This window comes from Desulfosporosinus sp. I2 (assembly GCF_000960765.1).
GTDB lineage: Bacteria > Bacillota > Desulfitobacteriia > Desulfitobacteriales > Desulfitobacteriaceae > Desulfosporosinus.
This window is the reverse complement of sequence record NZ_JYNH01000016.1, coordinates 1-57,671: the sequence shown is the minus strand read 5'-3', so window position 1 is coordinate 57,671 and position 57,671 is coordinate 1. Positions and strand designations below refer to the sequence as shown.

Genomic DNA, 57,671 nt, shown 5'->3' with positions numbered 1-57,671 from the left:
TGCGGTTAGGCGGTGATCTCCCGTGATCATAACCGGTTTAATTCCTGCATGTCGGCAGACTTTAATCGCTTTTACTGCGCTGATTCGCGGTGGATCAATCATTCCCAAGAGTCCGACGAAGGTCAGGCCTTGTTCTACGTTTTCATCGAGGGGCTCTAACTCTGACAATGGTTTTTCGGCAACCGCTAAAACACGTAGCGCATGACGTGCCATATCGTCGTTGGCCCGCATGATACTATTTTTACGTTCTACGGACAGGTCTACTACGCCTTGCCCGGTTAACTCTTTCTGACAAAGTCTTAGCACCATATCGGGGGCACCTTTGACATAGGCCCGACGCCCCTGCTTTGTCTGATAAACAACGCTCATCCTCTTTCGATCAGAATCAAAAGGCAACTCACCGATTCGCTCTTGCTTGCGTTCCAAAACCTCTCGCCATATCCCCGCCTTAGCCGCAGCCACCAAAATAGCGCCTTCTGTCGGATCTCCCTCGATACCCCAAGGTGCATCCTTGCCTTTAGAACGAAAGAGGCCGGCAACTTGAACTCCCTTCTTAGTTAAGACAGAATTATTGCAAAGTGCCGCAATCTTTAACGCCGCGTTGAGGGGATCCCGTTCTTTCTCTGGATTTGCACCCCGGAACTCTCCTTTAGGATCATATCCTTCTCCTGAAACGGTTATCTTTCGTCCATCTGAGTAGATTTGGCGTACTGTCATTTCATTTTGGGTTAAAGTCCCTGTCTTATCGGAACAAATCACCGTTGCACACCCCAATGTTTCAACAGCCGGCAGTTTCCGAATGATCGCTTGCCGCTTGACCATGCGTTGAACGCCTACTGCTAAAGCCACCGTGACAATAGCCGGTAAACCTTCCGGGATCGCAGCTACTGCCAATGAAACTCCTGTGAAGAACATTTTGTAAAAGTCTTCCCCTCTTAAAATTCCCGTACCCACTACAGCAGCACAGACCAGAAAACTGATTAGAACCAACCATTTACCCAACTCCGCTAAACGCTTCTGCAAAGGGGTTTCTTCCTCTTCCACACTTTGAATCATGTCGGCAATGACACCCATTTCTGTTTCCATCCCAGTCGCCACGACTACCCCAGCCCCCCGACCATTCACAATAGAAGTCCCCATATAGCCCATGTTTTGTCGGTCTGCCATAGGGGTAAGTTCATCCTGAAGGGGTGAAATACTTTTGCCCACAGGATGAGATTCCCCAGTCAAGGCTGATTCTTCCACTTGTATGTTAACTGCTTGAATCCAACGTAAATCTGCCGGAATACGGTCTCCTGTATCCAACAGGACAATATCCCCGGGTACAACATCGGCAGCTGGAATCCGTTGCTCCATACCTTCCCGCAGCACTCGTGCCTCAGGGGCGGTAAGAGAGCGCAGAGATTCCATAGAACGCTCCGCGCGAAACTCCTGAACAAAACCAAGAATGGCATTAATCATTAAGATTGCTAAGATCGTAATAGCATCCGCGATTTCACCTAATAGCCCCGAGACGACCGTAGCAGCCAATAAGACCAATACCATAAAATCCTTAAACTGTCCAAGAAACAAAAACACCGGATGTGTCCCTTTTTTTACTGCTAAAACATTGTTCCCAACTTCCTGTAACCGGCGACGAACCTCCTTAAGATTTAACCCTTTACTCGGATGTACCTCCAATGCCTTGGCCACGTCAAGCCAAGGCAACACATGCCACGCCTGTTGCCGCATGCCCTTTTTCCTCCTTTTGTAATCAACAGTTAAAAGAAACTTCCTTTAGACGGAGTTTTCGCTTCATCTAAAGGGTTGCTGATTTATCCAATGACTAAAGTTCAAACAGTCATCGATAAGAGGCTTTGTCCCTTTTGTAGTACATGCTTATTCCCAAAAGTATGGAAAAATGCCTCAGCAAAACAAGTGTGTTATACTAAAAATGATTCTTGTTCTGAAAGGATGTCATCACATGGCCTTAGACGGTGTTACCCTAGCCTACCTAGTAAGTGAACTTGCTCCACAACTCATCGGAGCACGTATTGATAAAATCCATCAACCTGAAAAAGATGAAATCCATCTCCAACTGCGTCAGCAGGGTTCAAGACGCCTTCTACTTAGCACCAGCGCTACTTCCCCCCGTTTCCACTTCACGGAAGAAACTAAAAAAAACCCACCTTCTCCCCCTATGTTTTGTATGATTCTCCGCAAACACCTAGAGGGTGGTAAAATTGTTAACCTCCATCAAACAGCGCTCGAACGCGTCGTGACCTTTGAAATCCAAAATTACAACGACCGTGGGGATTTAGTGTCTTTACATCTGCACTTAGAAATAATGGGAAAACACAGCAATCTTATTCTCGTAGACCCTACCACCCATACGATTCTTGACGGCCTTAAACGATACTCTCATGCCCTAAGCCAATACCGTGAAGTGTTGCCTGGACGGACTTATCTCGCCCCTCCTTCTCAGGGAAAACTGCCCCCTCAAGAAAACGAAGAACTCTGGCGACAGACCCTTTATGAGGAGGATCTAGAACGTTCTATTACGAGTATCCTGCTTGCCCGTTTTGCCGGGATCAGCCCAGAATTAGCTCGCGAAATCGTAATCCAAGCCGGATTGAAGCCAGAGATTCTCCTCCATCAGTGTGGTGATATTGATTGTTCACGGCTTTTTCAGGCTTACCGTAGGTTATGCAATCCTGAGGAGATTCTCGAAATTAAACCTTGCCTCTACTATAATCCAGCACTCAAAACCCAACTGGTAGCCTTTAGTTTTACCCCTTTTCAACAATACCAAGACTTAAGAAGAGAAAACGTTCCCTCGTTGAATGACGCAGTACAGATCTTTTATCAGTCAAAAACCAGCAATAACTCGCTTGAATCAAAACGAGGCTCTCTACGAAAAATTGTCCAAGAACAACATGCTCATTTTAGTAAGAAACTTAAAATTTATGAAGAAGCCCTCCTCAACGCCAATTCAAGTCTAAACTACCAAAAGTGGGGAGAACTTTTGACCGCTAATCTCTACCGCATCCCCCAAGGAACAGTTGAAGCCTCAGTGGAAGATTATTTTGATCCTACTCTCGCTTCCGTTATCATTCCCCTCAATCCTCATATCAGTGTCATTGACAACGCCCAGCATTACTACAAACTCTATAACAAAGCTAAAGCCACCTTGCTCAAGACAAAATCCCTCAAAGAAACCACACTCGAGGAAGTACAATACCTTGCTTCCTTGCGAGTAAGTTTGGATCAAGCATCCACCCTAACTGAGCTTACTGAAATCCATCTCGAACTAGTAGGACAAGGGTATGTGACTGGAAAGCATCTGAAAAAGAATACCCTTAAACTTAAAAAGGGTCGCCCCCAGGCGAATGCGAAATCCAAACTAAAATCCCCCAAGGAGGTTCCTCAGCCCCGCATCTATCGTTCAAGTCAGGGCAAAAGCATTTTTGTTGGCAAAAATAATGCTCAAAATGATTGGCTCTCTTTGCGTAAAGGAAAGCCCAATGATTTATGGCTGCATGTCAAACAAATTCCCGGTTCACACGTCCTGGTCCCCCTGGATGAGGGAGAAGAATTCCCGGATGATACCACCCTTGAAGAAGCAGCAGCCTTAGCAATCTATTACAGTCAAGCTCGCGGCTCTTCTCAAGTCGCTGTGGATTACACCCATGTCAAACAGTTAAAGAAGCCTAACTCAGCTAAACCAGGGATGGTGATCTATGACCAAAACTGGACTTTGTACCTCACACCTAAAACGGAGATTTTAGAACAGTTGCTGGCCAGTGAAGAGATAACAGAATAAAGAGATCTCAGCTTCAGTATTCATTTGTGCCTTCTCCACTTCGAACACATCGTTTCAATTCTTACTTCCCCTCTTGCCTTTTGGGCCCTTGGCAGGCCTCCTCAAAACAAGCCAACCATACCTACCTGTTTTTCCCAAGACTTTCCTTGACTTTTTATAGCTGTAGTGATGGGCAGATGTGTAAACGTCCACGCCGAATAGTTTTATTTATCGTCTTAATTGTTTCTTACCGATACCAGCCCAAGTAGGCTACCGACGAATCCCAGGACTGCACTCAGCGACATAACCACTATGCCCATACCCGATACAAGTTCTTTTAGGGGCGGAAGAGGAATAAAGGGAAGGGGCCCTGCCATTTGAGCATATAGATAGGATATCGAGAACGTTGCCAGAGACACAGCCAGTATGCCGCCCCCTATAGTTAATAACAAACCTTCAAGCAGAAAAGGGAACGCAATAAATAGTTCCGGTGCGCCTAATAATCTCAGAGTGTAAATTTGCTCCTTGTTGTTGGAAATTCCAAGCCTAATAATGTGAGATATGATCACCAGGGTAGATATACCCACGGCAGCCACCACTAGAATCCCCACCACCCTTAATGCCTCGGCAATATTACGAAGGCGCTCCAAAACTTCTCTGTTGTCCCTGACATGTTCAACGCCCATCATGTGGGTTAATTTTTCTAAGACTGGGTCGATTTCTTGAAGATCTATTTTTAACTCAACGAAAGAGCTAAAAGGATTATCGTCAAATTTATTTAAAACACTTGCTTCTTTTCCGAGGATTTCGACCATCCTGTTGTAAGCTTCATCCTGATCAACTACCCTCGCCGCTTGTACACCCTCTATCCCTTTAATACTTTCAACCATCTGACTTACACCTGTATTGTTATTTAAAATTTCTTCATCAAGATAAACATTTATTTCTGCCTCCCCCTGGACGACATTAACAACATGACTGCTTACCCACCAACCAGAAATTATCATGGCTAGAATAAAGAAAATAAGGCCCGTACTAAAAATTGTTAAACTATTAGAAAATAAATTCAATCGGATCATCGTTTTTACTTCTTTGAAAAAGTAACCTGCATTTGAAGAAAATAGTTTCATACTATGTTCATCCTAACCTTTCCCAACTCAAACTTCCTTTGTTCATCTGGATTAACTTGCAATGTTTTTCTGCGTCAATCAGATGCGTAGCATGGGTCGTAATAATCACTGACGTTTTTTGATCGATAAACGATTTGAAAAGTTCTAAGATATTAATGGCATTGTCCTTATCCAAATTGCCCGTAGGTTCATCTGCTAAGATTAATAAAGGTTTCCTTGCCACAGCCCGAGCAATAGCTACTCTCTGGCTCTCCCCCCACGACAGGTTTTCCACCAATGAAGAAGCCTTGTGTTCTAACCCGACCTTAGCCAAGGCATCATGGGCATTTTCCTTTAATTGATCTTGAGAAAGATCTAGAAAACGCATGCCGAGCATGACATTTTCGGCTACGGTTCTCCCTTTTATTAGTTTGAATTCTTGAAAAACAGGTCCTATGCTCGTTCGCAACTGCCTTATTCTTGAAGTCTGACCTTTATCCATTTGCTGACCCAAAACTTCTAGCGAGCCTATGGTCGGATACTCAATTCCCATGAATAGCTTTAAGAGACTCGTTTTCCCAGAGCCACTAGGCCCTGTAACATAGACCATATCTCCTGGTTCGACTTGCAGGTCAATATTATTTATGGCTATTGTGCCATTAGGAAACCTCAAACTAACTCCTTTTGCTTTAATCATCCTTGACCTTGGCCTCCTCAGCATCTAGTGTAATTGTCAGTTCCAAAGATCCATCCCTTGTCCTAATAGAATTAAGTCTGTAGTTGGTGCTCATAGGTAGCTTAAGCTTAAATACTAAGTCACCTTTTAGGAACAAATCTTCTATTGCGCCAGCATCCAGTGGCATCCCATAGAAGCTACCCTCTTTGACCTGGAATTTCAGGGCCTGCGCCTCTTGTATAACAAAGTTCCCTGATAGAACAAGATTTTCTTCAGGCATGCTAATTTGAACGTTGTTTGGATAAAATTTTAAGACAATCTTAGGGAGTAAGGGATACTCAGAAATTAGATCATTTAGGGTTTTTTCATCGATAGTTCCTCTAATACTCATGAAATTAAACGAGATATTTAATTTTTCCGGTGGAATGTATCCCTCATCGATAATTCTGGAGAGCTCTTTTATAATCACCGGAACAGACGTTTTAAGTTCGTCCCAGTTCAGTTGCAGGTTCGAAAGATTTTCTTGGTAAGACTCCCTTTTTTCCTTCAAGGAGGTAAGATATTTCTCCTGATCTTGTATTAACTGCTTTTTCTTAGTCAGGGATTCTTGGAGCAGTTTTTGATTGTCTTCTAAACTAGCGATTTTTTGGGCAAGGTTTTCTTTTTCAGTTAACTGCTTTGCTTTACTCTCTTCCAACAACTCCATAAGTTTTTGCGTGTTGCGAGTAAGATCCCTCAAAGTATTGACTCTCCTGAGGAGCATTGCCAGATTGTCTGAATTAAGAATTATTTCTAAGTAAGTCCCCGGTCCCATCCTCTGATAACTCTTAAATACCTGCCTAAGGTCCTCCATTTTTTTGTATAGGCCATTTCTTCACTTGCAATGGTTACTTTCAAGCCCTCTATTTCTATTTTTTTTGTTTTTATATCCTGAGTAACCCTTTCTTCCTCTTTCCCTATCTCTGTAATCTGCTGACTGAGAACGAATAGATTTTGAAGGTTCTCATGTTCACTTTCAGAAATACTCGCCATTTTTTCTTTAATTTCTGTAAAAGGGCCGCCTTGTCCGACTACTATACTCAGGGGTAAACTGATTATCAAAATAATTGCCAGGCAAAAACTTAAAAATAATTTGGAATTCGCTCTTTTATTCATCAAATCTAACCTTCCATGTACCTCAACTTAAATTTAGCCTCATTTAACATTCCACATAACATTCCACACTTTTCTAGTTTATTCCTTCAAAATAACCGATGACTAGGTCAATAAATAACTAAAAGCCAGAACGTTTACCAAACCACTAACGTCCTGGCGTAGGTATAATCCAATTTTGAACCTTCGACTTCTTAGCATTTCAAAACATTGTGATTGAATATACAAGAACGAGCATGACTATCTTACATCCTTAAGTCATAAAAAGACTCATTTATTGATACTCATCAGCCTAAGCCAAAATGCTTAAGAATGATTGAATATAAATCAACAATTCGTGGATGCTTCAAACTGACTGACATTCCGGAAATAATCATCGGCACCGTCGAATCCTCTTCTTCAAGGGACCCGTGGCTCCCTCCGCCAGGGTGAATAGGTGCCCCGACAGCAAAATATTCGTATCCCGAGGCAGCTGAAACAATAACACGACTTCCACTCCGTGCTTCTAGTGCTGATATCAGACGATTAAATGCATCTGGATACTTCCCAAATTCAATAATTTGTTGACCTGCTTCCTGAGCATCGACCACGGATAGATCTCCGTCAAAAGACCATGATTGACCATAAACGTCTTGATAAGGTCCAAGACGCGAAAAGCAAAGCTGTTTCTCAGTTTCTCCTTGAACAACACAATATCTATTTTCACAGACTTTCCATGCAATTTGAGCATTGCGTGAATCTTTAGCTAGAATGTCTACCACTTCAGGTAAAATTTCGTTCTTACGCTGGAGTATATAAATAAAAGCCATGCGTTCATTGGGACAAATAGCAATTTCTTTGCTATTGTCTTCACCGCTTGCCCCTTCCGTGAACTTTAATCGCTGAAACGATTTTAGAGCCTCATCTAAATCAATCAGAAACTCTTCACCTAACCCAACCGTTGATTGAGCATGGTCACCGGTCACTATAATTACATTTTCCTCTAACGCCTTTTCCCAAGAATCAAACTCATTAAGGACCAAAGCCACTTGCTGGTCGGCACGTTCAATCGAGGGTCCTGAGCGCAAGGGGCCATATTGGTGCGAATATTGATCATTATCCGGGAAATAAACCACGGTGAAATCTGGCTGCTTTCTTTCACGGACAAGTTGTGCAGTGATCATTCCTGAAAAAACATCATTAACACCAAAGCGATGAAATGGCCCCTTCGGATAGGTTATAGATCGTCGAGAAAAAGGCGGATGAATAAGCTGCCCTAAGGTCAGATGAGATGGACCTGAAACCTTTTCTTGTTTAAGTCGAAAACCCGTCACCAAAGAAAGCAAAAAGGGGATCTTGGCACAGTATGGGTGTTTAGCCCGATGCATAAAAAAATTTACATTACCCGTATGATATCCACCTGCTTCTAATTCTTCATATAAAGTCGGTGTTTCTGAATTAAGATGCTCTTCATTTAGTTTAATGAGCAAGTTTCGGAGAACTTGCCTCGGCCCAATTTTCAGGACACTTTGCCAAGTCGCACCATAATCTATGATCTTTCCTATTTCCTCGTTATACCAAATAAAACCTGGAACCCCATGTTGCTCAGGCCAAGTACCCGTGATCACGGAGCTCGTGGCCACCGGAGTCATAGTTGGAAACGTGGAAATAACTCGATTGAAGTAAGTTCCGTGTTTCGCAAGAAAGTTTAAAGCAGGGGCATTTCCTTCCGAAAGTGTCCTTCCTAAGACCACAGGATGTAGGGAGTCGATGACAAATAAGATTACCTTTTTCATGATCAACCCCCTTCTTCAAAATCGATTAATTATATCAAATTTCTTCCCCTTATTGCGAGTATTATGTATGAAGCTCAACCCCTTTCCACCTTTTCTTACCTTCAATATTCGTGGTAATCCAATATATACCTCCCATTCCATTTAAATAATCCTATCTTACTCGTAAACTGCAGAGTGAAATAATCTTGAGTTTGTTATGTAATCCCGATTAGAATAGGGGTTGTAACAAACTGGAAAAACATTGTTACAACCCCTACTTATCTAATACTTATCTTATTCTAGTCATTTTTATCGTTTTAATTACAGACTCACTTACAAACCATTGTACGGTTTTATTCAATTTTATAGTTTTCTACTTCCTGGTTTGATCGCTGGAATTCCACGAGCACAAAGTGGGCATTCATGAGCCTCGTATGCCTGAATTTCCAATTGAATTATTGAACTCTGGGGAAGGCCAAAGTCTATTGTTCCCCCCGTTCGGTCAACTAGTACACCAACGCCGACAGGAATAGCCTCAAATTCTCGGACAACAGAGAGTACCTCACGGACAGAGCCACCCGTTGTAATCACATCTTCCACGACTAACACACGTTCCCCAGGGGAAAGCGTAAACCCTCTCCTTAAACGCATGACACCATTTTCCCGCTCTGTAAACAGAGCCCGAACCCCTAAAGCTTTAGCGACTTCATGAGCCACTAAAATCCCGCCCGTAGCAGGCCCAATAACAGTTTGAATCTCCATGTCGCGAAAAGTTGCAGCTAGCCCCTCGGCTAAAACGCCTGCCCGATCCGGATATTGAAGAACTTGTGCACATTGCATGTACTGGGCACTATGCTTTCCTGAAGTCAAGAGAAAATGCCCCTCCAATAAGGCAGAGCTCTTCCTAAAAATATCAAGGTATTCCTCCGTACTTAAAGCTGCCTTCCCTATCGTTAATTCACTATTTGATCCTTTATTCATGTTTAGATTTCTCTCCTTTTCCTACTTTAGCCAAAGTCGCTCTAAGGCCTGCCGAGGATCCTCTGCACGAGTAATTGGCCTTCCGACCACGAGATACGAACTTCCCGCGGCCAAGGCTTCAAACGGGGTTAGAACTCTCATCTGATCATGGGCCTCACTCCAGGTCGGACGTATTCCTGGTGTTACTATCAGAAATTCGGGTTGCGTAATCCGCCTTATCTCTCTAGCTTCCATGGCAGAAGCGACAACTCCGTCGAGTCCTGCTTGTGCCGCTAATTTTGCAAGCGCTACTACATGGTCCCTAAGGTTTCGCTGGATCCCCAACTCTTGATTAAATTGAATTTCCGACATACTTGTAAGGACTGTAACTCCGATCACTTTAGGAACTCGCTCTAACTTACTTCCTTCTTCTTGAACAGCGTGAGCAGCCCTAGCCATCATATCATACCCGCCACTACAATGAACATTGATCATGTCAACACCACACTGAACAAATCCGCGGATTGCCCTTTCCACGGTTGTAGGAATGTCATGAAGCTTGAGGTCTAAAAAAATAGGAAATCCCAAAGCTTTTAGTTCCCGAATCATCGCTGGACCTGTATACGAGTACAGTTCCAACCCCACTTTAAGCCAACATCCACTACCTTGAAGTACCCTAGCTAAAGCTAAGGCTTCCTCGCGCCCAGGAACATCAAGGGCGACTATAACCCGATGATTATTCTTTGTCACATCCATACGATAACCCCGTTTCAAACAAATTGTAACTATGGAAAAGGCTAATCTAAGTACCCTCTAAGACTTATGTGCTAAACCTACTAATTCGCGCACAGAAGCAATCCCGTGTTTTTCGCAATAACCTTGGATTCCCTTAAGGATCTCCAGTGGAGCCTGAGGATTAACGAAATTGCCTGTACCAACGCTTACTGCCGTGGCTCCGGCTAGGAGAAATTCCACAGCATCCTGCCACGTAGTGATTCCTCCCATACCGATAATGGGCAAATCGATGGCTTGATAAACTTGCCAAACCATACGAACTGCAACCGGTCTAATAGCAGGCCCGGATAGCCCTCCAAACGTATTGGCTAAGACGGGACGCTGTCGATCTAGGTCAATAGACATTCCCAACAGCGTATTAATCAAGGAAACAGCATCCGCGCCCCCACGTTGAACCGCTCGAGCCATCTCGACAATATCTGTGACATTGGGCGAAAGCTTCGCAATAATGGGGAGATCGGTTTCCGCTTTTACAGCTGCAATCACGTCTTCAGCACTCTGGGGGTCCGTACCAAAATGCATTCCGCCATGTTTGACATTGGGACAAGAAATATTGACCTCTAGCGCTGCTAACCCTGAATCCCGACGCAAAGCCCGAGCCATCTGAGTGTAATCCTCCAGTGAAAAACCAGAGATGTTGGCAATCACCGCTGTTGGCAATTTGCGTACCTTGGGTAGATAGGAAGATAGGAATTCCTCAAGGCCCGGATTTTCCAGACCGACTGCGTTCAATAACCCAGCCGGAGTTTCTGCTAACCGAGGAACAGGATTTCCCAGCCGTGGCAAGGGAGTAATCCCTTTCAAGGTTATTCCTCCCAAAGCTTCTAAAGGACAATACGCAGTGTACTCTTCTCCAAAACCATAGGTCCCTGAACAGGTAAGGATTGGATTTCTTAATGTTATGCCCGCCAGCTCAGTCGTTGAATCAACAGGACACATCCCAAACCACCTCCTCGCCCCGAAAAACCGGTCCATCCTGACAAACCTTCTTATGGATTAGGGTTCCAGCTTCGTCTTTCAGGGTACATACGCACCCTAAACAGGCTCCTACTGCACAGCCCATGCGTTCTTCCAGCGAAACTTCCACGGGAACCCCAGAGTTCATACATAGTTCAGTCACTGCCTGCATCATCTTGTGAGGACCGCAAGTGGCTACATATAGTTTGCCGTCCATCGTCTGTCCGGAATTTTCCACCTTACCATTAAACTCCCATAATAGCCCCAGTACTTGAACCGTCACGAGCCCTTTTTGCCCAAGACTACCATCCATTGTACTTAAGTGTATCGGAATTCCGAGCGCTTGCCATTCGGATAGTCCTGCACTTTCTAGGAAAGTTTGATTATCTCCACCCCAAAACAAACGAACGGATAGCCCTTTGGCAAGTGCACGTTGAGCTAAAGGATAAAGCGGAAATATCCCAATCCCTCCAGCAATCAACCACAATTCCCCGTCTTCTGGTAATGAAAACCCTCGCCCTAAGGGACCCATAATACTGAGACGATCTCCACATCGAGCACGTGCTAAGATTTCCGTTCCCTTACCCACAACTCGGTAGAGCAGAGTAATCTCGTCGCTCTCGGGAGAAATCTCCGCCAAGCTAATGGGCCTCCGTAACAAAGGATCGTAGGAGGCAAGCGTCGGATCTTGGACTCTAACGGCTACAAATTGTCCCGCTTGCGCAGTTTTGGCAATTGGTCCCTTAAGAACCAATTTCATAAGCCTTTGGGCCTCTTCTCCTAAGCGTTCGTGAACAACCACTAGTCCTTCAGTAAGCATGGCAACCTCCTCTAATTCGAGGCTCGAGGTTCGAAGCTCGAGGCTCGAATATTTCGTAACACAAATCGAAATCGCAATTGATTATCGAATATCTTATTTGAACATCGATTTAACGTCTCAGAACAAGTTCAAATCGAACTTATTCTGAGTATGTTTCCAATATCAAACAACTTATAGAACACTTTGTCCGATGAAATTAAATTTCTACCGCCTCGAGGGCGGGACAAAGTTGGAGGTCGTAACTCGAATTTTTTCTTCGATCTTCGTACTTCAACTTTGTGCTTCATGCTTCGTACTTCGTGCCTCGAACATCGAACATCGAACCTCGCTATAGCGGTAAGAGACCCGGTGAGATACTTTCTAGTACCTGGAGTAATGCTGCAGCAGTATCTAAGCTTGTAAAGCAAGGTATCCCATGTTCCACAGCGGCTCTTCGAATCGCAAATCCATCACTTTCTTGGACACGACCATGGGTCGTCGTATTAACAACATATTGAATCTTTTGCTTCCGAATTCCGTCGATAATTTCGTTTGATCCATCATGCAACTTAGCGATCTGTTCCACCCTCAGTCCCTGAGTCCGCAAATACTTTGCCGTACCTTTAGTGGCTGTGATTCGGAACCCAAGTTCTGCGAACCTACGAGCGAGGTCAACTCCTTCGTCTTTATCGCGGTCTGCCAGCGTCATAAACACTGAACCATACGTCGTGAAGGATAAACCTGCTCCTAAAAGCGCCTTATAAAGGGCCTTCTCGTAAGTCTTATCCATCCCCATAACTTCACCCGTTGATTTCATTTCGGGCCCTAAGGATGGTTCGACCCTTTGTAGCTTAGAAAAGGAGAAGACAGGGGCCTTGACAGCAACTCGATCCCCCGTTGGCCAGAGTCCATGAGGAATTGCTATTTCGTCCCATTTCCTGCCCAAAATCACTTGAGTAGCCCAGTCGATGATCGGAACCCCGGTAACTTTGCTCAAAAAAGGAACCGTACGGCTGGACCTGGGGTTGACTTCGAGCACAAAGAGTTCCTTCTTATAAATAACATATTGGATGTTGAGTAACCCTTTAACCTTCAATGAGCGAGCAAGCGATTCGGTTAAAGCAACAATGCGCTCTTGCATATTTAAATCGAGGGTTTGAGGCGGATAAACCGCAATCGAATCTCCAGAATGAACTCCTGCCCGTTCCAAATGTTCCATAATTCCTGGGATAAAGACGTTTTCTCCATCCGAGATCGCATCGACTTCCACCTCTTTTCCGAGCAGATATTGATCCATCCAAATTTCTTGCTCTGAAGAAGCCGATAGGGCTCGTTTGACAACGGCCTCTAATTCCTTTGCTTCATAAACGATATCCATTGCCCTGCCCCCCAATACATAGGAGGGACGAACCACTAAGGGAAATCCTATCTCCTGAGCCACGCGTTCCACTTGATCCATATTTGTAGCTCCGCCTCCACGAGGTCGTTTAGCTCCCAGTTCCTGTAGAACACGGTCAAAGGTTCCCCGTTCTTCCGCCCGGTCAATATCTTCAACTGCGGTACCGATGATAGGATAGCCGCGTCGTGCTAGCCCACTGGCCAAACCAATCGCTGTCTGCCCGCCGAACTGGACAATCACACCGTCCGGTTGTTCTTTATCGAGTATGGCTGAAACATCCTCCAAGGTCAAAGGTTCAAAGTAAAGACGATCAGCGGTATCAAAGTCCGTCGAAACCGTCTCTGGGTTGTTATTAATAATGATACTTTCATACCCAGCTTTTCTCAAGGCCAGAACTGCGTGCACTGAGCAATAGTCAAACTCAATCCCCTGTCCTATTCGAATCGGACCAGAGCCTAAAACAACGACTTTGGGTTGCTTGTGAACCTCCCCTTCATCTTCAACATCATAACTTGAATAGAAATAGGGAGTCGTGGCCTCAAACTCTCCTGCGCAGGTATCCACCATTTTGAAAACGGGTTGAATACGATGCTCTTGCCTAAACTGATGAACCTCATCTTCTGACCCCTTCCAGAGGGCCGCAATTTCCTGATCTGCAAATCCGAGCCGTTTCGCGCGCAGCATCACGTCTTTATCCCATGGTGCTAGTTCTAGTAAAGGTAGGTTATCCACTAACCGTTTAATTATCAGTAAAAAATAGCGATTCCAACCTGTTTCTTCAGCCAGCCAATCCACAGTCCACCCCCGTCTCAAGGCTTCGGCCAAAACGAACAACATTCGATCATCTGGTTGCAGGCAAAGAGATTTAAGTTCAGAGTCCTCAAGCACTTCGAGTTCCAATAACCGAACCCCATAAACTTTTATATCCAGAGAGCGAATCGCTTTGAGTAGGGCGGTATCTAAGTTCCGACCGATCCCCATCACTTCTCCTGTTGCCTTCATTTGAGTACCTAAGCGACGATCAGCCTCACTAAATTTATCAAAAGGCCAACGTGGAATCTTAACTACCACATAATCTAAGGCGGGTTCAAAGCAAGCCGAGGTTTTTCCGGTTACCGCATTTTTAAGTTCGGTTAGCGTATAGCCTAAAGCTATCTTAGCAGCGACCTTAGCAATCGGATATCCGGTAGCCTTAGAAGCGAGGGCGCTGGAACGACTCAAACGAGGGTTGACCTCGATAACGACGTACTCCATACAAGAAGGGTGAAGGGCAAACTGGACATTACATCCCCCTTCGATTCCTAAACCGTTGACGATCCTTCGCGAGGCACTACGGAGAATTTGAACCTCCCGATCCGTGAGAGTTTGACAAGGTGCAACAACAATACTATCCCCTGTATGCACTCCAACGGGGTCCATATTTTCCATATGGCAAATCGTTATGCAGTTCCCCGCACCATCCCTTAGGACTTCAAATTCAATTTCCTTCCAACCTGCGACACTTCGTTCTACGAGGATCTGCCCGATCAGGCTAGCCTGCAGGCCACTCTCTGCAATCTGCTCCAGTTCCTCCTCATTTTGGACAATCCCACCTCCAGTACCTCCCAAGGTAAAGGCAGGCCGTACAATCAGGGGATATCCGGTCACCTTAGCAAAAGCTAACGCTTCTTGGACTTGAGACACAATTTTGCTCTCTGGAATCGGTTCTCCGAGTCCTTGCATCAAAGCCCGGAAACTTTCTCGATCTTCCGCTTGATCAATGCTTTGCAAGGAGGTCCCCATTAAAGTAACCCCACAGCGATCTAAAACCCCTCGTTTAGCAAGCTGATATGCTAAATTTAACCCCGTCTGTCCACCCATCGTGGGGATTAATCCATCCGGTCTCTCACGCTCGATAATCCGTTCCACAGATTCGACTGTTAAAGGTTCAATATAGACACGGTCCGCCGTTTCCCGATCCGTCATAATCGTTGCTGGATTGGAATTTACGAGGATAACTTCGACTCCTTCCTCACGCAAAGCCCGACAAGCCTGGGTACCCGCATAATCAAACTCCGCCGCCTGCCCAATCACTATCGGACCTGATCCGATCACCAGAACCCTTTTCCACTCTTGCTTGGGCATCGTTATTTCCTCCCCTTTCTGATGATGCTTTTCTCAACGATTTCCTTAAAACGATCAAAAACTTCGGCGTTTTCTTCCGGTCCTGGCGCACCCTCAGGGTGAAATTGCACGGACAGGACAGGGAAACTCTGATGCTCCATGCCTTCCACTGTCCCATCATTGAGATTCCGCAAGGTCACTTCGAACCCTGAGCCTTCTAAAGATGCTTCCTGCACAGCGTAGCCATGGTTTTGTGACGTCATAGTCGCTTTCCCAGTACGCGTATCAATGACAGGATGATTGCCGCCACGATGCCCGTAAGGCAGTTTATAGGTTTCCCCACCCGCAGCCAACGCCAAAAGTTGATGCCCTAAGCAAATGCCTAAAATCGGAAGTTTGTCATATAGCTTCCGAACCGTGGCAACTCCCTCCGGCAACTCTTCAGGATCTCCAGGGCCATTGCTCAAAACCAAACCCCGAGGATGATGGCCTAGGATTTCCTCCGCCGTAGCCCTGGCCGGAAAGACCATGATCCTAAAGCCTCTCTTCTGGAGGTGACGAAGAATATTGCGCTTTACTCCAAAGTCGAGCACAGCGAGTAATGGTCCCGAGCCTGGAATTTCGTAAGCCTCTTTGACTGTTGACCTGTAAACCCAGTGTTCACTCTTCTTCCCCGCGAGATCCTGTCCCCGGTAATTTTTCCAAAACTCTATTGCGGCCTCCCGGGTTTGAACCAATACGCCCGGCAAGGTACCAAATTGACGAAGATACCTTGTCAAGGCCCGTGTATCGACACCCTTTAAGCCCTGAACACCGTGTTGTAGACAATAGTCCTCAAGCGACCCTTCGCCATGTAAACTTCCCTCTCCTTGAGAAAGTTCTCGTAGAATTAGCCCTTGAAGACGGGTTTTATCCGCTTCATTTTCTTCATGGTGCCAACCATAATTTCCGATTTGCGGTTGAGTTAGAACGAGGATCTGCCCCGCATAGGATAAATCCGTGACCATTTCTTGATAGCCACTCATTGACGTATTGAAGACCACTTCTTGTTCTGTCATTGGGTTTGAACTCTTGAGCCACGCCCCAAAGGCTTCCCCCTCAAAGATCGTCCCATCCTGAAAAGCGAGATAAGCCACCTTAGACACTCCTCTCCAACCACTCTTTCGTTTCCTCTTTATCAAGACTCCCACTATGAAAGTGGGAGTTCAAGTTTCTTCTATACTTCTCTTTATAGGACCGTTCTATTTCTTTGCACAAGCCGACCATTCACCCACACCATCACCGGAAAACCTTGCAACGTTTTCCCTAAAAACGGAGTATTCCGAGCTTTAGAAACCAGCGTAGCAGGTTCAATTATTTCTGCAAAATCCGGATCAAAGAGCACCATATCTGCCGGGGCACCAGGTTTTAACGTGCCCCCACGTAAACCAAACCGTTTTGCCGGAGCATAGCTCCAAGCCTCAATCACCCTGTCAAGACTCAGCCGTCTCGGTACCACTAAATGTTGCCAAACTGCACTTAAAGCCGTCTCCAAACTAGCAATTCCAAAGGGAGCCTCTGCAAAGGGACGGGCCTTTTCCGCCTGAGTATGTGGGGCATGGTCGGTTGCGATTATATCTAGGGTTCCGTCACGAAGTCCTTCAATAAGTGCTTCCCTGTCAGCTGGCATACCTAGGGGAGGATTCACTTTAAGGTCAGTATTCGTTATGGTTATCTCTTCATCACAAAAAATCAAATGATGAGGATTGACTTCAGCTGTGACATCAACACCCCTTGCTTTGGCCCGACGTATTAGTTCCACACTCTCTTTCGTTGAAATATGGGCTAGATGGAGTTTTCCCTTTGTCTCCTCCACCAAAAGCAGGTCTCTTGCTACAATGACACTTTCTGCACTGGCCGGAATCCCTCTCAAACCCATTCGAGTGGATGGGATTCCCCTGCGCATTAAACCCTCTCCAGACAGCTCTTTATCTTCGCAATGACTAATAATGGGGAGACCAGTAAGTTTGGCATATTCTAACGCCAAGCGCATCATTTCTGCATTTTGAATGTTTTTACCATCATCCGAAAATGCGACCGCTCCGCCCTCTTTCATATCCGCCATTTCGACCAGTTCAACCCCCTGCATTCCCTTTGTCACTGTCCCAATCGGATAAACTCGGGCGTAATTAGCACGTTCCCCCTGTAAGCGTACAAATTCTACTAGAGACCGATTATCAATCACAGGTACGGTATTAGCCATAGCCATAATCGCGGTAATTCCTCCACGAACTGCAGCACGTGAGCCACTTAAAATATCTTCCTTGTCCTCTTGTCCTGGTTCACGCAAGTGCGTATGAACATCAATCAGCCCCGGGAAAAGGAACTTCCCTTTTCCATTAATGGTTTCCACAGACTCTCCTTGAGCTTTTGCTAAGACCTCTTCTTCAGTCAGCGAGGGGGAAATCTCCATAACCTGCCCCCCCTGAACAAGAACGTTCTGAGGGGAAGATATTTTTTGACTTGGGTCAATAACCCAAACATCTTTAAGCCACCACATTGCTGGACCCTCCTATCAGTAAATAAATCAAAGCCATACGAATGGCCACCCCGTTGGTAACTTGACGTTCAATCAAAGCGTCCACACTATCTGCTACATCATCCGATATTTCTACGCCCCGATTCATGGGCCCAGGGTGTAACACGATACTTTGTTTTCCTGTTTTCTTGAGACGGTCTACTGTAAGACCATAGAGATGACTATATTCACGCAAGCTAGGAAATAGCCCGCTCTTCTGGCGTTCAAGTTGGAGACGAAGAGCCATCACAATGTCTGCTCCAGGTAGAGCATCATCTAGGTTATGGGTAAGCTTAACTCCCAATCCCTCCAACTCGACTGGAACCAAGGTTGGTGGACCGACAAAAGTAACATCGACACCCATCTTCTGAAGACACCACGCATTACTCCGTGCTACCCTCGAGTGCAAGACATCCCCAACGATGACAACTTTCTTTCCTTCTAAGTCACCTAAACGCTCTTGCATTGTAAAAATGTCCAATAAAGCTTGCGTTGGATGCTCATGCTGACCATCTCCTGCATTAATAACTCCTGCCTTGAGAATATCCGCCAAAAACTTAGCCGAACCAGAACTAGGGTGTCGAATGATCACGAGATCCGCTCGCATAGCTTGAATCGTCTTGGCCGTATCCAGCAAGCTTTCCCCTTTACTCACACTGCTCTGGGCTACTGCAATACTTGTGGTATCGGCCCCCAAAACCTTCCCAGCCATTTCGAATGAGGTTCGAGTACGGGTACTAGCTTCATAAAAAAGATTAACCACTGATTTACCTTTTAACGTTGGTAATTTCTTAATAGGACGCATTAAAATTTCTTTCATCACTTTCGCAGTATGCAAAATCTGCTGGATTTCATCAACACTCATATCCTCTATCGCGAGAATATCCTTACGCTGCCATTTCATGAGAAACCTCCTAATATTTTTTAAGAAGTGCAAGTCGGGGTCGGTTTTTGACTTGCATTCTTTGACTTGCATTCTTTGTAACCGATCTCATCCCCAAAAATAATAAAATCCTCTTCCCAAAGGGAGAGGATTGAAATAGGCACAGCCTAAATTTCACTCGCCCCTTGATTATCTCTCTGGATAATATTTAAAGGGTAAAGTCTCTTATAATTCTCGATTAAGTTTCTTCCCGTTCTAACAAAAGAACGTCTTCGTCGCCATCAACTTCCTGCAAACGTACAGCTACAATTTCACGTCGCGAGGTGGGTAGATTTTTGCCAACATAATCCGCTCGAATTGGCAACTCTCGATGTCCACGGTCCACTAGAACTGCCAACTGAATTCGTTCCGGCCTTCCTAAATCCATCGTCGCATCTAAGGCAGCTCGGGCCGTTCGACCCGTATAGAGGACATCATCAATCAAAACCACGCTTTTACCTTCTATGCTCACCGGGACATCTGTTTCGTGGACAACTGGATGAACATCAATGGTACTTAAATCATCTCTATACAGTGTGATATCCAAAATTCCTAGAGGAACCTTTACTCCCTCGAATTCCTCAATGTATTGTTGAATTCGTTCAGCTAACGGCACCCCCCGACGCCGAATTCCTACTAAGATCAGTTTATCAGTTCCTTTATTTTTTTCCACAATTTCATGTGCAATGCGAGTTACCGCCCGACGAATCCCATCAGCATCTAAGATTTTGCTTTTAACCGTGCCTACTTCCACAGCTTACTAACTCCTTTCACCCTATAAAGAAAAGTTATACTTTCTGATATAGCAGGGCTTATCCTGAGATTTGAAGATTTGGAAGGAAAGGTATCAGAAAACTTAAAATTCATCTCCCTGAAAGTATAAAAAAACCGTCTGTACAGCAGACAGTTCTCCCACGCTTCCGTCTGCCTTCCCAAGCCTCTCGGGACTTCATTAAAGGCCATAACACTTGTTACTCAGTTTACTAAAGGATCGTCCAAAAGTCAATGTGCAGATCAACAACATGTGCTGATCGATATCGTTAACATTGACGATGCTCTTTCTTAATTTGTGCGTAATTTTTCAAGGAGTGCTGCAAACACTTTCGGTACAGGAGCATCGAACTTCATCCACGTCCTACTACGCGGATGTTCAAATCCCAAATGTGCAGCGTGAAGCATTTGCCCTTTAAGCCCATATAGATTTCGTTTGGGCCCATAAACGGGATCCCCTAAAACAGGATGCTTAACATAAAGCATATGGACACGGATCTGATGAGTTCGCCCAGTCTCTAAACGTACTTCTAGGAATGAAAGCTCACGAAAACGTTCTAACACGGTATAATGCGTCACTGCCGATTTCGAATGATGCATGACTACAGCCATGCGCTTGCGGTCCGAAGGATCACGGCCAATGGGCGCATCGACTGTACCTGAAGGTTCTAATACCACCCCATGAACTAACGCTAAATATTTTCTTTCCATCGTGTGCGCTTTAAGTTGAGCGGCAAGTCCTTCATGGGCAATATCATTTTTAGCCACCACCAAAATCCCCGAAGTATCTTTATCAATGCGATGCACAATCCCTGGGCGTAATACTCCGTTAATTCCAGAAAGATTGTGACAGTGATATAACAAAGCATTGACCATGGTACCCTTCCATGCTCCTGGTGCGGGATGTACCACCATACCTTGGGGCTTATTGACGACCAGAACATCCTCATCTTCATATAGAATTTCAAGCGGGATATTTTCCGGTTCAGCAGTAGACTCTCTTGGAGCAGGGATAGTTACTTCAATCAAATCTCCCTGACGTACTTTGTAGTTGGCCTTTTTGGCTAAACCGTTGACCCTAACGTACTCTTGCGCAATAATTCCTTGAACGAAAGATCTGCTCTTTCCCATAACTTCAGTCACCCCGACGTCTAGACGAATTCCCTCAGGAAGTTCAAATTCTAATCTATCTGCTGATAGATTAGAAGCAATCGGGAGATTTTCTTTACTTAATTCATGCTCATCGAGTTCAAAATCCTCCAGCATAACTTCACTACATACTTTTTCCACTCTCAAAACCGCCCATACTTTGTTCTATTTTTCACTGATAGATTTACCGTTGGATTTTTCCTCCATGTATAAGGCAAGCATCAGTAACCCGACCCCAACGACAATCATGCTATCCGCAAAATTAAAGACATAGGGCCAAATCTGAAAATCAAGATAATCAACCACACGTCCAATCACGAGCCGATCATAGAGGTTCCCCAGTGCTCCGCCTCCAATCATCCCTAAAGCTAAACGTGTAATCCTTTCTTTTCGAGAAATTCGATACTGCCCATAAATCACTCCACCAACCACTAAAAAAGCGGTCATGACAAAAATCCAAGTTCGGCCGGCCATCAGACCAAAGGCCGCACCTGGATTGAGGACATAGGTTAAATGAAATATTTTCGGAATTACTTTCAGGGTCTCGCCCGGAATAAAGTTTGTTTGAATCAAAACCTTAACTAAACGATCGATCCCCCATACTCCAATCATTGAAAGCCAAACCAACAACCGACTACCCCCTATAGTTCTTTTTCTCATCTTAACACAGGGCTCCAACGGGGGCAAACTGTTGTGATTGAACGATGATCAATCCTACTGAACGGAGGAAGTGTCTTAGCATCCTACGGCGATAAGTGTTCGTAGTGGGTTAGCGCCTTCGGCGATAGTCTCCACTGGAGACTATCGTGATCGCACATCCTTCGCCGGTAGGTATACTTTGGGGATAGCGGCTTCGGCGATACTCTCCACCGGAGACTATCGTGTTCCATTGCTATTCGCTTGAGGATATGTCTAAAACTCAAAACCTCCAGGCTTTCTGCATGTGAACCGTTGAGTTTCTTTACGCCATATCCTCTGCGCTCATTGACGCAATTCCTCTCACATGCTCTCTAAGCTAAGAAACTTCCTCTGGGCTTGGGTCGACGGGGGTTAATGGGTACCCCCTAGGGTTTCTGTGGCGATGTACGTTTGACGTAAATGTACTTATAATTAGGTTTGGCCGTGCTCTTTACTATAGTGAATTGTATTCCCTCGCCCTTCCGGCTCTCTCTCGGTTTCTATAGTTTCGATAGTTTCAACCGCCCCTATCACTTCGTCCGAATCCTCATAGAGATCATTCGGATCCGAAATATCTCGACTCGTACCTAGATCCTGAAGAGAATCTGAAGTGCCATAGCGAGCAACAGCCTGCCAAGAATCTTCACCATCAAACTCTACGCGATCCGTCCCATCGTTAAAGGTACGGGAAAAGGGGCGATTCAAAATTTCATCTTCGACAGGTTCTCTGTACAAAGAATGTTGCTCTTCCTTCTCTTCTTCACGACTACATTCAGTACATACAGTAGTAAAAGGTATAGCCTCAAGTCGTTCATACGGAATTTCCTGACCACAATGTTCACACTTTCCATACTCACCTTTTTCAAAACGCTCTAAAGCAGCGTCTATCGTTTCTACTTTATGAAGCAATCGATCATGTTGAGCGACGTCTCGAGACCGTTGATAAACCTCGGTACCAATATCAGCAGGGTGATTATCTATGAGCGATAATTCCCCTAATGACTCTCTCATATCTCCGTTAAAAAGTTCTGCCGCCGCTTCTAGCGAAGCTGTTTTCTCTTTTTGAAGTGTTTCGATCAAGCTTTTATAAGATGTTTGATCTTTCATTTTCTTGCCTCCGATCATATCTATGGCTGGTTAACATACCTACTTAGTTCTGCGATAAACCCTCCAATGACTGGTAGATTAAGGACAACGATGCGTTTTAATAGAAAATATGCAACTCCAGCTAACAAGCCTGCTCCCAAAGCTGTGCCAAGTCCACGCAATAGACCCACCAAAAAATTAAACCAAAGAAGTCGCCCTGGACTATTCAGATAAGCAATATATTCTGCCAATCTCATCTTTTCGAGAGTGTCAGCTAATAAAGTGACCTGATGTCTCAACCCAACCAACTCCTGAACGCTGACAGGACCGGCTAATTCTTCATTTTTTGAAGTTATTAAACTCGTTTTTTTCTCTTCGTCCGATACAACCACGTTTTCACCCCACATTAATTATTAGTGTTCCCAGCGCTTTAAAATTTACACTGCCTTGTAATTTTGAAACAAGTTCTAAGATGGTTCAAAATCAAAAATAGCTGTAATAAATCGTTTGATGATTTATTACAGCCATTCTTCAATGATATGCTAATATCTTTTATTTTACTTCCGAATCAACGAGCTACCTGGGAATGTTCATTAATCGAATAAATTTCCAGTTGTTGACCATTAACCAAACCAAACGCATTCCCCTCATCCGTATCGACATGTAAATCCAATGCATAATTGGGGTTAACACGTACGAGAACCTTTTCTAAAACTCCACCACGAGGACCCTGAACGATGGCATGTACATGTTCGCCATCTTCTAACGAAAACTTCAGTGCATCTTCTGGAGTCATATGGAGATGACGAGCCGCAATAATAACACCTTGATCCATGTGAACAAGCCCTTTTGGACCTTCGACATCAATGCCGGGGGTTCCTTCAATCTTTCCGGAATCTCTAACTGGAGGTTTAACTCCAAGTTTAAACGTATCCGTACTTGAAAGTTCTACTTGAGAAGATTTTCGTGCAGGTCCTAAAATACGAACTCCGGGAATTGCACCTTTTGGTCCAATAAGAGTAACAGTCTCTTCACAAGCAAATTGGCCAGGCTGACTGAGGTCTTTCATTTTAGTCAAAGAATACCCTGCCCCAAAAAGTGCTTCAATATGTTCTTGAGATAAATGAATGTGTCGATTAGAAATACCTACAGGGACTTTAAAAGTTTCCATTATGTTCAACCTCCCTTTTCCTAGTATGCACTGAAAAAATAAAAAAACCTGGCTAATGCCAAGTTTTCAAATTGGCAGAAGATACATTAACTGTACTTCTGCTATTATACTTCATTTAAAATTATAAAAAAATTTATTATTTGTTCACATTATTTAGAAAAATAACCAATAATTAAAAAGGTTGAACGCTAGGAATCATCAGCTTTATTCCCCCGTCGACCACACAATTTCGCCTTCTTGAAACACTGGCACGATCGGCAGAATGTTAGGCGTAGAGCAATAGATTAAATCACGTTCAAAACCTAAAGAAATAAGCTTTTTTCCGTGAACCGAATTACGGATCGTGTCTACAAGATGATCCTCTGAGCTTCGGTATAGCATACGCGCAGCTTCCCCGAGATCATTGAGTGAACTATCCATTCCCATCGCTTCAATAAACATTCCTGCACATAGTGTGTCCGGGAGGTCAAAACGATCTTCCGTGCCCGCGCAAATCACCACGATTCCTTCGAGTTTTTGATTTCTATCAAATTCCCTCAAAATCGCCAAGACGATACTTTGCATATTTATAAAAGAAGCAATCCAGATCATGGGAGCAGCGATTGAATCTCGTATTGCCCGAGTACCGTTAGTAGTCGTCATTATGACTCTTCTGCCCCCCACTTTTTCCGGAACATAGTCAAACGGCGAATTACCTAGATCAAACCCTTCAATTATTAGCGAATCTCGTTCCCCTCCCAATAATGAGCCAGGAATAGTTAAACGTTTTTCAAGCGCTTCTTCCGAAGTCAGCACAGGAATAATTGCTTGGCACCCATTTGCCAAAGCAGTTACTATAGTACTTGTCGCCCTTAAAACATCAATTACGATCACTAATTTATCTTCTAAATAGGGCATCCGCGGAGAACCAGCACTTGGTAATACTTCAATCTGCATACGATCACCCCCCCATTAAGGAAATGTCCATTATGGCATAATTTCAAATGTACTTAAAAATTAGTTATTCTATTTGTATATATTCAACTTTTTTGTCGTAAATCCTGCAATTTTTTCAAATAATGAATAATCACCAGCTCCAGCTATCGTTTTTTCGTCCAATCATCTGATCGGTATTTAAGGAGCGCCTCTTCCTTCAAGAGCATTTCTTGATCTGTTAGTTGACTATTTAAGAGTTCAATTCCCATAATATCGCAAAAACCGGAACAAATTTCTCGTTCTAACTCTTCGCGTTCAATAGGTCGTGTCCACACTTCATCCAGTGCACAAGCTTTAGCCTTAAACCCTGCCAGCAATCTCTCTCTTACCCCATCGCTTGAAAACTTAAGAAGCTTTAAGAGCCGCTCAACATCAAAATGGAGCAAAATGGACCCATGTTGTAGGAGCACCCCCTCTTTCCGAACCTGAGCACTCCCTACAAGTTTACGACCATCAACAACTAATTCATACCAAGAGGGAGCATCGAAACACATAGCAGATCTATCCTGCAGTTTTCCTCCGCTGGTAACCATTTCGGCATCAACCCCCAAGGTTCTAAACCCTTTTAATAGAGCTTGACTAATCTTCAGATAGGATTCAATCACTGTCCCAGTGACGTTAGGATTTAGCTCCGGGGCTATAACACTATAAGTCAGTTCATATTCGTGTAATACTGCCCTTCCGCCCGTTGGACGACGAACAATATCGATCCCTTCAACCCGGCAGGACACTTCATCGACCTCTTTATTGTAACTTTGAGCATAACCTAAAGAAAGAGTCGCAGGGTTCCACCCGTAAAATCTTAGCACCGGTTGAGGTTCCACTGTATGGGCCATTGAAAGAAGAAGCGCTTCGTCTATGGCCATATTTTCTGCACCACTATGCACTGCATATGGTAAATATCGCCAAGTTGTCATACTCTACTCCTTCCTCGGTCCTCATTAGGCTTCGCTTCTACTTTGATATATCCCCAAGCGACTTCAACTTCATTAGGAGTTAGAAGCCTAGGATAATTAAAGAGTTCTTCTCCGGGAGTTTCGTTATAGTACGGTCGATTACATCCCTTGCACCCAGAGGTCTGAAATGGCGCTCCCCCCCGCGTGTTTTGGAGTTCATCGATATTCAGGTAGAAATCAACGACTTTACCCTCATGAAAACGGAATTGATCTGCTCGTGCCAAGCCTTGCCGAATTAGATCGTGGGCGACCTGTATTCGACGATAATGAGGCATTTTCGGTGGTTTTATTCCTTCCATGCGCGTCCCTTTGACTGGCGTGAATGCAAAGAGTGCGACAGTAATTCCACGATCGTACAGGGTCTGAAGACAGTTAACCATCTCTTCTTCACTTTCCCCTAACCCAACAATCAAGTGTGTCGCCATGTGCCCAGGAAACTTTTCTGCTGCTTCAAGGAGTAACGTAAAGCGTTCTTTCCAGGATCCATCTTTAGTTTGAGCATATATCTCCGGTGTCGCTCCATCCAATGCAATACTGATATGATCGACGCCAAGATCCAATAATTCTTTAACTTCTTCAAGGGTGCGTGGTCCTGCGGACACACAAATTGGTAAGCGGGAATTGTCTCTTACCCGTTTTACCCATTCCTTAGTTTCTTCCAAAGCGACCCGGTCTTGCACCACTTGAAAACAAACTCGCTGCAATACCGATTGGGCCTCCGGAAAATCCAACCGTTCAAGAACTTCTTTCCCTTCAAATTTTGGCCAACTGATTCTGGAAAGGAGATCTGCTCGAGCGCCGCTATTACGCGCTTGCGCGCAAAAGGCGCAGTCGAATCGGCAATGTTCTCCAACCATCAGATAAGCGGTGGTAGGTAGAGCGTCCGCTTTAACCTTTTTCAGGCCTAACACTTTTGCTGTACCTAAAGAACATCGAATCGTCATAGTGCACAACACTCCTCTCCTTTGATCACTCGCAACCCCAATTCTTCTGCTCTACGACGCGCCCTTGGGGTTGGCATAACTAGCCGGTTTAAACCTAAAGAGACCGCTGCTTCATCTAAAATTTGACGATATTTCCCTTTGGGGCGCATACAACCTAAAGCTAATGGCACGTCTGGAAAACGCAATCTGGCCTTAGCTAAGAAACGAACAACCTCCTCCACTGGAAGCGGCTGACGTAAGGCATATCTGGTCCCCGGTGTCGGAATAAAAACATTGAATACTAGTCCAGTGAACCCGAGTTCTTGGAGCGCATCCAAAGCCCTTTCCTCTCCACCCCATTCTCCCCCTCTCAGGCCAAGGGTTAGATGGGGAATAACCGGAACGACTTCTTGAAGTCCAAGGTAAACACGGCGGTAGTCTTCAGGCCCCTGCTTTAGCCCATAAACCTCTTGTATTGTTTCGCGGTCGGCAACAAAATCGAACGAGACAACGTCCGCTAAACCTTTCAGCAAAGAGATTTCCTTCCCATCCAGCAATCCAACATGAAAATTCAAACGCACACTCTGTTTAAGATTATATAGAAACTCCAGATGTTCTTCAAATGGAACTTTCCCCTCAAAAGTACACCCTCCACTCACGAGTGCACTCCGAAACGTTAAGTTAGAATCGAGCGACCCATCAATTTTTATTTCACTAACACTCCGCATTCCTTTGAGGTAATGTCCCCCACAGTGTGCACAATTCAAGGCACAAGCCTGCCCGGTAAGCGTAATGCTCTCCGTCAAGGAAGGAAAGTCAAACCATATTTCGTCGGCAAAATGTTTCTTCCGCGCCTCCCAAGCGCAACGAATCAACACTTTAGTCTCTAATTCTCCAGATTCCATCTCTTCCTCCTCTTCGTAATTCCGGGAAAAGCCGCCCTTAAAGAGCGGCTTTACTTATAACTAAGTATATTCTGTTGCTATCACTAATCTCCTGCTTCTAAGTTGTCGATAAGTGGCGTAAAGCCCTTGGATAAGTTCGACCGCTAATTACTCTCTTTGCGCCAACGTAAGTTAGGCTTCCGTACCGCACCCACTTCATCTAACCGCGTCACTAACGTAGTATAGGGAGCATTCTTAACCAGGTCTGGAGTACTAGTAGCTTCCTCTGCAATCTTAATGAGGATCTTAGCAAATTCGTCCAGTGTTTCAATGCTTTCAGTCTCCGTGGGCTCAATCATCATAGCCTCTTCAACAATGATTGGGAAATAAATGGTCGGAGGATGATAACCATAATCTAATAAACGCTTAGCAATATCTAACGTATGCACCCCAGTAGCCTTAAGATTTTTCGGGGTAATAATAAATTCATGTTGACAAACCCTATCGAAGGGCAGGAAGTAATGTTCTTTAAGAATGCTCATTAAATAATTGGCATTCAAAACTGCATTTTCTGAAGCAGAGCGCAAACCTTCTCCACCAAGGCTACGTATATAAGCGTATGCTCTAACCAATATCGAGAAATTAGCGTAAAACGAGCGAACCCGTCCGATCGAAAGAGGCATATCATACTTTAATGTGAAGGTATCATCTTCTCTTCGCACCACCACTGGTTTGGGGAGAAATGGAGCTAAAAACTCTTTAACCCCCACTGGGCCTGATCCTGGTCCTCCACCTCCGTGAGGTGTGGAGAACGTCTTGTGCAAATTGAGATGTATTACATCAAAGCCCATGTCACCAGGACGGGTGATACCCATAATCGCATTGGTATTCGCTCCATCATAGTATAATAACCCCCCTGCGTCATGAACCAGCTTTGTAATTTGTTGAATATTTTCATCGAACAGACCCACAGTATTGGGATTTGTCAGCATTAGTGCTGCAACTTCATCATTAACGACTTTTTTCAAAGCCTCCAGATCAACTCCACCACGGTCGTTGGAGGGAATCTGAATAATTTCATATCCGGCCATCGCCGCCGTTGCAGGATTCGTTCCATGAGCAGAATCTGGAACAATCACTTTCGTGCGTTTATGATCTCCACGGTGAGCATGATAAGCTTTGATAATTAATATCCCGGTCATTTCCCCATGGGCACCGGCAGCTGGCTGAAGAGTAAACTCATCCATTCCTGCCAATTCGCAGAGATCCTCTTGTAGTTCTGCCATTAGCTGCAAAGCACCTTGAGTCAAAGCCTCAGGCTGATAAGGGTGAAGAGCTGTAAAGCCAGTCTGACGAGCCAACATTTCATTAACCTTTGGGTTATATTTCATAGTACAAGATCCTAATGGATAAAACCCGGTGTCCACTCCATGATTGAACGTCGAAAGGCGAGTAAAGTGACGAACCACGTCCACTTCAGCCAATTCTGGGAGTTGTGGTTCTTGTTGCCGTAATAAAGAGTTAGGTATTAAAGTTTCAACTGGAACTTCAGGTACATCACATGAAGGTAAACTAACCGCACTTCGCCCAGGAGCACTGAGATCAAAAATTAGTGGTTCTAATGCTTTCATTGGATTTCCCCCAATCTGGCCACGAGCCGGTCAATATCAGCTTTACTCTTTGTTTCAGTCACACAGAATAGGAGGTGATGATCTAATTCCGGATAGAAGCGAGCTAAATCAAGTCCCCCGATAATCTGATCTTTTAATAGCATAGCATTGACTCGAGCTGGTTCAATCTCCGTCTCAATGACAAATTCATGGAAGAACGGTCCTGAAAAAGCCATCTTCATTCCAGGAATTTTGGCAATCCCCTGCGCAGCATAGTGTGCATTCTGTAAATTCAAATACGCTAAGTCTTTAAGCCCGGTTTTTCCAAGCGCACTCAAATGCATGGTAAAGGCTAAGGCGCAAAGCGCTTCATTAGAGCATATATTGGAAGTTGCCTTTTCACGACGAATGTGTTGTTCACGAGCCTGAAGCGTTAGAACAAACCCTTTCTTACCGTTTTTGTCCGTCGTTGCCCCAACAATCCGTCCCGGCATCCTTCGAACGAACTTATCTCGGCAGGCTAAAAAGCCTAAGTACGGACCTCCAAAATTCAGAGGATTCCCAAAAGGCTGCCCCTCACCGACCACAATATCAGCCCCACATTCGCCTGGGGGTTTAAGTAAACCCAAAGAAACTGGATTGACTGACATAACCACCAAAACCCCTTTAGCATGGGCCAGGTGTACTATTTCTTCCGCTTTTTCGATGCCACCAAAGAAATTAGGATTTTGGATAAGTATGCCCGCAACATCCTCTTGAAGTGCCGCCTCCAGAGCGGATCGATCAGTCTCACCATTCTCAAAAGGGATTTCTACGAGTTCAACGCCCCGCGGGGGTAGATAAGTCTTGAGAACGTCCCGATAGTCAGGATGCACCGTTTGAAGCACGAGCACCTTGTCCCTACGTGTCGCATCACAAGTCATGAGAGCTGCCTCTGCTAGAGCTGAGGCACCATCATACATAGAGGCGTTGGCCACATCCATCCCCGTTAGTTCACAGACTAACGTTTGATATTCGTAAATTGCCTGTAAGGTCCCCTGACTAATTTCGGGCTGATACGGCGTATAGGCTGTATAAAACTCAGAACGTAACAACAATTGGTCTACGAAACTTGGGATGTAATGTTCATAAGCCCCAGCTCCCAAGTAAGAAGTATACTCTTCTACAGTCTTATTCTGATTAGCCAATCCTTTTACGTGTTTCACTAAATCCTGTTCAGACATTCCTCCGCGAATAGCTAAGGGACGTTGTAGGCGAACCTCCTGAGGAATATCCACAAAGAGTTCCTCGACTGACTTAACCCCAATACGGGCTAAGAGCCGATCCTTTTGGCTGTCCGTATTCGGTACAAAGTTCATTCTAATGTTCCTCCTGTGCTAAATACGTTTCGTATTCGGCAGCCGACATCATGTTATCTAGAGGGGATAAATCCTCGACTTCAACTTTAACCAACCAGCCTTCACCATAGGGATCACTGTTCAGCAAATCTGGTGAATCCATGACCTGAGTATTCACTTCTACTACTTTTCCACTCACCGAAGCGTAAATATCTGATACCGCTTTCACTGACTCTACAGTTCCATAAGATTTCCCAGCCGTTACCGTTACGCCTTCCTCCGGGAGCTCAACAAATACAACATCTCCAAGACTATCCTGGGCATGATCTGTTATCCCAAACGTTACAATATTACCTTCAACTCTAGCATATTCATGTTCTTTGTTATACTTCAGTTCAACTGGATTCATACGATCATCCTCCTCATATTTTGGTTATCTTACCCTCATTAAAGGGAAATACCATTAAAAATAGTCGTCAACTAACGAATCTTATAATTTATAAAACGTCTTAATTCGCAATTGACTTGATAATCATTTCTTCGAACCACGAACTACGAACTACGATTATTTTCCTCGCTTGTAAAATAAGGAAGGGATAATCTTAGCCTTCACTGCCTTTTCCCGAATAATAACGTCAATAATTTCGCCTTGAATCGCCAAGTCAGAGCGGATTAACCCCAATGCGATATTTTTGTTAAGAGTTGGGGAAAATGAACCGGAGGTAACAAATCCAATTTCTTGACCATTTTTTTGTAGCGGATAATGAGATCGGGCAATTCCCCGCTCAATCATTTCTAAACCTACTAGCTTTCGTGGAATTCTGTTTTCTTTTTGAGCAAGGAGTACCTCGCGACCGATAAACCTTTCTTTATCTAGTTTCACGAAAATACCTAGCCCAGCTTCTAACGGAGAAATTTCAGCTCCTAATTCATGTCCATATAAAGGGAGCCGAGCTTCGAAGCGCAGTGTGTCGCGGGCTCCCAATCCAATGGGTTGTACCCCCTCCGGTGCACCCGTCTCCAAGATCTTCCTCCATAATTTACGGCCGTATTCAGGTGAAACATAAATCTCAAATCCATCTTCCCCCGTATAACCTGTTCGCGAAATTAGGCTCGGTATCCCATCAATTTCACCATGAGTAAACCCATAATATTTAATTTGTGCTAAATCAGTCTTTGTGATACGTTGTAAAATCGCTTCTGATAGAGGTCCTTGCAAAGCGAGTTGCGCGTATTGTTCAGAAACGTTCTCAACACTTACGTTAAACTTTTCAGCTTGCTCGACAATCCAAGCATAATCCTTATCGACATTTGAGGCATTTACAACAAGAAAAAAGCGTTCCTCATTATAGCGATAAACGAGCAAATCGTCGACAACACCGCCGTTTGGATAACACATTGGAGAATAAAGAATTTTCCCATCTTCTAGCTTACTAGCATCATTGGTAATCAGCATTTGAACAAAGGCCAAGGCCTCTGTCCCGCGAACATCAATCTCGCCCATATGCGAGACATCAAATAGCCCCGCCTTTGTCCGGACGGCATGGTGTTCTTCAATCACGCCAGCATATTGGACAGGCATTTCCCATCCGCCAAAGTCAATCAATTTGGCCTTCGCGGCCGTATGTTCCTCATATAGTGGGGTACGTTTTACTTCAACCATATTCGAACACCTCCTCTTTCTAGATCAACATTAGATCTAACCGATCTGTGGCGCTTTCTGGTACCGACAGACAGTCGGGAACCATCGCTCTGAAAGCTCATTTAGCATTAGACATCCCTCATATTATTCCACTAAGTTTCTGAGACCACCCGGGAAATGATTCCAAAAACCCAATAAAGAAAACTTGGCTGGCGCCAAGCCTTGCGAAGGCGGCCGCCTTAGTTGCCCTTATACTTCCAGAAAGTATATAACGAAGTTATACTTTCTGACTAGTATAAAAAAGGACAGAGGAAATGCGTTATCGCACTTCCTCTGTCCTTGAACCTGAGAGATTCGCCGCTTTGCGGCTTCCCCTTTGGTGTTCTCTTTATGAGAAACTCTCCAGAGTCCCGTCTACTAGCAGTACTTTTGCCTGAGAGTTTGCTCCTTAAAAAAAGCGATTTTTAAGGAATTTCTCCTTCGGCGCCTAGATTTCCCAGATCTCTCCCGCTAGTATCATTCGGATATTAAACTATTGCTATTATTCTATATAATATGCTATTTTCTCTATTAAGTCTACTGGGATTTTCTTGATTAAGCGAACTCATAGTTCAGTGCTGGAAAATCATGAATTTAGACTTTTAACCACTCCACTACAACGTGGGCAAATCGTCGGATGTTCAGCATCTTTTCCGACTTCCTCATGAAACATCCAGCAACGTTCACATTTTTCTCCCTTAGCTGGCTGTACCCAGATCCCTAAACCCTCGTGAACTTCCGCTTGTTGTACTCCCTCTGGTCTTTCTTCCTCGGGCTTATGCACTGTTAATCCAGAAACTATGAAAATTTCCGCAAGATTCGGGACCTTCTGCAAGAAACCATACTGTTCGTCCGTTGGATAAAGATCCACTTGTGCAGTTAACGGATGATTAATCAATTTTTCCTGACGCGCTTTTTCTAACGCTTTTGAGACATCCGTTCGCAATGCCAAGATCTGATCCCAAGTGTCCACCATGGTCTCGTTCATCCACTCAGAATTCACCTTCGGCATTTCCGCCATTTGAATATTTTCTATAGTCTTATCTCCAGGGATATACCGCCAGATTTCTTCCGTAATAAAGGACAAAACGGGCGCTAGGAGACGAACCAGAGAATCAAGAACTTCGTATAGGACCGTCTGAGCGGAACGACGAGTATGGGAGTTCTTTCCTTCTACATACAGCCTATCTTTAACAATGTCCAGATAAATGGCGCTTAACTCGACCGTGCAAAAATTATGAATTGTATGGTAGACCCAGTGAAATTCATAGCTTTCATATCCTTGGAGAACTCGTTCGACAACCTTAGAGAGCTTAAGCAGAGCCCAGCGGTCAATTTCCTGAAGATCTTGATAGGAAACTTTATCCTTCGCAGGATCAAAATCATTAAGATTACTTAACAAAAAGCGCAGGGTGTTACGAATTTTCCGATAGGCTTCGGACATTTGCTTCATAATCCGAGGAGATGCAGCTACATCATTTTTATAATCCACAGAACTAACCCATAAACGCAAAATATCCGCACCCAATTCTTGAACGACCTTAAGCGGGTCTACTCCGTTACCCAGCGATTTCGACATTTTACGCCCTTGCTCGTCGACAACAAAGCCATGCGTCAGTACATTACGGTAAGGTGCTTGACCAAACGCAGCCACTCCTGTCGATAAAGAGGAGTTGAACCAGCCACGGTGCTGATCAGAACCTTCCAAATAGAGATCTGCAGGCCAAGCCAGATGCTCTCGTTGTTTCAAGACCCCAGCATGACTTGTACCGGAATCAAACCATACGTCCATAATATCTGTCTCTTTACGGAAGCTGTTCCCGCCACAATCACAAGTAAACCCTTCAGGTAACAATTCCTTGGCAGAATGAGCGAACCATGCGTCAGACCCCTCTTGGCGGAATATTTCCTGGACAAACGAGATCGTTTGGTTATTCACCAATACCTTTCCACAATCCTCACAATAGAAGATGGGAATCGGAACTCCCCAAGTCCTTTGCCGGGAAATACACCAATCTCCACGATCTGCAATCATGTTATAAATTCGATCTTTGCCCCAAGCAGGAATCCAATGCACTTTCTCAATCTCATCTAAGGCCGCTTGCCTAAATCCATCAATGGAGGCAAACCATTGTTCTGTGGCCCGGAAAATAATTGGGCTCTTGCAACGCCAACAATGGGGATAACTATGTTCAATCGTTTCCTCCATGACAAGATCCCCAGAATTCTTGAGATCCTCCACAATCGCCGGATTCGCTTTGCCAGTTTTTTGACCAACATAGACTCCTGCTTCAGAAGTGAATTTTCCTTGGTGGTCAACAGGACATAAAACGGGTAATCCATACTTTTTACCTACAAGAAAGTCATCTTCCCCATGTCCAGGCGCTGTATGAACACATCCTGTGCCAGCTTCTAAGGTAACATGTTCTCCGCAAATTAGCACAGAATCTCGATCCATCAAGGGGTTTTTGCAGATAACACCCTCGAGTTCTTTGCCCGAAAACGTCCTCTCGACTGGAAGTTCCATATTCCATAGGGAGCGTAAGGAATCCAACATTCCTTCAGCAACGATCCAATGTTCCTGTTGAGCAGTGACAACGGCATACCTTAACTCTGGATGGACGCAGATCGCAAGATTTGCTGGAAGTGTCCAAGGAGTTGTGGTCCAAATCACCACAAACGAATTTTCCTGATTAAGAATATTCAACCCATCTCGTACAGCAAATTTGACATAAATAGCATTAGCTGGCTTATCGGCATATTCAATTTCCGCTTCTGCTAAAGCTGTTTCACAAGAAGGACACCAATAAACTGGCTTTAAACCTTTGTAAATGTACCCTTTATGAGTCATGTCTCCAAAGACTCCGATTTGAGCGGCTTCATACTCCTTTTGTAAGGTCAGGTAAGGATGTTCCCAATCCCCTCTTACTCCAAGTCGCTTAAACTGTTCACGCTGAATTCCTACATATTTCTCGGCATAATCTTTACAGTTCTTTCGGAAATCTAACACTGAGACGGCGTGACGATTTACGCCCAGCTTTTTGATCACTTGTTGTTCGATCGGAAGACCATGGGTATCCCATCCTGGAACATATGGAGCGTCAAAACCCATCATTGTCTTATATTTTACGACAATATCTTTCAACACCTTATTGATCGCATGCCCAAGATGAATATCCCCATTAGCATAGGGTGGCCCGTCATGAAGGATGAATTTAGGGCGTCCTGCACGTGCCTTCTGCACCTTATCATAGAGCTGAGATTCTTCCCATGATTTAAGGATCTCAGGTTCCTTTTGAGGAAGATTCCCCCTCATTGGAAAATCCGTTTCAGGTAAATTGAGAGTATTACGATAGTCCATTTGATAGTTCCTCCTTAAATTACGATCCACGTTGTAGAGATTGATGAATGCCTCTAAATAGAAATAAATAAATAGTTAAAAATCTCGCCCCTTTAAAAGGGACGAGATCACTCGCAGTACCACCCTTGTCGCCACGGGCTTAGCCTTCAGATAAATCAGTCCTTTGAGATAACTTTGCGCAATATAGTGACCAACTTTGCTCGTTGTTCCGACTCAATCGGATCCACCATCCACAGGCACAGGAAAGAAACCTTGCGTCGCTTCCATTCCTGAACAAGGGGATCCATTTGTTCTTTGGAAAAGTACAAATGCTTAGTATCTTGAGATTGAGTCAAACTAACAACAACGCCACGTTGCTCGATTTCATCCATCGCTAAAAACGCCCGATCCAGTAGATCATCACTCCCAGTCATCAAGACATCCCCTGGGCGAAAATTTTGGTCTGATTCTGCGAAGCCGACACTAAAAATTTTCATATCCTCCTGATCTGAATCCAAATCATCTATGGAAGTTACAAGTTGAAGCTCTTGCCCTCCCGATTTTCCGACGTAAATCTGAGTCTCATCCTGATGTAACCCAAACCCTTGAATGAGAAAGTCTGGGGATATCTCACTAATTAATGTATACATCGATTTATAATCCTTCTCCTTCAAAATATCTGCCAGATTATTTTACCATGAATACAGAGTGATTAGCAACATATGACACCCCTATTATCCTTTAAGCTATACCTTCATCACGTTCTTGTAGGGTTTCCAAATCAAGGTGAGCAAGCAGAAATGACTTGAGCTGAGTCCGTAATAAATCACGTTTTCTTGAAAGTCCCTGAATTTCTTCCTGGATTTCTTCCCATTTTTCTTGAGCTTCAGACACTTTTGCCAACTTATTCTGTTCTGCCTCTCTAAGGAGAAGTGCCGCCTCATGGCGCGCAACCTCCTTCACCTCTTCAGCCGTCTGCTGGGCCAGAACAAGAGTTTGTTGCAAGGTATTCTCTATTTGACGATAGTGGCTGATTTCTGTTTCTAACCCATTTAATTTTTCTTTGAGTTCAAAGTTTTCTGCATAGGCGGATTCAAATTCCGCACTTACACTTTCGAGGAACTTTTCCACTTCTTCACATTGATAACCTCGCATCCCTTTACGGAATGTTTTATTTCGAATATCAAGAGGAGTTATTTGCATTGTTTACCCTCCTAATGCCGTTGTGACCGAAAAAGTACAATTTGCCATGCCGTCTTATCTTTGCGGGTCTGAGAGCATTCCAAAAGCTTTATTCTACCATACCCCCGGCAAGAGATCATATTATCCGGCTGTACTTCCGTCTCAGCTTTACTTACCACAACTCCATCTCTTCTTACTTTGCCTTGATTAATCCATTCCTGAGCAACTGATCTAGAAACTCTAAAAGCATTGGCAATCACCGCATCCATGCGCGAGGAATTGACTGTGACGCGACATTCCTCACCCTGATCACTATTCACGACCGGTTTCTCCGTAAAGTGTGAAACTATAATTTTTTCACGCCCCGCCTGGGTCCAATGATTTATAATAAACTGGGCAACTTCAGTAGTTGATGCAACAAAATAGCCACCCTGCCCAGGCTGAATATCCCCTAAAACATCCCGCCTAAACCCTAAGGCCATCAGAGAACCCAAGATCTGCCGATGTTCAAGTTGAGCATGCAAATCTACCGGACGCACCCAAAGAAGTGAAACGTCAGCCTCTTTAGAATCTAAGGCTTCTCCCCATGGGCCTAGGAGGATTCGAACCCGTTCTGCCTCAGGAAATCCTCCTTCAGCAATAAAAGCGAGATGTTCTTTTTTAAGGACCGCTTCAACCCAATCCCTCATGGCAAGGGTCAAAAAAGGGGTAACTTGTCTGGTCTCCCCGTCATACACTGATTCCATAAGATCTAAAATATGGGCTGCTTCTAAACGCGTATCTTTTTCATCCCAATGCCTAAGTCCACCGCGATCCATTGTATGTTTCATACTAGAAAATTTGAGCTAGAAGCCACTGAATTATATTTAGCGCAAAGATAGCAAAAAGCGGGGAGAAATCAATTGCGCTTGCAGTACCACTAAATTGAAAACGTTGAAATGGCTTGAGAATCGGGTCAGTTACATCGTAAATTACACTAACTAATTTATTATTAGACGGCGAAAATTTGGGGCCAAAAAAAGACAGAACAGCTCTAACAAAAATGGCATAGATAAGGATTGAAATCACTTTACTAATAATTTGAACAATGAATAAAATGAGAATCCCCCCTTACTTTGAACTAGGCCAAAACATTCCTTTGTCTTTAAGTTCATCGCGCATCTCACCAGAAATATCAACATTATTGGGTACGAATAAAAAGATTCCATTTCCAACTTTTTGCATATTCCCATTTAAAGCATACGTTGTCCCACTAATGAAATCGACTATACGTTTGGCAAGCGTTTTTTCTGCATTCTCGAGGTTAACAATAACGGGTCGGCGAGTTTTTAGTTGATCTGCAATGTTTTGTGCTTCCTCAAAGGAATTTGGTTCCATGACCACGACACGCATTTGCTTTTGAGTGTGTATACTTACGACTTGAGCATTTTTTCTGCTAGTACGCACTTCTTCTTGGATATTTCTTTCTCTATCATTTTCTTCTAGTATCTCTTCTTCTGGTTCCTCATCAGCAAAACCCATAATTCCGATTACCCTGTCAATTAATTTAGCCATTTAATCAAAATCCCTCCCTTTACTGGTTCATCCACTTTAAAAGATTCCCACACATAAAGTCTCAATGTCCAGCTCAAGCTGAACAAGTTCACTATCCACGCTCACCGAAAATCTGACGTCCTATACGAACAAAGGTCGCCCCTTCTTCTATAGCTAATTCAAAATCTTGACTCATTCCCATTGAAAGCTCGCGCAATTCAACACCCTCCCATTTTCGTGATTGTAATGTATCACGTAGAGCCTGAAGTTGTCGGAAAAAGCCTTGAGTTTCAGCCTTGCTTGCCTCCAAGGCTCCGATGGTCATAAACCCACGTACTTTGACATAAGGAAAATCTCTAATGGAATCTAGAAAATCAGGCACTTCCCCGGGTGTTAGCCCAGCCTTAGTCGGGTCCTCGGCAATATTGACTTGGACTAGGGTCGGCCAAGTGATACCCCGCTTTTCTCCCTGTACGTTAAGGGCTTCCAAAAGCGAAAATCGGTCAAGTGAGTGGATCATTGAAATGGTTTGATCTAAATATTTAACTTTGTTGGTCTGTAGCCTTCCCACTAGATGCCATTCACAATCATTTGGAAGAAGGGGAGCCTTCTCCAGCCATTCTTGTACACGATTCTCTGCAAATGCTCGTTGCCCAGCTCGATAGGCCTCTTCAATTGACGAAACTGGTTGGGTCTTAGACACTGCTAATAATCGGACGGTCCTAGGATCCCTTTCACAACGCTTAATTGCCTCAGCAACTCGCATACGGACTCTGACTAAGCGCTGTTCAATTTCCTCATTAACCAACATTGGAAATATCCCCTTCGCAATGAATTCTACGCTCTTTCTTAGGTTTCCTGCTTTTATAGTTCTAAACTTAGATATTTTTTACGTCGGCTACTAACCCTTCCAATCCGTCACGCGGGGTAATCACGACAGGAATACCACTTGGAATATTATCGATGCAGATTTGCTGATCATCTTGGTCAAGTATTTTAACCTTTTTGAATTGTACAACTCCCTCGCTCCATAGAAAGACTCCGAGTTCCTCCCCTTTCGTCCACAGTGCACTCTTCGGTACGAGAACTCCCGTGACTGATGGACGATAGATCCAAGTCACTTCATGACGCCTATCGGACACCGAACCATCGATATAGTAAGGAAATTGGACAATTATACCTTTGGGTTGATCTGATTTACGTAAAATCTTAGCGTTGACTGTTTGATTTCCAACCGTTATCCTCAGAGTCTTTCCTACTACAAGTCCTTCCATACTAGGAATTTCAAGAAAGGCCATGGTCGGAATGAGATTATTTACAACTTTACCCACCACTTCCCCAGTTTGAACGGTTACACCCGGAGTTTTAACCTTAGCTGTCTGAGCCAACAATTTATCCAAATCCATTGTAGTAAGATTTTGACTTGTCAGAATAGATTCTAAGCCGTCACTCTGGCGGAAAAACAACCCTCCTACCACTGCTTGAATCGCTTGAGCATTTTCACGTTTGGTTCCAGGGGCTGTACCATCCGCCTGAATGGTTCCCACTGCCTCCCCTCGCCTGAAACGTTGTCCGTCCTCCCCCAAATATTGAATTTTCCCAGAGATAGGAGCAAGAATCGATGTTTCTTGATTGGCAAAGGTCGCCATTACTTTCTGTTCATGAGTTATTGTCCCAGTTTGGGCTACCTCAAATTTTATCGTCTTAGCAGTCAAACTCGATCGAAAGGACCATACTGCACTACCAGCCAAAAGAATTAGAACTATACTCCAAAACCAATAAATCCGTTTTCTTTTATTTCCCTCCATTTTACCCTCCCTGGCCAGTTCGACGATGTTAGATGTTAGATGTTAGATGCTCTAACTACGAACTACGATTTAGCCCGTGGCAAATCACACGTAAAAACGGTTCCGAGTCCTAGCTTCGAATCAACGCTAATTTTTCCACCAATGCCTTCCACCATGTGCTTTACAATACTTAACCCAAGCCCCGTTCCCCCTTGTTCCCGGGACCGAGCCTTATCCACACGATAGAAACGTTCAAAGATCCGAGGCAAAATATCCTCTGGTATGCCACAGCCCGTATCTCCGAATTCAAGGTGGATGTCGTTTAGCCCTACTTGAGCATGGAGCCAGACACGCCCCTCAGATGTATATTTAACCGCATTTTCTAAGAGGTTTAAAAGAAGTTGACTCAGTAAGTCTTCTCCAATTAAGACTGGCGGTAAATCTTCTGGAAGAATAACCTCTACGCTAATTCCCTTGACCTGAGCAAAGCTTTGGATTACAGGTTTGATTTTTTCATAGGCGTTTTGAACGTACCCTCTTTTTTCCGAACCTACAGCCGTCCGATTTTCTCGACCTTCAAAATGGGCCAATGTCAATAGATCTTCTATAAGGCGCTGTAAACGTAAGGTTTCCGCTTGAATTATGTTCAGAAATCGGTTACGTATGGCCGGGTCTTCAGCGGCACCGTCAAGAAGTGTTTCTACAAAGCCCTTAATAGAGGTCAGGGGAGTTCTTAATTCATGCGATACATTAGCCACAAAATCTGTTCGTATTTGTTCGAGTCGACGCAACTCTGTGACATCATGTATCACGATCACTGCGCCCCGTGGTTGCCCCTGCTCGCCCAAAATCGGATTTATCTGGCTTTGTACCGTTCTTTGGGCAATTTGAGTTTCTCTTGTCGCTGAGGGCTGCCCCGCAAGCACCTTACGGGTTAAGTGTACCAATTCCGCGTCATAAGTCAGCTCTAATAGGTACTCCAGTTCGCGCTCTGATGCTCGACGTTCGAAAATCTTCTCAGCAGCAGTATTGACTAATACCACACGCCCGACATGATCAACTGCCACTACACCTTCTTGCATCCCCGCTAAAATCGCTTCCATCTTATGTGCTTCTTGTGTCCCACTTTGGACAATTTTCTCCACGTGCCTCGAAAGGCTGTTTAGCTCCACGGTGAATTGTCCAAGTTCATCCGTTGAATCTGATAAATAGATAGGTTGGAAGTCTCCCCTTGCAATTCGTTGTGTAGCAAGGTGAAACTTCTCCATACGACGAGATAATCTGCTAGCGTAAAAGTAAGTTACCCCCGTGGGAAGACATAATGCTAGAAACACAACGCCAATATCACTCCGTTGTTCGACAGAAACTAATCTCGCGCTCTCCCCAACCCAAAAAAGAAGTAGGGAAAGGGCTGTCATGGCTAAAAATAATCCGGTCAATCGCCATTTTATACTCATCTTCGTTACCCTTTAAAGCGATACCCAATCCCGCGTAATGTTTCAATGTACTCAGGGTTGGAAGGATCCCTTTCAATTTTTAGACGCAGGTGGCGCACATGGACATCAACTGTGCGGGTATCCCCATCATATTCGTACCCCCAAATTCGTTCCAGCAATTCATCCCTAGAGTATACCTTACCAGGGTGAGCAACCAATACGCGGAGTAGTTCAAACTCTTTAGGGGTTAATTCAGTTTCCTCTCCGCGCACATGAACGCGAAAACCGTTTATATCAATCCTCAATTCTCCGCGAACAATCTGGGCGTCAGCTTTCTCGTTTGTGTTGACACGACGCAAGCAAGCTTTAATACGAGCTATTAATTCGCGGGGGCTAAACGGTTTAGTCATATAATCGTCTGCTCCTAGTTCAAGCCCTAACACTTTATCGATGAGCTCTCCTTTAGCGGTTAACATAATGATAGGAACGTGTTGAAACCCGGGAATTAAACGAAGCCTTCGGCAAACTTCCAGACCGTCCATTCCTGGCAACATCAGATCAAGTACAATAAGATCGGGGTTTTCCTTATTAACACGGTCTAAGGCTTCCTTCCCATCTTTAGCGACACTAACCAAGTAACCTTCCTTTTCTAAATTAAATCGAAGGAGTTCTTGAATCGGTTCCTCATCGTCAACCACTAAGATTGTTGCCAACTAACTCACCCCCTAATCGAGGCTCGAGGTTCGAGGCACGAAGTTCGAATATTCCGTACCTCTCGTACCTCGCGCATCGTGCATCGCGCTTCGCTTACTGATCCACCCTGCCATTCGGCCAGTTCGTGCACCTTCCCGACGATGTGAGAAAAACCAATTAGGATTGTCTGCGGTGCAAGTTGCAGCAATATCTATGTTTTCCGGGCGAATCCCTTTTTCCAAGAGCAGTGTTCGATTAGCTTCCCATAAGTCGAGCAGGTAGTGTCTATCTTCTTGCGGATGTAGAAAAGATGTTTTTTTATAATTCAGACGAAACTGCTCAGCAACCCTTTCATCGACTGAATAACAGCAAGGACCAATGCTGGGCCCGATAGCAACCCATGCATTTTCAGTACACCCACCAGCTTCTTCGAAACATTCAATGACTCTTTGTCCGATTTTTTGAGCAGTACCTTTCCAACCAGCGTGAGCAATTCCTACTGCCTTAAGATCGGGGTAATAGAAAAATAGAGGAACACAATCAGCAAAAAAGGCCATGAGCCCAAGAGTACTCTGTGTCAATAATCCATCAACCGCCGGAATTGCCGTTTCTAGCTCGCGAAAACCACGCCCTCCGTCTTCTTCATTAACCCATTCCACATTCGTACCATGAACCTGCTCTCCGACAACAACCCTTGACCAAGGAACCTTCCAAAGGCCTAGCCAACGCTCTCGGTTTTCCAGAACTGCTAGAGGATTATCCCCCACATGAAACCCTAAATTGAACCTATCGTATGGAACTTGACTTACTCCCCCAACCCGAGTCGAAAAGCCCAAGTCAATTCCTTCCGCTTGCCATTTCGGGAGGGTTAGGTAGGTTAAATCCCCTTGTCTATGCCACTTCCAACTCATCCCTTAAGCTCCTTCGATTCCCGATAAGAAAATTCCGATAATGATACATTCTTACATAGTACAAATATATCATTTAATATGCTTGAGAACAAACCTGCCAAAAGTCCTATTTATGAGGATTTCTGTACAAATATAACGATTTTTGTTTAACTTTGGAGAATTCGTTCAGTTAAAACTGAACATTGTACTCTAGATTGGAACTCTACTCGCCAAAGTTATAAGAACCCCATAGAACTAAAGGCACGAAACTTAGATAATAAGCAAACAAGCATAAAGCCCTATTCCCGAAAGAAAAGGCGATTATGCTTGAAACTAGGTAACTGTATGAGGGCCTACCGACGGTCTTCGTTTTCAAGATTAAATTCAGGCAGATCATTGACATCAACTAAAATGACATCAACCCCTATCTTTTTAACGCGATCCCAAGGGATAATATAATCCTCCGTCTTACCACCACCAAAGAGCCCCCAACTTTTTGACGGTCCCGGCACAATAATTCCTTTGACAACACCCCGTTCTAAATCGAGGTCTAGGTCTTTGATGGGCCCTAGCCTTCGTCCATCCTTAACATTTACGACATCCAATAATCGCAAATCCGAAACGCGCATTTTAGACCCCCCCCTTAATCGAGGCTCGATGCGCGAGGCTCGAGGTTCGATCATGGAGCCACCCCCTCGTGCATCGTATATGTCATCATATGAGGGAAGGTCTTAAAATAGCCCTAATGCGAGGCTCGATGTTCGAGGCGCGAAACGCGAATATTATATATCACACCTCTAGCGTATCGTATATGCTCTAATCGAGCCCCGAGGCTCGATATTCGAATACTGCACACACACTATAATCGTGCTTCGTGCTTCGTGCTTCGTGCATCGCATTCACACAAACTTGCGCATGTGTTGCATCGCGGCTTTCTCAAGACGAGATACCTGTGCCTGAGAGATTCCAATCTCATCCGCAACTTCCATCTGGGTTTTCCCTTGAAAAAAGCGCAAAGACAAGATTAATTTTTCTCGTTCACTTAAGCGTCGCAAGGCTTCCCGTACAGCAAGTCCTTCGACCCAACCTGTATCCGACTGCTTATCATCCCCTATTTGATCCATGACAAAAATAGGATCTCCTCCATCATGATAGATGGGTTCAAATAACGAAATCGGTTCTTGGATGGCATCTAAAGCAAAAACAACGTCTTCTCTCGGCAGAGCAAGCTTATGGGCGATCTCTGCAACTGTGGGTTCACAAGAACGTTCACTAACCAACTGATCCCGGACTTGAAGTGCCTTATAAGCAATATCACGCAGAGACCGACTTACTCGAATTGGATTATTATCTCTTAAATAACGACGTATTTCCCCGATTATCATGGGTACGGCGTAAGTAGAGAACTTTACATTCTGACCAAGATCAAAATTATCAATCGCTTTCATTAACCCTATACAACCTACTTGAAAAAGGTCATCTACATATTCTCCACGATTCGTAAACCGCTGAATCACACTGAGAACAAGACGGAGATTCCCATGAATAAGTTTGTCTCGAGCACTGCGATTTCCAGCTTGATAAATCACAAACAACTCTTTCATCTTCACGCTGGACAATACAGGCAACTTCGAGGTGTTCACTCCACAAATCTCAACTTTATTTAATGCCAATCTAAGAGCACCTCCCAGCAAATTCTGTTGGGAAGTATGCCCTAACATCTGTAAGGTTATTCCAATCGGCAAAATTCTTTGCGCAATCGTCGTATAATTCGTTTTTCAAGTCGTGAAATGTAAGACTGAGAAATCCCCAGTCGATCGGCAACTTCTTTTTGTGTCTTCTCTACCCCATCATCCAATCCAAACCTTAATTCCATGATTACCTTTTCTCGATTTGTAAGTCTCCCCATCGCTAAATGTAACAACTGGCGATCAACCTGCTCCTCAATGGGCTTTGAGATAATGTCATTCTCTGTACCTAAAACATCGGATAACAATAATTCATTTCCATCCCAATCTATATTTAAGGGTTCATCAAACGATACTTCAGAACGAGTTTTATTATTTCGTCTGAGATACATTAGGATTTCATTTTCAATACATCTTGATGCATAGGTCGCGAGTTTAATTTTCTTTTGAGGATCAAACGTATTGACCGCTTTAATTAGCCCAATTGTGCCTATTGAAACTAGGTCTTCAATTCCAATTCCCGTATTTTCAAATTTGCGAGCAATATAAACGACGAGACGAAGATTACGTTCAATTAAAATATCTCTAATGGAGAAGTCCCCCATTTCTAGTCGTTCCAAGAGGACCCCCTCTTCATCCGAATTTAGTGGTGGTGGGAGGGCTTCACTGCTTCCAACATAATAAATCCCACCAATCCCACAAGCCTTCTGAAAAAGCATGACCCAAAGCCGTTTGAGCTTATTTTGCACATTACTCCACCACTTCATTTAACTATCTCCACCTTTCCGCACATGTTCTGGGTGTAGTAACGCTTGGTATTCACCCTCTGAACTTAACACTTGCTTGACGAGTGCCACGGTTGCCTGGATTTGACAAGATTCTTTTTTATCGTGCCAGGTTACACGCTCAGGTCTAATTCCAAGCAGCCAACTTTGACGATCAATTGTTTGACAGGGAATAAAAGCAATCTGTTTCATTAAGCTTGGATTAGTTTTCCAAATTAGCGGCCAAGGGTCTGAGCAGTCTTTCCAAGAGATATTAAGAAACGCCCTTACATTTTCGGGCATCGCACTCGCAGCAACCTCCTCTTCCAGAAGAATTACTGGGTTACCGGTCAATGGATCTCGCAATTGATTTCCTGTGTCCATTAGCGCTTTAACCCGCACAACTTCATGATCACCACCGCCAAACCTGATTTCCAAATCGTAGATAATCTGTTCAAGAATAGAGTTTCTTTCTTGCCATCTCTGCCAAATAAATTGAAATAACCACCAGGCCATGGCCGCTAACGGAAGAATCCATAAATTACCCAAGACTAGGGTTAATTGTTCACTACCGGTTCCATTATCAAAGTTCACCCAACCCCATAAGGCATACACAAATCCCCCAAGTCCTGCGGAAAGAAGCCAAAATCCGAGTATTGCTTTGAGAAAATTATTGAGCCTCCTTGTTGGGTAAGCTACTCCAATCATAAGAAACGGAATAACCCATTTACTTAGTGTGGTCCACGGTGGTGAAGAATAACAGGCTAAAATAACTGGAATTTCTCCAAGCATAGCCCCAACTAGGATTCTGTACGGCTGGATTGGTAGGCGGATGAGTCGGCCAATAAGGATCAGAAGCAGAGTGTCCATTCCCCCGTTAATGAGAATGTCCAGATCGAGATAAGTTTGTGCTACATCCATCTGGTACACCCTTTCTAACACTTCTCTAAAAATTATATCTAAAGAAGGTAGTAAAACCTGTCGCTTTCGGGATGTTGTAAATGGATATTTTAGGAAAATTAATACGAGTAGTGTAGTTTTTTAACCAAGAAACATATTGTCGACAAAATATGCTCATTGAATGCTAACCGCCTGTAGGATTTAACCTCACCTGAAATCACGAAGAACCCCCACTTATAGAAGTGGGGGCATGAAAGTGAAAAAACTTGTCCGGGAATAGATGGGTAATCTATTCCGGGCAAGTACAAGTTGCTCTATCAACAAAAAACAAGCGTTCTCCACACACTTTGATAGTGATGGTATCACTTTGATAGTGAGGAGAACGCTTGTTGATTGTTGTAACCATAATATATATTAGCTACCGCCGACGCCTAAGAAACTCAGGGATATCGACGTCCCCCTCTTTCGTTACAGTCTTAATAATGTTATCCTGTACTTTTCCAGGAGCAACACCAAACCCTGCCCAATGCTGGTCAAATCCAGTGGCAATAACAGTAACCCTTATTTCTTCCTTAAGGTTTTCATCAATAACGGCTCCAAAAATTATATTTGCTTCAGGATCCGCAGCTTCCGCAATAATTCCCGCAGCTTCGTTCACTTCAAAAAGAGTTAAGTTGCTTCCCCCGGTAATATTAAGGAGAACTCCTTTAGCTCCCTCAATCGAAGTTTCGAGCAAGGGACTGGAAATTGCTTTGCGGGCTGCATCTGCTGCACGATTTTCTCCAGTTGCCTGGCCGATACCCATAAGTGCCGAACCTGTATTTGACATAATCGTTTTAACATCAGCAAAATCCAAATTAATCAGGCCTGGAACCGCGATTAAATCCGAGATACCTTGTACACCTTGTCTCAAGACATCATCCGCAATGCGAAATGCCTCATGAATCGTGGTATGCTTGTCCACTACTTGCAATAAACGATCATTAGGGATCGTAATCAGGGTATCTACTTTACTCTTGAGTTCAGCAATTCCTTTTTCCGCCTGCATTGCTCGCTTACGACCTTCAAACGTAAACGGGCGCGTGACTACTCCAACGGTTAGGGCACCCATTTCTTTGGCCACTTCTGCGACTATAGGGGCCGCACCAGTACCTGTTCCGCCCCCCATACCAGCGGTCACAAAGACCATATCCGCTCCCTTTAGTACCTTTGCCAGTTCCTCCCGGCTCTCTTCCGCTGCTTTAGCTCCAATTTCCGGATTTGCTCCAGCCCCAAGTCCTTTGGTTAACTTTATTCCAATTTGCACCTTTTGACCTGCACGGGAAAGTTGTAAGGCTTGTGAATCTGTATTGACTGTTACGAAATCGACCCCTTGTAATCCAGCGGTAATCATACGATTAACCGCATTGTTTCCGCCACCACCTACACCAATCACCTTAATTTCTGCAAATTGGTTTAAGTCCGTATCAAATTCCAGCATTTAGGTTATAACCCCCTCGCTTCATTCTGCCTTTCTGACCTGTTATCCTTAAATCCATAAACTATACATTCAGTTTTAAATGCATACACCGTACAAATTCTATATGTTTATGCTTTATCCCTCTATTTTAAAAAAGTTTTTGTTAAGTTACTTATATATTTTTAAATCTAGCAATCCAACTTTATTTTTTGATAAGATGTCGTCTTATGCTCCCTAAATTTTGGAATATCCGGACGCCAAATGCTACTACAGCAGCCAAATAAAGATCCACTCCGATGCGATCCCCTACATAAGCTAATAGAGCCGCAAGGAGCATATTACTAAAAAAGCCCGTCAAGAACACGGCACTATCAAAATGATCTTCTTGAGCAGACCGTATCCCTCCTAAGACAGAATCCAAGGCCGCCAGAATTCCAACGGATAAGTATTTAGCATATTCAATCGGGACTGAAAACGGGCTGACATACCCGATCGCTAATCCTAAAACTAAGCCTAAGAGCGGTAACCACATGTTCCATTATTCCTCCCTGCTTTAGCGACCTATTACTGGTTTTGCCGCTGTAAAATCTATGTATCGTACCCCTTGTTGAATTGATGTATACCCAGGATCACTTATAAGTTTATAAAGCGCGTTTAATTTATCACTCCAGTCATTGGCTTTTCCCAACCGAACTTCCACCCCACTTGTTAAAAACAAGGTCATCTGTTGTATTTCGTTGACATGAAGCTCTCCAATCTGTTTATGCAATTCTGGAGGAGCTTGTCCAAGTAAGCGAAGCGCAGCCAAGAGAAGTGGGTTGGCTAAATTTTGACCAGGTCCAACCGTATCGGAAAGAGTTATTCCACTAATAACCGGAAAATCATTTTTGGGCCAACTCTCTAATCGTCGTAAAAAGGTGCCTTCCTTATCCACTTCCAAGATTCCTTTTGGAACAGCTACCAGAGCAATCGGAGTTCTTTCGGTTACTTGTATAACAAGAGTTTTGGGAAGCTTCCGCTGAAAATTAACACTTTTAACAAGCGGATGTAACGAAATTTTATGGGCTAAAGCCGTTTGATCAAAAAACAAACAATTTTGGCCCTTAATCCCATCCGACAATTTTAAAATATCATCTTCGGAAACCAAACTAAGCCCCTGTACCATGACGTTATTAATAGCAAAAGCACTGGAGCGTGCAAATAGCACAATTCCAAGTGAAAGTAGCATCGTCAAAACTGCTACATAAAGAAAGGACGTATTCATTTTCTTGGGTTGCATTTTGGCATTTCCTCCTTGTCCCAGTATAACGAATACAGTCCTATTCTGTCATGCTTTTTTAGAAGACTTTTATTGACAAAATATCACACTCGCACAACTTTTGCTCCTATATGACTATATTTCTCTTCTAAATTTTCGTAACCACGATCAATATAATCTACTTTTTCAAGGACAGTCGCTTCCTCAGCAGCCAATGCCGCAAGGAAGAGCGCTGCTCCAGCACGAAGGTCTGTGGCCTCCACAAAGGCCCCCTCAAGGGTTTCCACTCCACGAATTACGGCAGTTCTCCCCTCAACGGTTATCTGTGCCCCCATCCGCCTTAATTCATCAACATGCTGAAAACGGTTTTCAAAGATGGTCTCGGTAATGATACTAGTGCCCTCCGCACACGAGAGCATTGCCATAAACTGGGGATGCATATCTGTGGGAAATCCGGGATAAGGCATCGTCTTAAGATCCACCCCGCTAATTCTTCCCCTCTGTTGAACACGGATAGCCTCATCCATCAGAGTTATAATAGCTCCTGATTGGCGCAATTTTGCAATAACCGGTTCCAAATGCTCTGGTACTACATTCTTAATCAACACATCTCCCTCAGTCATGACTGCAGCAATCATATGGGTTCCCGCCTCGATCCGATCCGGTATAACAGTATGTTCTGTAGGATGGAGAGATTCGACCCCGTCAATTTTCAAGACATCCATTCCAGCTCCACGCACTTTGGCTCCCATTTTATTTAAGAATAATTGTAAATCGACAATTTCTGGCTCACGAGCTGCATTGCGGATCAGGGTAATACCCTTTGCTAAGACAGCTGCCATCATAATATTTTCAGTAGCTCCAACACTTGGGACATCTAAGTAAACATCTGCACCCAGTAATTTATCCGTCCAAGCTTCGATGTAGCCGTGTTTTTCTTTAACCTTTACTCCTAATTGTTGAAGCCCTTTGATGTGTTGATCCATAGGGCGAGAACCAATGGCACAACCACCAGGTCTTGAGATTTTAACCCGTCCATACCTGGCTAATAATGGACCTAAAATCAAATTTGAAGCACGCATTCGGCGCATGAGCCCTTCATCAACATCACAAGACCCTAAAGCCCCAGCGTTAATGAGTAACGCCTCGTTTTGACGCACAACCTTACAGCCTAAGTGCTCAAGTACTTCAATCATATGGGTAATATCCGCTAATTGCGGGATTTCTAATAGGGCCGACGACCCCTCAGCTAGTAAAGTTGCAGCTAATAAGGGAAGGGAAGAGTTTTTTGCTCCACTTACCCGAATAGTTCCTTCTAACCGTTGTTTTCCGGTGATGACATACCTATCCATCGCCATTATCCAACCCCCCCTTTTAAAGGTGTCAATTTTCTACATCCTTTGCGATATTGTCATTTCGGTCTGGATACTCTCTACTTCTGTTTGCAAAGTGATTCCATATTTAGTGCGAACATCATTCTTAATAGCGTCTATCAAAGCAAGCACATCCTTCGACTTAGCACTGCCGTTATTGACGATAAAATTTGCGTGTTTCTCGGAAACCTGAGCACCGCCCATCCTTTTCCCCTTCCACCCAGCAGCTTCAATCAGCCGACCCGCTGAATCACCCGGAGGATTTCGAAAAATACTTCCCGCATTAGGTTTCTCGATGGGTTGATTTGCTGTTCTATTGGCTAAATTCTCTTTCATTGTCTTTAATATTTGTTCCCGCTCCCCACGTGAAAACGCCAGTTGTGCTTCAAGCACCCAAGCCTGACCACGTAACGAACAGTATCGATAAGCAAATTTAATCTCTTCTCGTTTTATGTTTTTCAGGGTTCCATCTGTTCCTAATACGGTAATATTGGTTATTTGAGATGCTATTTCACGGCCGTGAGCACCCGCATTCATGATCACAGCTCCCCCAACTGATCCAGGTATCCCTCGTGCAAACTCTAATCCGCTCCACCCTCGTTCACCGGCTTCTTGAGCCAATAAAGCTAATGAGTACCCTGCTTCAACGCGAACTATGAAATCACCCCAGTGAATTTTCCGCAAGGCAGTCGTCACCATTGTTATTCCAGGAAGTCCTTCATCCGGCAATAGTAAATTAGAACCCCGTCCGATTAACCAAACAGGAATATCAGCCTCCCGCGCACGTTTCCATACACTGAATAAATCTTCAGTCGTTTCAGGCCAATATACAACCTCAGCGGGCCCACCAATCCTCCAAGTGTTCAAGTGGAGCAATGGATATTTTTTCTCCACCCGTCCCGTCATTCCATCCAAAATCATTGATTTTCCACCTCATGTTGTCCACCCTTCATTGGTTCTTCCAAAGTGAGCCCAGAGCTAACTTAATATCCAACCAAGAAACCCCGATATCAAAACACTTCGCAATAATATGATATGCCCTTAGTTCTTCTATCGGTTCTGGCCATCGCGGTAAATAACCTAGATAACCACGGCCCTCGGAACTATGATAAAAATCAACTTGAGTTTCACGAACTACCCAAGTCGTTTGTTCATTGATTCCAGGCTCCGCTCTTCTTCCCAGTGTACTTTTATCGACTAGCCCATCTAACCAAGATTCTGATATCAGCCAGTATGAGCCCTGCTTTTGCACACAATGCCATTTTCCATCGTTTTGCCAAACGATCGTCGGCTCAAATCCTGCCATATCTAAAATATGCCCTAATAAGGGACGTCCTTCAATAAGCACCGTCGGTTCAGATATCCATAAGACTAATTCATCCTGAAGAATATTATGTATTAAAGCTTGTATCGGTTGCTGATTTATTCCTTGGCTTAGGGCCTTTTTTTTCCATAAATTCTCTTCCAAACCATCTGACCAATAGACTAATTCAGTCACAGGGTCCCATTGACTAGACTTTGTCATATCAGCGAAAGGCATCTCCATCCATCGTTCCGAGCTTGATTCACATAAATCCTCAGCTATTGGTTCTACCTCACAGAATTCAAGCTGAACCCCTCTCAACACGGCCCGGACCCCGTCAATTCCGGAAGCTGCAGAAGAAGCGACCAGTTGGATTTTTCGTTTTGGCCACACCACGCTCACTCCTTTACTTTGTTTACTGCCATATGCTATGCATCAGAGTAAGCAGGTGTGAGCAGACTCGATGTTCGATATTCGATATTCGTAGTTCGAACTACAAACTTGATTTCGTTATTCGTTATTCCGAACCACGAACCACGAATAGCGAACCACGATCAGTGCCAGGCAATTTCCCTACAGAGATCTAAAATTTTATCTAAAGCTTGAGGCTGGGCAAGGGTTCGCGCTGCGTCTCCCATAGTGTCGAGAAGCTTTGGTTGAGAAATCAGATGATCTATCTCTTTCCATAACCGTTCTCCGTCACATTCCGAGTCCAAGATGACTTGTGCTGCACCAGCCTGAACAAGTGCCTGTGCATTATGTTCTTGATGATTTTCCGCAGCATAAGGATATGGAATCAAAACACTGGGAATTCCTGCAACCATCAATTCCGCTAAAGAAGCTGCACCAGCCCTACCTATGTAGAGGTCAGTACAAGCCAACGCTTCCGGCATATCCTTCAAATACTCTAAGACACGCCAACCTGATCTTCGCCACATAATTCCTCGTCTCTCGAGCTCTTCAATCGTTTGGGAGTACGTCATCTTTCCGGTTGCCCAAACCACTTGAATATCCGGGCGTTGAGCAAGATGCTCTAAAACAGTGATCATAGCCGTGTTCAAGGTGAGTGCACCCCGACTCCCACCCGTTACCAGCAGAGTCAAATAATCTGTGCGTAATCCAAATTTCCTGGCTCCCACTTCACGGGTCACTTCTCCTATCTCTGAGCGAACTGGGAGCCCGACCAATTCAAGTTTTTTCAAAGCCCCAAAATGTGAAATACTTTCAGGAAAGGTTACCATCACTCGGCGCACAAACCGTGCTAAAATTCGATTTGTTATTCCGGGTAAAGCATTTTGTTCATGAAGCAAGGTTGGAATATTAAAAAGCGCCGCGGTCAAAACAACCGGCCCTGACACATATCCTCCGGTTCCTATGACCAGATCTGGATGGAACTTTCGCAAAATATTCTTAGTTTCCCAGAGCGCCTTTAAGCTTTTAGCGAGAACTTTTATCGTCTCCAAGCTTAACTTGCGCGGCAGTCCTTTTCCTGAAATCCCAGCAAACTTAATCCCCTCTTCTGGCACTAGACGCGCTTCCATCCCATCCCTTATTCCCACATATAGAATTTGAGTCTTATCATCACGCGCCAATAATCCTTTGGCAATGGCTAACGCTGGATATATATGCCCGCCAGTTCCACCACCCGTTAAAATCACACGCACCCTTTAAACCCCTTTCTCCACTCCCGAGACTTCCACCATCAAGCCCCAAAGGCGCACATGCACTCGAACTTCGAACCTCGAACATCGTGCCTCGAGTTCACCTTACTTCTCTGGAAATATTCAGCAGCACTCCAACTCCCAACATCGTAAAAACGAGCGATGTGCCCCCATAACTGATAAAGGGTAGAGTTATCCCAGTAACTGGCAATACCCCACTCACAACTCCCATGTTGATCATCGCCTGAATAGAAACCATAGCCGTTAACCCAACCGCGAGAAATCCTGTAAAGGCATCTGGGGCTCTCATTGCCACCCGAAACCCTCGCCATGCGAAGAGGAAAAAAAGTAAGATGATCAATGTCGCACCGATAAAACCAAGTTCTTCTCCAATCATGGCAAAGATAAAATCTGTGTGGTTTTCCGGCAAATAAAGAAATTTCTGCCGACTTTGCCCTAAACCTAGACCAAACAATCCCCCTGGACCTAAGGCTAAAAGCGCCTGAATCGTTTGATACCCGTTCCCTAAAGGATCGGCCCAAGGATCTAAAAAAGCAAAAATACGTCGCATTCGATAAGGTGCAGCGGCAATAGCCACTACGACTAAACCGAGCCCTGTCCCTGCTAAAGCAAGGATATGACTGACCCGTGCACCTGCCGCAATCAACATAAAAAACGTCGTAGCCGCAATGACCAGGGTTGTACCCAAATCCGGTTGGAGCATAATGAGCCCGGCAATTACCCCGAGCAAACCAAGGATCGGAAGAACACCCTTGCGAAAGGATTTGATCTTATAGGGATTAAGGGCAAGCAGATGGGACATCATCAAGACCATGGAAAGCTTAATCACTTCCGAGGGCTGGATTGACATAGGTCCGAGCCCAATCCAACGATCGGCACCATTGACCTTTCGTCCTATACCCGGGATTTTAACCGCAATTAACAAGGCAATTGCCAGAAGAAGGGCCGGTTTCGCAAATTGACGTAACCATTGCAAATCCACCCGCATGCTAAGGAACAATGCTACAAGTCCTATTGTCACCCACATAATTTCCATCTTGAGATAGTGATAAGGATCATCAAACTGAATAAAGCCTCTGACAGCACTTGAGCTATAAACCATAATAAATCCTATCCCTAACAGAGCCAAAATCGCTCCCAACAAGACCAAATCAGGTCGATGATACTTTCGCATTGTTAGTTCCCCCTTTATTCAATGTTGAATGGGTTCCCTATAATGCCTACGCACTAACTCCTTAAACAATTCCCCTCTTTCTTCATAATTCTTAAACATATCCCAACTTGTACAAGCAGGGGATAATAAAACAACATCCCCAGGAACCGCCTCGGAAATCCCTTTTTCTACACCCTCCTCGAAGGTATTAACCCTAATAATCCGCTGTACCCCTTCGTCCCGGGCAGCTTGTTCCATCTCTTCAGCCGCTTGACCCAGTAAAACAAGACTTTTAACCTTACCGCAAACAACTTTCATAAACTCGTGAAAATCAAGCCCTTTATTTTTTCCCCCAGCAATAAGTACTAAGGGTTCATCAAATGCTAATAAGGCCTTGGTAGCAGCATCTGTATTAGTCCCTTTAGAATCATTGATGAAAAGAATCCCCTCATACGACCCTACAACTTCTTGTCGATGCTTTACCCCTTTAAACTGTCGTAGCCCATCAGCGATCTCTGTCCAAGAAAGGCCTAACGCCCTCGCCGCAGCCGCAGCCGACATGACATTTTCCAGATTATGTGCCCCGCGTATCTGAAGTTCTTTACGGGAGATAATTGGAATCATCGTCCTCTTTTCCTTTTCCGCATAGACAATCTCGTCATGCCAAAGACTAATCCCCTCCTGCAAGAAAGAGGTTGGACTAAAGTATAGGACCCTGCTTTTTAATTTAGATCCCAGATCTCGAACTAATGGATCATCCCAATTTAGAATCGCCAAATCCGTTGCTGTTTGGTTCTCAAAGATTCGAGTTTTAACCCTCAGATACTCTTCTAAGGTATCATGTCTATCCAAATGATCAGGGGTAAGATTCAGCAAAATGCCAATGTGAACTCGAAGCCTATGAATAAACTCCAACTGAAAACTAGAAAGCTCAGCCACGACAATGCTATTCTCATTCATCTTATCGACCTGTCCACTTAAAGCGACTCCAATATTTCCCGCAACAATCGTAGGCCGCCCAGTCAACCCTGCTAATTCCCCGATTAAAGTGGTGGTAGTTGTTTTGCCATTCGTTCCGGTGACCCCAATACAAAGCGCGGGGCAATCATCCATGGCCAGCTCCACTTCGCTCCACACGGCCACATTACGGGAAATCCCCTCCTCAACCAAAGAGAGCTTAGGTGATACCCCCGGAGATAGAATGATCAGCTCAGGGTTAATCGTCGCAAAATCTGGTACTAAACCAAGTAACAAATGAGTCCGATCAAGTCCTAGTTCTTCAACCCCCTTGAGGCTCTCGCCCGACTGCTGATCCGTCAAGAAAACTTCCGCACCCAGACGCTGAAGTTTCCGAACAGCCGCCTGACCACTAAGACCTGCACCAATGACTAAAACTCGTTTATTCATCCAATTCACGTTATTCGTCCTCCGCAAACCATAAATTTTTAGCTCAAATAATTCTCTTACCTTACATAACAACCATATGACCAGTAAGACCTACTTTTGCAAGTTCATTTCAAACCTTTCAAAATATCCTATCAATGCCCCATTCTCATCCCTTACAGGCACAATGTAAATTCGTTCATTTCTATAATTAACCTTTAAAAAGGCCTCATTAGCATGATTTTTGAGTTGTTCGACAACAGATTTGATCATTTCCTCCGATTTTGGATTCTGATGACAATCAAAAATACTTTTTCCAATTAAATCACGATAACCACGTTCTTGATAATAATGGTATTCTGCCCTTTTGTTCAAATATCTAATAACATGATCACAATCGACAAACACAACCGGATATGGATAAGCATCTAAAATATACGATAACATTTTTTCCCGTTCCATGAAACGCCTCCTAAAAAACACATACATATCAACGATGCAAGTATGCAAGTCAAGAACCATTCCCAAACTTGCACTTACAATGCCCCACTATAGGTTTTTCCCAAGTTCCAGCAATGCGAAAGAATTCTTGTCAAGTACTTTATCACCCTGAAATTTTAGAATTGTATCAAACCCTAACTTATTCCAAAAATAGATTCCTAACCAGTTTTTAAGTGATACTCCAAGTCTAACTTGATAAAATCCTAATTCAAGTGCTTGATTACATAATTTCATGATAACTTCTTGACCATAACGATTATTACGGTAGTCTTCACAAAACAAAAGTGTAGCAATATATAAAACTTCTTTATCAGGAAAGCCATGATAAAATTCTATGAATCCTATAATTTCAGATGAGGTCTTATGAGTCATTAATTGAATCTTATAAAACTCTTTTATTCCATTAGGGGGTAAATTACCCATGTTAACACCATTAAGTATATAGTCATTAGTCAATTCGCTCTCCCTAGTCCAGCCTTCCGTATTTTCAGACTGTCTATAAATCTCTTGTAATCTATCCACATCAAGTAAATTCGCATCTCTAATAATCAAGCGTTCTGTTTCCCATAAGTCTGAAATCAAAGACATATTATCCACCAATTCTCTTGTTTCCACAAGTGTTTTCTCCCTATTTTTCATCTTCTAAATGCAAGCCAAGAACCGTCCCCAAACTTGCATCCACGTCGCCAAAACATGCCTACAGCGCATTTGCGTCAAAAACGCAAACAGCGCCTACGTCGTCCTTCTCCCGTCGCCCTAATCCCCATCGTTCCAACTCCGTCGTTCCAACCCCGACGACCCAAGCCCAGAGGAAGTTTCTTAGCTTAGAGAGCACGATTAGTGGAATTGCGTCAATGAGCGCAGAGGATATGGCGTGAAGAAACTCAACGGGACTTGTCCAAGACTCGAACAAGGATGTTCGAGATTAGAACACCGCCATGGATGGCAAGGTGTCGTGATGGACTGATGTCGCGGTGCCATGGATGGCAAGGAGCGACGCACATGCAGAAAGCCCAGAGGTTTTGAGTTTTAGCCATATCCTCAAGCGATTAGCAATGAAACACGATAGTCTCCTGTGGAGAGTATCGCCGAAGGCGCACGACCCTTGACGAATACTATCGCGCTGAGGATGAGTATCGCCGAAGGCGCTAACCCACAACG

At 44.2% G+C, this 57,671-nt stretch carries 56 protein-coding genes and 1 riboswitch (1 of these 57 running past the window's edge); of the genes, 1 reads left to right on the top strand and 55 read right to left on the bottom strand.

The window, feature by feature from the left end; all coding sequences use genetic code 11:
• Nucleotides 1-1,731 carry part of the coding region annotated (locus UF75_RS06555) for a cation-translocating P-type ATPase (RefSeq protein ID WP_045573804.1) on the bottom strand (this coding region is incomplete at its 3' end). The annotated region extends 696 nt beyond the left edge of the window, so 1,731 of the 2,427 annotated nt are shown.
• Nucleotides 1,732-1,963: 232 nt separating this feature from the next.
• Here UF75_RS06555 and UF75_RS06550 point away from each other — a divergent pair.
• The gene (locus UF75_RS06550) at nucleotides 1,964-3,802 is read left to right on the top strand and encodes an NFACT RNA binding domain-containing protein (protein WP_045573803.1); all 1,839 of its coding nucleotides are present in this window, start codon (nucleotides 1,964-1,966) and stop codon (nucleotides 3,800-3,802) included.
• A 215-nt stretch (nucleotides 3,803-4,017) separates the two neighbouring features.
• On the opposite strand, the gene UF75_RS06545 is transcribed toward UF75_RS06550, so the two are convergent.
• The 54 genes from UF75_RS06545 to UF75_RS28055 form a co-directional block, all read right to left on the bottom strand.
• Nucleotides 4,018-4,911: a permease-like cell division protein FtsX gene (locus tag UF75_RS06545; RefSeq protein WP_045573802.1), complete on the bottom strand. Its 894-nt coding sequence runs from the start codon at nucleotides 4,909-4,911 to the stop codon at nucleotides 4,018-4,020.
• Between the two features lie 7 nt (nucleotides 4,912-4,918).
• Nucleotides 4,919-5,587, bottom strand: a complete 669-nt coding sequence (locus UF75_RS06540; RefSeq protein ID WP_045573801.1) for an ATP-binding cassette domain-containing protein — start codon at nucleotides 5,585-5,587, stop codon at nucleotides 4,919-4,921.
• Entirely contained in the window at nucleotides 5,580-6,305 is a 726-nt protein-coding gene (locus UF75_RS06535; RefSeq protein WP_156146269.1) for a hypothetical protein, read from the bottom strand. The genes UF75_RS06540 and UF75_RS06535 overlap by 8 nt, the downstream gene beginning before the upstream one ends.
• A 53-nt stretch (nucleotides 6,306-6,358) precedes the next feature.
• Entirely contained in the window at nucleotides 6,359-6,724 is a 366-nt protein-coding gene (locus UF75_RS06530; protein ID WP_156146267.1) for a hypothetical protein, read from the bottom strand.
• Between the two features lie 281 nt (nucleotides 6,725-7,005).
• Complete coding sequence (locus UF75_RS06525) at nucleotides 7,006-8,493, bottom strand: alkaline phosphatase family protein (RefSeq protein WP_045573798.1); 1,488 nt, start codon at nucleotides 8,491-8,493, stop codon at nucleotides 7,006-7,008.
• Between the two features lie 342 nt (nucleotides 8,494-8,835).
• Nucleotides 8,836-9,453: an orotate phosphoribosyltransferase gene (gene pyrE / locus UF75_RS06520; protein ID WP_045573797.1), complete on the bottom strand. Its 618-nt coding sequence runs from the start codon at nucleotides 9,451-9,453 to the stop codon at nucleotides 8,836-8,838.
• Nucleotides 9,454-9,474: 21 nt separating this feature from the next.
• Nucleotides 9,475-10,188, bottom strand: coding sequence for an orotidine-5'-phosphate decarboxylase (gene pyrF, locus UF75_RS06515; RefSeq protein WP_045573796.1), 714 nt, complete (start codon nucleotides 10,186-10,188; stop codon nucleotides 9,475-9,477).
• Nucleotides 10,189-10,245: 57 nt separating this feature from the next.
• Complete coding sequence (locus UF75_RS06510) at nucleotides 10,246-11,166, bottom strand: dihydroorotate dehydrogenase (RefSeq protein ID WP_045573795.1); 921 nt, start codon at nucleotides 11,164-11,166, stop codon at nucleotides 10,246-10,248.
• The gene (locus UF75_RS06505; protein WP_045573794.1) at nucleotides 11,153-12,004 is read right to left on the bottom strand and encodes a dihydroorotate dehydrogenase electron transfer subunit; all 852 of its coding nucleotides are present in this window, start codon (nucleotides 12,002-12,004) and stop codon (nucleotides 11,153-11,155) included. Before UF75_RS06505 ends, UF75_RS06510 begins: the two co-directional genes overlap by 14 nt.
• Nucleotides 12,005-12,332: 328 nt before the next feature.
• Complete coding sequence (gene carB / locus UF75_RS06500; protein ID WP_045573793.1) at nucleotides 12,333-15,506, bottom strand: carbamoyl-phosphate synthase large subunit; 3,174 nt, start codon at nucleotides 15,504-15,506, stop codon at nucleotides 12,333-12,335.
• Nucleotides 15,507-15,508: 2 nt separating this feature from the next.
• Nucleotides 15,509-16,621: a glutamine-hydrolyzing carbamoyl-phosphate synthase small subunit gene (gene carA, locus UF75_RS06495; protein WP_045573792.1), complete on the bottom strand. Its 1,113-nt coding sequence runs from the start codon at nucleotides 16,619-16,621 to the stop codon at nucleotides 15,509-15,511.
• 92 nt (nucleotides 16,622-16,713) lie between these two features.
• Nucleotides 16,714-18,024 (bottom strand): dihydroorotase, encoded by a 1,311-nt coding sequence (locus tag UF75_RS06490; RefSeq protein ID WP_045573791.1) that lies wholly within the window; start codon nucleotides 18,022-18,024, stop codon nucleotides 16,714-16,716.
• Nucleotides 18,011-18,946 (bottom strand): aspartate carbamoyltransferase catalytic subunit, encoded by a 936-nt coding sequence (locus tag UF75_RS06485; RefSeq protein WP_045573790.1) that lies wholly within the window; start codon nucleotides 18,944-18,946, stop codon nucleotides 18,011-18,013. The genes UF75_RS06490 and UF75_RS06485 overlap by 14 nt, the downstream gene beginning before the upstream one ends.
• Nucleotides 18,947-19,163: 217 nt before the next feature.
• Nucleotides 19,164-19,718: a bifunctional pyr operon transcriptional regulator/uracil phosphoribosyltransferase PyrR gene (gene pyrR / locus UF75_RS06480; RefSeq protein ID WP_045573789.1), complete on the bottom strand. Its 555-nt coding sequence runs from the start codon at nucleotides 19,716-19,718 to the stop codon at nucleotides 19,164-19,166.
• Nucleotides 19,719-20,026: 308 nt separating this feature from the next.
• Entirely contained in the window at nucleotides 20,027-21,001 is a 975-nt protein-coding gene (locus UF75_RS06475; RefSeq protein WP_082075044.1) for an RluA family pseudouridine synthase, read from the bottom strand.
• Between the two features lie 48 nt (nucleotides 21,002-21,049).
• Entirely contained in the window at nucleotides 21,050-21,514 is a 465-nt protein-coding gene (gene lspA / locus UF75_RS06470; RefSeq protein ID WP_045573787.1) for a signal peptidase II, read from the bottom strand.
• A gap of 480 nt (nucleotides 21,515-21,994) precedes the next feature.
• Nucleotides 21,995-22,669 carry a TraR/DksA C4-type zinc finger protein gene (locus UF75_RS06465; protein ID WP_045573786.1) on the bottom strand — a complete coding sequence of 225 codons (675 nt, stop codon included), beginning with the start codon at nucleotides 22,667-22,669 and terminating at the stop codon, nucleotides 21,995-21,997.
• A gap of 20 nt (nucleotides 22,670-22,689) precedes the next feature.
• Nucleotides 22,690-23,055, bottom strand: coding sequence for a DUF5665 domain-containing protein (locus UF75_RS06460; protein ID WP_197079336.1), 366 nt, complete (start codon nucleotides 23,053-23,055; stop codon nucleotides 22,690-22,692).
• Between the two features lie 161 nt (nucleotides 23,056-23,216).
• Complete coding sequence (locus tag UF75_RS06455) at nucleotides 23,217-23,819, bottom strand: phosphate propanoyltransferase (RefSeq protein WP_045573785.1); 603 nt, start codon at nucleotides 23,817-23,819, stop codon at nucleotides 23,217-23,219.
• A 204-nt stretch (nucleotides 23,820-24,023) separates the two neighbouring features.
• Nucleotides 24,024-24,755 (bottom strand): 2-phosphosulfolactate phosphatase, encoded by a 732-nt coding sequence (locus UF75_RS06450; RefSeq protein WP_045573784.1) that lies wholly within the window; start codon nucleotides 24,753-24,755, stop codon nucleotides 24,024-24,026.
• Nucleotides 24,756-24,898: 143 nt separating this feature from the next.
• Nucleotides 24,899-25,711, bottom strand: a complete 813-nt coding sequence (locus UF75_RS06445) for a lipoate--protein ligase family protein (RefSeq protein ID WP_045573783.1) — start codon at nucleotides 25,709-25,711, stop codon at nucleotides 24,899-24,901.
• A complete protein-coding gene (locus UF75_RS06440; RefSeq protein ID WP_045573782.1) occupies nucleotides 25,708-26,694 on the bottom strand; it encodes a radical SAM protein in 987 nt (328 codons plus the stop codon). The genes UF75_RS06445 and UF75_RS06440 overlap by 4 nt, the downstream gene beginning before the upstream one ends.
• Nucleotides 26,691-27,578: a radical SAM protein gene (locus UF75_RS06435; RefSeq protein ID WP_045573781.1), complete on the bottom strand. Its 888-nt coding sequence runs from the start codon at nucleotides 27,576-27,578 to the stop codon at nucleotides 26,691-26,693. The genes UF75_RS06440 and UF75_RS06435 overlap by 4 nt, the downstream gene beginning before the upstream one ends.
• Nucleotides 27,579-27,721: 143 nt before the next feature.
• Nucleotides 27,722-29,188: an aminomethyl-transferring glycine dehydrogenase subunit GcvPB gene (gcvPB, locus tag UF75_RS06430; protein WP_045573780.1), complete on the bottom strand. Its 1,467-nt coding sequence runs from the start codon at nucleotides 29,186-29,188 to the stop codon at nucleotides 27,722-27,724.
• Complete coding sequence (gene gcvPA, locus UF75_RS06425) at nucleotides 29,185-30,525, bottom strand: aminomethyl-transferring glycine dehydrogenase subunit GcvPA (protein ID WP_045573779.1); 1,341 nt, start codon at nucleotides 30,523-30,525, stop codon at nucleotides 29,185-29,187. The genes gcvPB and gcvPA overlap by 4 nt, the downstream gene beginning before the upstream one ends.
• A 1-nt stretch (nucleotide 30,526) precedes the next feature.
• Nucleotides 30,527-30,913 carry a glycine cleavage system protein GcvH gene (gcvH, locus tag UF75_RS06420; protein WP_045573778.1) on the bottom strand — a complete coding sequence of 129 codons (387 nt, stop codon included), beginning with the start codon at nucleotides 30,911-30,913 and terminating at the stop codon, nucleotides 30,527-30,529.
• Between the two features lie 156 nt (nucleotides 30,914-31,069).
• A complete protein-coding gene (gcvT, locus tag UF75_RS06415; RefSeq protein ID WP_045573777.1) occupies nucleotides 31,070-32,167 on the bottom strand; it encodes a glycine cleavage system aminomethyltransferase GcvT in 1,098 nt (365 codons plus the stop codon).
• Nucleotides 32,168-32,557: 390 nt separating this feature from the next.
• Nucleotides 32,558-32,666, bottom strand: a riboswitch (glycine riboswitch).
• Between the two features lie 105 nt (nucleotides 32,667-32,771).
• Nucleotides 32,772-35,546, bottom strand: a complete 2,775-nt coding sequence (gene ileS / locus UF75_RS06410; protein WP_045573776.1) for an isoleucine--tRNA ligase — start codon at nucleotides 35,544-35,546, stop codon at nucleotides 32,772-32,774.
• Nucleotides 35,547-35,701: 155 nt separating this feature from the next.
• Complete coding sequence (locus UF75_RS06405; RefSeq protein ID WP_045573775.1) at nucleotides 35,702-36,175, bottom strand: hypothetical protein; 474 nt, start codon at nucleotides 36,173-36,175, stop codon at nucleotides 35,702-35,704.
• Nucleotides 36,176-36,266: 91 nt separating this feature from the next.
• Nucleotides 36,267-36,728: a DivIVA domain-containing protein gene (locus tag UF75_RS06400; protein WP_045573774.1), complete on the bottom strand. Its 462-nt coding sequence runs from the start codon at nucleotides 36,726-36,728 to the stop codon at nucleotides 36,267-36,269.
• Between the two features lie 11 nt (nucleotides 36,729-36,739).
• Nucleotides 36,740-37,537: a YlmH/Sll1252 family protein gene (locus UF75_RS06395; RefSeq protein ID WP_045573773.1), complete on the bottom strand. Its 798-nt coding sequence runs from the start codon at nucleotides 37,535-37,537 to the stop codon at nucleotides 36,740-36,742.
• A 1-nt stretch (nucleotide 37,538) separates the two neighbouring features.
• Entirely contained in the window at nucleotides 37,539-37,775 is a 237-nt protein-coding gene (locus tag UF75_RS26865; RefSeq protein WP_242860141.1) for a YggT family protein, read from the bottom strand.
• 42 nt (nucleotides 37,776-37,817) lie between these two features.
• Nucleotides 37,818-38,261 carry a cell division protein SepF gene (sepF, locus tag UF75_RS06390; RefSeq protein ID WP_045573772.1) on the bottom strand — a complete coding sequence of 148 codons (444 nt, stop codon included), beginning with the start codon at nucleotides 38,259-38,261 and terminating at the stop codon, nucleotides 37,818-37,820.
• Nucleotides 38,262-38,352: 91 nt separating this feature from the next.
• Complete coding sequence (locus tag UF75_RS06385) at nucleotides 38,353-39,051, bottom strand: YggS family pyridoxal phosphate-dependent enzyme (protein WP_045573771.1); 699 nt, start codon at nucleotides 39,049-39,051, stop codon at nucleotides 38,353-38,355.
• 67 nt (nucleotides 39,052-39,118) lie between these two features.
• Nucleotides 39,119-40,048 carry an HlyD family efflux transporter periplasmic adaptor subunit gene (locus tag UF75_RS06380; protein WP_045573770.1) on the bottom strand — a complete coding sequence of 310 codons (930 nt, stop codon included), beginning with the start codon at nucleotides 40,046-40,048 and terminating at the stop codon, nucleotides 39,119-39,121.
• Between the two features lie 62 nt (nucleotides 40,049-40,110).
• A complete protein-coding gene (locus tag UF75_RS06375) occupies nucleotides 40,111-41,484 on the bottom strand; it encodes a HAMP domain-containing sensor histidine kinase (RefSeq protein ID WP_045573769.1) in 1,374 nt (457 codons plus the stop codon).
• Nucleotides 41,485-41,489: 5 nt separating this feature from the next.
• Complete coding sequence (locus UF75_RS06370; RefSeq protein WP_045573768.1) at nucleotides 41,490-42,176, bottom strand: response regulator transcription factor; 687 nt, start codon at nucleotides 42,174-42,176, stop codon at nucleotides 41,490-41,492.
• 12 nt (nucleotides 42,177-42,188) lie between these two features.
• On the bottom strand, nucleotides 42,189-43,067 hold the full coding sequence (pgeF, locus tag UF75_RS06365; protein ID WP_045573767.1) for a peptidoglycan editing factor PgeF: 879 nt from the start codon (nucleotides 43,065-43,067) through the stop codon (nucleotides 42,189-42,191).
• A 332-nt stretch (nucleotides 43,068-43,399) separates the two neighbouring features.
• Nucleotides 43,400-43,675, bottom strand: a complete 276-nt coding sequence (locus tag UF75_RS06360) for a YlmC/YmxH family sporulation protein (protein WP_045573807.1) — start codon at nucleotides 43,673-43,675, stop codon at nucleotides 43,400-43,402.
• A gap of 270 nt (nucleotides 43,676-43,945) precedes the next feature.
• Nucleotides 43,946-44,719 (bottom strand): RNA polymerase sporulation sigma factor SigG, encoded by a 774-nt coding sequence (sigG, locus tag UF75_RS06355; RefSeq protein WP_045573766.1) that lies wholly within the window; start codon nucleotides 44,717-44,719, stop codon nucleotides 43,946-43,948.
• Between the two features lie 56 nt (nucleotides 44,720-44,775).
• The gene (gene sigE, locus UF75_RS06350) at nucleotides 44,776-45,501 is read right to left on the bottom strand and encodes an RNA polymerase sporulation sigma factor SigE (protein ID WP_045573765.1); all 726 of its coding nucleotides are present in this window, start codon (nucleotides 45,499-45,501) and stop codon (nucleotides 44,776-44,778) included.
• Nucleotides 45,502-46,419: a sigma-E processing peptidase SpoIIGA gene (locus UF75_RS06345; RefSeq protein WP_045573764.1), complete on the bottom strand. Its 918-nt coding sequence runs from the start codon at nucleotides 46,417-46,419 to the stop codon at nucleotides 45,502-45,504.
• A gap of 397 nt (nucleotides 46,420-46,816) precedes the next feature.
• A complete protein-coding gene (gene ftsZ, locus UF75_RS06340) occupies nucleotides 46,817-47,878 on the bottom strand; it encodes a cell division protein FtsZ (RefSeq protein ID WP_045573763.1) in 1,062 nt (353 codons plus the stop codon).
• 181 nt (nucleotides 47,879-48,059) lie between these two features.
• Nucleotides 48,060-48,389 (bottom strand): small basic family protein, encoded by a 330-nt coding sequence (locus tag UF75_RS06335; protein ID WP_034145548.1) that lies wholly within the window; start codon nucleotides 48,387-48,389, stop codon nucleotides 48,060-48,062.
• A 21-nt stretch (nucleotides 48,390-48,410) separates the two neighbouring features.
• Complete coding sequence (locus tag UF75_RS06330) at nucleotides 48,411-49,136, bottom strand: FtsQ-type POTRA domain-containing protein (protein ID WP_045573762.1); 726 nt, start codon at nucleotides 49,134-49,136, stop codon at nucleotides 48,411-48,413.
• Between the two features lie 83 nt (nucleotides 49,137-49,219).
• On the bottom strand, nucleotides 49,220-50,473 hold the full coding sequence (gene murA, locus UF75_RS06325; protein ID WP_045573761.1) for a UDP-N-acetylglucosamine 1-carboxyvinyltransferase: 1,254 nt from the start codon (nucleotides 50,471-50,473) through the stop codon (nucleotides 49,220-49,222).
• Nucleotides 50,474-50,506: 33 nt separating this feature from the next.
• Nucleotides 50,507-51,409, bottom strand: a complete 903-nt coding sequence (gene murB, locus UF75_RS06320) for a UDP-N-acetylmuramate dehydrogenase (RefSeq protein WP_197079335.1) — start codon at nucleotides 51,407-51,409, stop codon at nucleotides 50,507-50,509.
• Between the two features lie 28 nt (nucleotides 51,410-51,437).
• Nucleotides 51,438-52,184, bottom strand: a complete 747-nt coding sequence (locus UF75_RS06315; protein ID WP_242860140.1) for a hypothetical protein — start codon at nucleotides 52,182-52,184, stop codon at nucleotides 51,438-51,440.
• Nucleotides 52,185-52,345: 161 nt separating this feature from the next.
• Nucleotides 52,346-53,455, bottom strand: a complete 1,110-nt coding sequence (gene murG, locus UF75_RS06310; protein ID WP_045573760.1) for an undecaprenyldiphospho-muramoylpentapeptide beta-N-acetylglucosaminyltransferase — start codon at nucleotides 53,453-53,455, stop codon at nucleotides 52,346-52,348.
• 97 nt (nucleotides 53,456-53,552) lie between these two features.
• Nucleotides 53,553-54,647, bottom strand: coding sequence for a stage V sporulation protein E (gene spoVE / locus UF75_RS06305; protein ID WP_045573759.1), 1,095 nt, complete (start codon nucleotides 54,645-54,647; stop codon nucleotides 53,553-53,555).
• 18 nt (nucleotides 54,648-54,665) lie between these two features.
• Nucleotides 54,666-56,042, bottom strand: a complete 1,377-nt coding sequence (murD, locus tag UF75_RS06300) for a UDP-N-acetylmuramoyl-L-alanine--D-glutamate ligase (protein ID WP_045573758.1) — start codon at nucleotides 56,040-56,042, stop codon at nucleotides 54,666-54,668.
• An 81-nt stretch (nucleotides 56,043-56,123) separates the two neighbouring features.
• Nucleotides 56,124-56,471: a PAS domain-containing protein gene (locus UF75_RS06295; protein ID WP_045573757.1), complete on the bottom strand. Its 348-nt coding sequence runs from the start codon at nucleotides 56,469-56,471 to the stop codon at nucleotides 56,124-56,126.
• An 87-nt stretch (nucleotides 56,472-56,558) separates the two neighbouring features.
• Nucleotides 56,559-57,125, bottom strand: coding sequence for a GNAT family N-acetyltransferase (locus UF75_RS06290; RefSeq protein WP_052693042.1), 567 nt, complete (start codon nucleotides 57,123-57,125; stop codon nucleotides 56,559-56,561).
• A gap of 82 nt (nucleotides 57,126-57,207) precedes the next feature.
• A complete protein-coding gene (locus UF75_RS28055) occupies nucleotides 57,208-57,423 on the bottom strand; it encodes a hypothetical protein (protein WP_156146265.1) in 216 nt (71 codons plus the stop codon).
• Between the last annotated feature and the right edge of the window lie 248 nt (nucleotides 57,424-57,671).

Coding starts and splice junctions, on each gene's coding strand:
- pyrF (WP_045573796.1), bottom strand. CDS start 10,188: ATGGATGTGACAAAGAATAATCATCGGGTTATAGTCGCCCTTGATGTT.
- UF75_RS06505 (WP_045573794.1), bottom strand. CDS start 12,004: ATGCTTACTGAAGGACTAGTGGTTGTTCACGAACGCTTAGGAGAAGAG.
- sigE (WP_045573765.1), bottom strand. CDS start 45,501: ATGAAGTGGTGGAGTAATGTGCAAAATAAGCTCAAACGGCTTTGGGTC.
- gcvT (WP_045573777.1), bottom strand. CDS start 32,167: ATGGTTGAAGTAAAACGTACCCCACTATATGAGGAACATACGGCCGCG.
- UF75_RS06405 (WP_045573775.1), bottom strand. CDS start 36,175: ATGTATACATTAATTAGTGAGATATCCCCAGACTTTCTCATTCAAGGG.
- UF75_RS06330 (WP_045573762.1), bottom strand. CDS start 49,136: ATGCAACCCAAGAAAATGAATACGTCCTTTCTTTATGTAGCAGTTTTG.
- spoVE (WP_045573759.1), bottom strand. CDS start 54,647: ATGCGAAAGTATCATCGACCTGATTTGGTCTTGTTGGGAGCGATTTTG.
- UF75_RS06485 (WP_045573790.1), bottom strand. CDS start 18,946: ATGAAATGGCAGCGTAAGGATATTCTCGCGATAGAGGATATGAGTGTT.
- UF75_RS06375 (WP_045573769.1), bottom strand. CDS start 41,484: ATGAGTATAAAATGGCGATTGACCGGATTATTTTTAGCCATGACAGCC.
- pyrE (WP_045573797.1), bottom strand. CDS start 9,453: ATGAATAAAGGATCAAATAGTGAATTAACGATAGGGAAGGCAGCTTTA.
- UF75_RS06465 (WP_045573786.1), bottom strand. CDS start 22,669: ATGAAAGATCAAACATCTTATAAAAGCTTGATCGAAACACTTCAAAAA.
- UF75_RS06450 (WP_045573784.1), bottom strand. CDS start 24,755: ATGCAGATTGAAGTATTACCAAGTGCTGGTTCTCCGCGGATGCCCTAT.
- gcvH (WP_045573778.1), bottom strand. CDS start 30,913: ATGAATCCAGTTGAACTGAAGTATAACAAAGAACATGAATATGCTAGA.
- UF75_RS06460 (WP_197079336.1), bottom strand. CDS start 23,055: ATGTGGGGTGAAAACGTGGTTGTATCGGACGAAGAGAAAAAAACGAGT.
- UF75_RS06545 (WP_045573802.1), bottom strand. CDS start 4,911: ATGAAACTATTTTCTTCAAATGCAGGTTACTTTTTCAAAGAAGTAAAA.
- UF75_RS06445 (WP_045573783.1), bottom strand. CDS start 25,711: ATGACAACTTGGCGATATTTACCATATGCAGTGCATAGTGGTGCAGAA.
- UF75_RS06455 (WP_045573785.1), bottom strand. CDS start 23,819: ATGGAAACTTTTAAAGTCCCTGTAGGTATTTCTAATCGACACATTCAT.
- UF75_RS06360 (WP_045573807.1), bottom strand. CDS start 43,675: ATGCGCGTTTCGGATTTGCGATTATTGGATGTCGTAAATGTTAAGGAT.
- UF75_RS06510 (WP_045573795.1), bottom strand. CDS start 11,166: ATGTGTCCTGTTGATTCAACGACTGAGCTGGCGGGCATAACATTAAGA.
- UF75_RS06380 (WP_045573770.1), bottom strand. CDS start 40,048: ATGGAGGGAAATAAAAGAAAACGGATTTATTGGTTTTGGAGTATAGTT.
- UF75_RS06395 (WP_045573773.1), bottom strand. CDS start 37,537: ATGAAACATACAATGGATCGCGGTGGACTTAGGCATTGGGATGAAAAA.
- gcvPA (WP_045573779.1), bottom strand. CDS start 30,525: ATGAACTTTGTACCGAATACGGACAGCCAAAAGGATCGGCTCTTAGCC.
- pgeF (WP_045573767.1), bottom strand. CDS start 43,067: ATGAGTTGGAAGTGGCATAGACAAGGGGATTTAACCTACCTAACCCTC.
- UF75_RS06490 (WP_045573791.1), bottom strand. CDS start 18,024: ATGTGGTGGCTTAAAGATGTTTGGGTTATTGACCCAAGTCAAAAAATA.
- UF75_RS06345 (WP_045573764.1), bottom strand. CDS start 46,419: ATGGATGTAGCACAAACTTATCTCGATCTGGACATTCTCATTAACGGG.
- UF75_RS06550 (WP_045573803.1), top strand. CDS start 1,964: ATGGCCTTAGACGGTGTTACCCTAGCCTACCTAGTAAGTGAACTTGCT.
- ileS (WP_045573776.1), bottom strand. CDS start 35,546: ATGGACTATCGTAATACTCTCAATTTACCTGAAACGGATTTTCCAATG.
- UF75_RS06400 (WP_045573774.1), bottom strand. CDS start 36,728: ATGCAAATAACTCCTCTTGATATTCGAAATAAAACATTCCGTAAAGGG.
- UF75_RS06295 (WP_045573757.1), bottom strand. CDS start 56,471: ATGGAACGGGAAAAAATGTTATCGTATATTTTAGATGCTTATCCATAT.
- murB (WP_197079335.1), bottom strand. CDS start 51,409: ATGATTTTGGATGGAATGACGGGACGGGTGGAGAAAAAATATCCATTG.
- UF75_RS06435 (WP_045573781.1), bottom strand. CDS start 27,578: ATGGAATCTGGAGAATTAGAGACTAAAGTGTTGATTCGTTGCGCTTGG.
- carB (WP_045573793.1), bottom strand. CDS start 15,506: ATGCCCAAGCAAGAGTGGAAAAGGGTTCTGGTGATCGGATCAGGTCCG.
- murA (WP_045573761.1), bottom strand. CDS start 50,473: ATGGCGATGGATAGGTATGTCATCACCGGAAAACAACGGTTAGAAGGA.
- UF75_RS06475 (WP_082075044.1), bottom strand. CDS start 21,001: ATGCTGGAGGATTTTGAACTCGATGAGCATGAATTAAGTAAAGAAAAT.
- UF75_RS06335 (WP_034145548.1), bottom strand. CDS start 48,389: ATGTGGTTACCGCTCTTAGGCTTAGTTTTAGGATTAGCGATCGGGTAT.
- UF75_RS06385 (WP_045573771.1), bottom strand. CDS start 39,051: ATGTTGGTTAATGAGGAAATTGAACAGCGCTTAGTCAGAGTCCGTATG.
- sepF (WP_045573772.1), bottom strand. CDS start 38,261: ATGGCTAAATTAATTGACAGGGTAATCGGAATTATGGGTTTTGCTGAT.
- UF75_RS06540 (WP_045573801.1), bottom strand. CDS start 5,587: ATGATTAAAGCAAAAGGAGTTAGTTTGAGGTTTCCTAATGGCACAATA.
- gcvPB (WP_045573780.1), bottom strand. CDS start 29,188: ATGAAAGCATTAGAACCACTAATTTTTGATCTCAGTGCTCCTGGGCGA.
- UF75_RS06525 (WP_045573798.1), bottom strand. CDS start 8,493: ATGAAAAAGGTAATCTTATTTGTCATCGACTCCCTACATCCTGTGGTC.
- ftsZ (WP_045573763.1), bottom strand. CDS start 47,878: ATGCTGGAATTTGATACGGACTTAAACCAATTTGCAGAAATTAAGGTG.
- UF75_RS06440 (WP_045573782.1), bottom strand. CDS start 26,694: ATGACGATTCGATGTTCTTTAGGTACAGCAAAAGTGTTAGGCCTGAAA.